At 51.6% G+C, this 57,082-nt stretch carries 55 protein-coding genes and 1 tRNA gene (2 of these 56 cut by a window edge); 24 read left to right on the top strand and 32 right to left on the bottom strand.

Annotated features, from left to right (window positions below; all coding sequences use genetic code 11):
* From Q9J80_RS06765 to Q9J80_RS06695, 15 genes are all read right to left on the bottom strand, one after another.
* Nucleotides 1-238 carry the start of an N-acetylmuramoyl-L-alanine amidase gene (locus tag Q9J80_RS06765; protein ID WP_304671640.1) on the bottom strand. 308 nt of this gene lie to the left of the window's left edge, so 238 of the gene's 546 nt are visible here — the first part of the coding sequence; it begins with the start codon at nt 236-238; its stop codon lies off the left edge, out of view.
* Between the two features lie 162 nt (nt 239-400).
* Nucleotides 401-880 (bottom strand): Mor transcription activator family protein, encoded by a 480-nt coding sequence (locus tag Q9J80_RS06760; protein WP_304671641.1) that lies wholly within the window; start codon nt 878-880, stop codon nt 401-403.
* 2 nt (nt 881-882) lie between these two features.
* Nucleotides 883-1,281, bottom strand: a complete 399-nt coding sequence (locus Q9J80_RS06755; RefSeq protein WP_304671642.1) for a gp16 family protein — start codon at nt 1,279-1,281, stop codon at nt 883-885.
* Between the two features lie 182 nt (nt 1,282-1,463).
* Complete coding sequence (locus Q9J80_RS06750; protein ID WP_301673090.1) at nt 1,464-1,685, bottom strand: hypothetical protein; 222 nt, start codon at nt 1,683-1,685, stop codon at nt 1,464-1,466.
* Nucleotides 1,685-2,206, bottom strand: coding sequence for a host-nuclease inhibitor Gam family protein (locus Q9J80_RS06745; RefSeq protein ID WP_283121580.1), 522 nt, complete (start codon nt 2,204-2,206; stop codon nt 1,685-1,687). Before Q9J80_RS06745 ends, Q9J80_RS06750 begins: the two co-directional genes overlap by 1 nt.
* On the bottom strand, nt 2,199-2,345 hold the full coding sequence (locus Q9J80_RS06740) for a hypothetical protein (RefSeq protein ID WP_301673089.1): 147 nt from the start codon (nt 2,343-2,345) through the stop codon (nt 2,199-2,201). Before Q9J80_RS06740 ends, Q9J80_RS06745 begins: the two co-directional genes overlap by 8 nt.
* Nucleotides 2,346-2,609: 264 nt before the next feature.
* Entirely contained in the window at nt 2,610-3,437 is an 828-nt protein-coding gene (locus tag Q9J80_RS06735) for an HI_1489 N-terminal domain-containing protein (RefSeq protein WP_301673088.1), read from the bottom strand.
* Nucleotides 3,434-3,631, bottom strand: a complete 198-nt coding sequence (locus Q9J80_RS06730; RefSeq protein WP_128581850.1) for a pyrophosphate-energized proton pump — start codon at nt 3,629-3,631, stop codon at nt 3,434-3,436. Before Q9J80_RS06730 ends, Q9J80_RS06735 begins: the two co-directional genes overlap by 4 nt.
* Nucleotides 3,631-4,107, bottom strand: a complete 477-nt coding sequence (locus Q9J80_RS06725; protein ID WP_301673087.1) for a hypothetical protein — start codon at nt 4,105-4,107, stop codon at nt 3,631-3,633. Before Q9J80_RS06725 ends, Q9J80_RS06730 begins: the two co-directional genes overlap by 1 nt.
* Complete coding sequence (locus Q9J80_RS06720; RefSeq protein ID WP_180299868.1) at nt 4,104-4,271, bottom strand: hypothetical protein; 168 nt, start codon at nt 4,269-4,271, stop codon at nt 4,104-4,106. The genes Q9J80_RS06725 and Q9J80_RS06720 overlap by 4 nt, the downstream gene beginning before the upstream one ends.
* On the bottom strand, nt 4,268-4,951 hold the full coding sequence (locus tag Q9J80_RS06715; RefSeq protein ID WP_301673086.1) for a DUF2786 domain-containing protein: 684 nt from the start codon (nt 4,949-4,951) through the stop codon (nt 4,268-4,270). The genes Q9J80_RS06720 and Q9J80_RS06715 overlap by 4 nt, the downstream gene beginning before the upstream one ends.
* Before the next feature lie 78 nt (nt 4,952-5,029).
* The gene (locus Q9J80_RS06710) at nt 5,030-5,152 is read right to left on the bottom strand and encodes a hypothetical protein (RefSeq protein ID WP_301673085.1); all 123 of its coding nucleotides are present in this window, start codon (nt 5,150-5,152) and stop codon (nt 5,030-5,032) included.
* On the bottom strand, nt 5,149-5,304 hold the full coding sequence (locus Q9J80_RS06705) for a hypothetical protein (protein ID WP_301673084.1): 156 nt from the start codon (nt 5,302-5,304) through the stop codon (nt 5,149-5,151). The genes Q9J80_RS06710 and Q9J80_RS06705 overlap by 4 nt, the downstream gene beginning before the upstream one ends.
* A gap of 99 nt (nt 5,305-5,403) precedes the next feature.
* On the bottom strand, nt 5,404-5,673 hold the full coding sequence (locus tag Q9J80_RS06700) for a hypothetical protein (protein ID WP_101106718.1): 270 nt from the start codon (nt 5,671-5,673) through the stop codon (nt 5,404-5,406).
* Between the two features lie 90 nt (nt 5,674-5,763).
* Nucleotides 5,764-6,678 carry an AAA family ATPase gene (locus tag Q9J80_RS06695; protein WP_304672757.1) on the bottom strand — a complete coding sequence of 305 codons (915 nt, stop codon included), beginning with the start codon at nt 6,676-6,678 and terminating at the stop codon, nt 5,764-5,766.
* A 45-nt stretch (nt 6,679-6,723) separates the two neighbouring features.
* On the opposite strand from Q9J80_RS06695, the gene Q9J80_RS06690 reads away from it, so the two are divergent.
* Complete coding sequence (locus tag Q9J80_RS06690) at nt 6,724-6,981, top strand: GntR family transcriptional regulator (protein ID WP_304672758.1); 258 nt, start codon at nt 6,724-6,726, stop codon at nt 6,979-6,981.
* 66 nt (nt 6,982-7,047) lie between these two features.
* Here the strand turns inward: Q9J80_RS06690 and Q9J80_RS06685 are convergent, their stop codons facing one another.
* Nucleotides 7,048-9,033, bottom strand: a complete 1,986-nt coding sequence (locus tag Q9J80_RS06685; protein ID WP_304672759.1) for a Mu transposase C-terminal domain-containing protein — start codon at nt 9,031-9,033, stop codon at nt 7,048-7,050.
* 61 nt (nt 9,034-9,094) lie between these two features.
* The gene (locus Q9J80_RS06680; RefSeq protein ID WP_082815528.1) at nt 9,095-9,358 is read right to left on the bottom strand and encodes a helix-turn-helix domain-containing protein; all 264 of its coding nucleotides are present in this window, start codon (nt 9,356-9,358) and stop codon (nt 9,095-9,097) included.
* Nucleotides 9,359-9,578: 220 nt separating this feature from the next.
* On the opposite strand from Q9J80_RS06680, the gene Q9J80_RS06675 reads away from it, so the two are divergent.
* From Q9J80_RS06675 to Q9J80_RS06645, 7 genes are all read left to right on the top strand, one after another.
* Nucleotides 9,579-10,298: a LexA family transcriptional regulator gene (locus Q9J80_RS06675; RefSeq protein WP_118793263.1), complete on the top strand. Its 720-nt coding sequence runs from the start codon at nt 9,579-9,581 to the stop codon at nt 10,296-10,298.
* 310 nt (nt 10,299-10,608) lie between these two features.
* Nucleotides 10,609-11,883 (top strand): MafB family polymorphic toxin, encoded by a 1,275-nt coding sequence (locus Q9J80_RS06670; RefSeq protein WP_373325236.1) that lies wholly within the window; start codon nt 10,609-10,611, stop codon nt 11,881-11,883.
* A complete protein-coding gene (locus Q9J80_RS06665) occupies nt 11,871-12,101 on the top strand; it encodes a hypothetical protein (RefSeq protein ID WP_002259487.1) in 231 nt (76 codons plus the stop codon). The genes Q9J80_RS06670 and Q9J80_RS06665 overlap by 13 nt, the downstream gene beginning before the upstream one ends.
* Before the next feature lie 144 nt (nt 12,102-12,245).
* Nucleotides 12,246-12,980: an HINT domain-containing protein gene (locus Q9J80_RS06660; RefSeq protein WP_308446902.1), complete on the top strand. Its 735-nt coding sequence runs from the start codon at nt 12,246-12,248 to the stop codon at nt 12,978-12,980.
* Nucleotides 12,981-12,989: 9 nt separating this feature from the next.
* The gene (locus Q9J80_RS06655; protein WP_196428871.1) at nt 12,990-13,217 is read left to right on the top strand and encodes a hypothetical protein; all 228 of its coding nucleotides are present in this window, start codon (nt 12,990-12,992) and stop codon (nt 13,215-13,217) included.
* 126 nt (nt 13,218-13,343) lie between these two features.
* Entirely contained in the window at nt 13,344-13,886 is a 543-nt protein-coding gene (locus Q9J80_RS06650; RefSeq protein ID WP_304671649.1) for a suppressor of fused domain protein, read from the top strand.
* An 80-nt stretch (nt 13,887-13,966) separates the two neighbouring features.
* The gene (locus Q9J80_RS06645; protein WP_304671653.1) at nt 13,967-14,515 is read left to right on the top strand and encodes a suppressor of fused domain protein; all 549 of its coding nucleotides are present in this window, start codon (nt 13,967-13,969) and stop codon (nt 14,513-14,515) included.
* 61 nt (nt 14,516-14,576) lie between these two features.
* On the opposite strand, the gene Q9J80_RS06640 is transcribed toward Q9J80_RS06645, so the two are convergent.
* Nucleotides 14,577-16,790 (bottom strand): RelA/SpoT family protein, encoded by a 2,214-nt coding sequence (locus Q9J80_RS06640; protein ID WP_304671651.1) that lies wholly within the window; start codon nt 16,788-16,790, stop codon nt 14,577-14,579.
* Between the two features lie 141 nt (nt 16,791-16,931).
* Between Q9J80_RS06640 and Q9J80_RS06635 the strand changes: the two genes are divergently transcribed.
* Nucleotides 16,932-17,573 (top strand): GrxB family glutaredoxin, encoded by a 642-nt coding sequence (locus Q9J80_RS06635; RefSeq protein WP_301673078.1) that lies wholly within the window; start codon nt 16,932-16,934, stop codon nt 17,571-17,573.
* An 84-nt stretch (nt 17,574-17,657) separates the two neighbouring features.
* On the opposite strand, the gene Q9J80_RS06630 is transcribed toward Q9J80_RS06635, so the two are convergent.
* Nucleotides 17,658-18,308, bottom strand: a complete 651-nt coding sequence (locus tag Q9J80_RS06630) for a site-2 protease family protein (RefSeq protein WP_301673077.1) — start codon at nt 18,306-18,308, stop codon at nt 17,658-17,660.
* Between the two features lie 252 nt (nt 18,309-18,560).
* Between Q9J80_RS06630 and Q9J80_RS06625 the strand changes: the two genes are divergently transcribed.
* The 3 genes from Q9J80_RS06625 to Q9J80_RS06615 all read left to right on the top strand — a co-directional run bounded on the left by Q9J80_RS06625 (nt 18,561) and on the right by Q9J80_RS06615 (nt 20,577).
* Nucleotides 18,561-19,412 (top strand): energy transducer TonB, encoded by an 852-nt coding sequence (locus Q9J80_RS06625; RefSeq protein WP_301669945.1) that lies wholly within the window; start codon nt 18,561-18,563, stop codon nt 19,410-19,412.
* A gap of 65 nt (nt 19,413-19,477) precedes the next feature.
* The gene (gene exbB, locus Q9J80_RS06620) at nt 19,478-20,140 is read left to right on the top strand and encodes a TonB-system energizer ExbB (protein ID WP_118811836.1); all 663 of its coding nucleotides are present in this window, start codon (nt 19,478-19,480) and stop codon (nt 20,138-20,140) included.
* A gap of 2 nt (nt 20,141-20,142) precedes the next feature.
* A complete protein-coding gene (locus tag Q9J80_RS06615) occupies nt 20,143-20,577 on the top strand; it encodes an ExbD/TolR family protein (protein ID WP_107860225.1) in 435 nt (144 codons plus the stop codon).
* Nucleotides 20,578-20,641: 64 nt separating this feature from the next.
* Here the strand turns inward: Q9J80_RS06615 and Q9J80_RS06610 are convergent, their stop codons facing one another.
* Together Q9J80_RS06610 and Q9J80_RS06605 are read right to left on the bottom strand one after the other, a co-directional pair.
* Nucleotides 20,642-21,076 (bottom strand): TIGR01244 family sulfur transferase, encoded by a 435-nt coding sequence (locus Q9J80_RS06610; RefSeq protein ID WP_301673164.1) that lies wholly within the window; start codon nt 21,074-21,076, stop codon nt 20,642-20,644.
* A gap of 64 nt (nt 21,077-21,140) precedes the next feature.
* Nucleotides 21,141-22,889, bottom strand: a complete 1,749-nt coding sequence (locus Q9J80_RS06605) for a M61 family metallopeptidase (RefSeq protein WP_301673076.1) — start codon at nt 22,887-22,889, stop codon at nt 21,141-21,143.
* A 326-nt stretch (nt 22,890-23,215) separates the two neighbouring features.
* On the opposite strand from Q9J80_RS06605, the gene ccoN reads away from it, so the two are divergent.
* The 6 genes from ccoN (at nt 23,216) to recC (ending at nt 31,882) form a co-directional block, all read left to right on the top strand.
* Nucleotides 23,216-24,649 (top strand): cytochrome-c oxidase, cbb3-type subunit I, encoded by a 1,434-nt coding sequence (gene ccoN / locus Q9J80_RS06600; RefSeq protein WP_025457570.1) that lies wholly within the window; start codon nt 23,216-23,218, stop codon nt 24,647-24,649.
* Nucleotides 24,650-24,675: 26 nt separating this feature from the next.
* Complete coding sequence (ccoO, locus tag Q9J80_RS06595; protein ID WP_301669943.1) at nt 24,676-25,287, top strand: cytochrome-c oxidase, cbb3-type subunit II; 612 nt, start codon at nt 24,676-24,678, stop codon at nt 25,285-25,287.
* Nucleotides 25,288-25,291: 4 nt separating this feature from the next.
* On the top strand, nt 25,292-25,462 hold the full coding sequence (locus Q9J80_RS06590) for a cbb3-type cytochrome oxidase subunit 3 (RefSeq protein ID WP_301673075.1): 171 nt from the start codon (nt 25,292-25,294) through the stop codon (nt 25,460-25,462).
* A gap of 23 nt (nt 25,463-25,485) precedes the next feature.
* Complete coding sequence (gene ccoP, locus Q9J80_RS06585; RefSeq protein ID WP_301673074.1) at nt 25,486-26,817, top strand: cytochrome-c oxidase, cbb3-type subunit III; 1,332 nt, start codon at nt 25,486-25,488, stop codon at nt 26,815-26,817.
* A gap of 344 nt (nt 26,818-27,161) precedes the next feature.
* Nucleotides 27,162-28,571, top strand: coding sequence for a PepSY-associated TM helix domain-containing protein (locus tag Q9J80_RS06580; protein ID WP_301673073.1), 1,410 nt, complete (start codon nt 27,162-27,164; stop codon nt 28,569-28,571).
* A gap of 101 nt (nt 28,572-28,672) precedes the next feature.
* Nucleotides 28,673-31,882, top strand: coding sequence for an exodeoxyribonuclease V subunit gamma (gene recC / locus Q9J80_RS06575; protein WP_301673072.1), 3,210 nt, complete (start codon nt 28,673-28,675; stop codon nt 31,880-31,882).
* Between the two features lie 82 nt (nt 31,883-31,964).
* Here the strand turns inward: recC and mtrR are convergent, their stop codons facing one another.
* Nucleotides 31,965-32,597 (bottom strand): multidrug efflux system transcriptional repressor MtrR, encoded by a 633-nt coding sequence (gene mtrR, locus Q9J80_RS06570; protein WP_301673071.1) that lies wholly within the window; start codon nt 32,595-32,597, stop codon nt 31,965-31,967.
* Between the two features lie 245 nt (nt 32,598-32,842).
* On the opposite strand from mtrR, the gene mtrC reads away from it, so the two are divergent.
* Genes mtrC through mtrE form a run of 3 tightly spaced genes read left to right on the top strand, consistent with a single transcriptional unit; the run spans nt 32,843 to nt 38,754 of the window.
* Nucleotides 32,843-34,081, top strand: a complete 1,239-nt coding sequence (mtrC, locus tag Q9J80_RS06565) for a multidrug efflux RND transporter periplasmic adaptor subunit MtrC (RefSeq protein WP_301673070.1) — start codon at nt 32,843-32,845, stop codon at nt 34,079-34,081.
* Between the two features lie 11 nt (nt 34,082-34,092).
* Nucleotides 34,093-37,296, top strand: coding sequence for a multidrug efflux RND transporter permease subunit MtrD (mtrD, locus tag Q9J80_RS06560; RefSeq protein WP_301673069.1), 3,204 nt, complete (start codon nt 34,093-34,095; stop codon nt 37,294-37,296).
* A 54-nt stretch (nt 37,297-37,350) separates the two neighbouring features.
* Nucleotides 37,351-38,754 (top strand): multidrug efflux transporter outer membrane subunit MtrE, encoded by a 1,404-nt coding sequence (mtrE, locus tag Q9J80_RS06555; protein ID WP_304672776.1) that lies wholly within the window; start codon nt 37,351-37,353, stop codon nt 38,752-38,754.
* Between the two features lie 111 nt (nt 38,755-38,865).
* On the opposite strand, the gene Q9J80_RS06550 is transcribed toward mtrE, so the two are convergent.
* The 3 genes from Q9J80_RS06550 to Q9J80_RS06540 form a co-directional block, all read right to left on the bottom strand.
* Nucleotides 38,866-41,028: a TonB-dependent siderophore receptor gene (locus Q9J80_RS06550; RefSeq protein ID WP_304672760.1), complete on the bottom strand. Its 2,163-nt coding sequence runs from the start codon at nt 41,026-41,028 to the stop codon at nt 38,866-38,868.
* Between the two features lie 251 nt (nt 41,029-41,279).
* Entirely contained in the window at nt 41,280-43,382 is a 2,103-nt protein-coding gene (locus tag Q9J80_RS06545; protein ID WP_301673067.1) for a TonB-dependent receptor domain-containing protein, read from the bottom strand.
* A 178-nt stretch (nt 43,383-43,560) separates the two neighbouring features.
* Nucleotides 43,561-45,204 carry a lactate permease LctP family transporter gene (locus tag Q9J80_RS06540; RefSeq protein ID WP_304672761.1) on the bottom strand — a complete coding sequence of 548 codons (1,644 nt, stop codon included), beginning with the start codon at nt 45,202-45,204 and terminating at the stop codon, nt 43,561-43,563.
* Nucleotides 45,205-45,552: 348 nt separating this feature from the next.
* Here Q9J80_RS06540 and Q9J80_RS06535 point away from each other — a divergent pair, with 348 nt between their 5' ends.
* On the top strand, nt 45,553-46,332 hold the full coding sequence (locus Q9J80_RS06535; protein WP_304672762.1) for a FadR/GntR family transcriptional regulator: 780 nt from the start codon (nt 45,553-45,555) through the stop codon (nt 46,330-46,332).
* Nucleotides 46,333-46,466: 134 nt separating this feature from the next.
* Here the strand turns inward: Q9J80_RS06535 and gdhA are convergent, their stop codons facing one another.
* Nucleotides 46,467-47,801 (bottom strand): NADP-specific glutamate dehydrogenase, encoded by a 1,335-nt coding sequence (gdhA, locus tag Q9J80_RS06530; protein WP_304672763.1) that lies wholly within the window; start codon nt 47,799-47,801, stop codon nt 46,467-46,469.
* A gap of 422 nt (nt 47,802-48,223) precedes the next feature.
* Between gdhA and Q9J80_RS06525 the strand changes: the two genes are divergently transcribed.
* Nucleotides 48,224-49,018 (top strand): thymidylate synthase, encoded by a 795-nt coding sequence (locus Q9J80_RS06525; protein ID WP_304672777.1) that lies wholly within the window; start codon nt 48,224-48,226, stop codon nt 49,016-49,018.
* A gap of 8 nt (nt 49,019-49,026) precedes the next feature.
* Nucleotides 49,027-50,052 carry an FAD:protein FMN transferase gene (locus Q9J80_RS06520; protein ID WP_304672764.1) on the top strand — a complete coding sequence of 342 codons (1,026 nt, stop codon included), beginning with the start codon at nt 49,027-49,029 and terminating at the stop codon, nt 50,050-50,052.
* 65 nt (nt 50,053-50,117) lie between these two features.
* Here the strand turns inward: Q9J80_RS06520 and Q9J80_RS06515 are convergent, their stop codons facing one another.
* The 6 genes from Q9J80_RS06515 to Q9J80_RS06490 form a co-directional block, all read right to left on the bottom strand.
* Nucleotides 50,118-51,455 carry a sodium-dependent transporter gene (locus tag Q9J80_RS06515; RefSeq protein ID WP_304671628.1) on the bottom strand — a complete coding sequence of 446 codons (1,338 nt, stop codon included), beginning with the start codon at nt 51,453-51,455 and terminating at the stop codon, nt 50,118-50,120.
* A 555-nt stretch (nt 51,456-52,010) separates the two neighbouring features.
* A complete protein-coding gene (locus tag Q9J80_RS06510) occupies nt 52,011-53,564 on the bottom strand; it encodes a glycosyltransferase family 2 protein (RefSeq protein WP_304671627.1) in 1,554 nt (517 codons plus the stop codon).
* A 113-nt stretch (nt 53,565-53,677) separates the two neighbouring features.
* A tRNA-Ile gene (locus Q9J80_RS06505) sits at nt 53,678-53,753 on the bottom strand.
* Nucleotides 53,754-53,806: 53 nt separating this feature from the next.
* On the bottom strand, nt 53,807-55,003 hold the full coding sequence (locus Q9J80_RS06500) for a beta-ketoacyl-ACP synthase (protein ID WP_304671626.1): 1,197 nt from the start codon (nt 55,001-55,003) through the stop codon (nt 53,807-53,809).
* A complete protein-coding gene (locus Q9J80_RS06495) occupies nt 55,000-55,524 on the bottom strand; it encodes a hypothetical protein (protein WP_301673058.1) in 525 nt (174 codons plus the stop codon). The genes Q9J80_RS06500 and Q9J80_RS06495 overlap by 4 nt, the downstream gene beginning before the upstream one ends.
* A gap of 9 nt (nt 55,525-55,533) precedes the next feature.
* A protein-coding gene (locus Q9J80_RS06490) for an MMPL family transporter (RefSeq protein WP_304672765.1) crosses the window boundary here: on the bottom strand, nt 55,534-57,082 show its 3' portion. The gene runs 797 nt beyond the window's last position; the window shows 1,549 of its 2,346 coding nt (coding positions 798-2,346); its start codon lies beyond the right edge, outside the window — the gene reads right to left on this strand; it ends in the stop codon at nt 55,534-55,536.

Raw genomic sequence — 57,082 nt, 5'->3', positions numbered from 1 at the left:
CATTGGTATGGAACTCAATCGCCACATCCGAGCCGCGAATCAGCTTGACCGCATCGCGCAAGGGCATATTGCCTTTGCCTTCGCCGTCGGTGCGTACGGTCAGGCCGTAATCGTTACGCAGGATTGAAGCCACAATGTTGCGCATATCCTGCGCCAAGTCCGCCTCACGGTCGCTTCCGTTGACCGCGCCCGGGTCGGTGTTGCTGTGGCCGGCGGTTAAAGTTACAGTTTTGCCCATAAACATCTCCGAAAATCAAATCACAATTTATTTTCAAAACCTTATTTAACCTTTTCAGACGGCATAAGACGGTCGGCACAAATGCACTTACTGTTCCGCAGACAAAAAAAGCCCTGCACGAAGCAGGGAAAAAGGTCTACTCACAAGGAACACACAACACAATTACGCCGCAAACATATCCGTCTGCGCTCTTGCCGCCGCCTCGCGGTCGGCCTCTTTCAAAATGTATCGGATATTGCGCGTGGACAGCCGATGAGCCAATACCAGCTCGCGCACAATAACCAAATCGCTCAAACCCTCCGCGCTCATCGCATCATACCGGCGGCGGATAAATCGGTTGCGCAGCTCGCGCATCGCATCCCAGCAGCGCGGAATCGCCAAGAAAGGCTGACCGGCATAGGCCCGCTCCAACCGTCCCGCCGCCTCCTCGCCAATGTCCTCGACCAGTTGCGCGTGTAGGATTCGGCTCTGGCGCGTATTGCGTCGGCGGTTGGTAATCCGATAATTCGTCCCACCCCAAACCTTAACCATGTGAAACGCCGCTTCCAGCCCGATGACCGTAATCATCGCCACCACGCTCTGCGGCAGCAGATGTTTCACATCCTCAAAGTCCTGCTCTGTCATTTCCCAACTTACACTCATTCCTATGCCTCCTTCTTCTTTCGGTTCGCCGCAATCTGCAACGCCGCCACCAGCTTGTGCATATTGCCGTCGGACAACCATTCCACACGGTCAACCTTAAACATCTTTTTCGCCGTACCGTGCGCATAATTCCAAGACCAGCCGTTATCCAGCAGCAGGGCTTCGATTTTGCGCATCATCGGATCGGCAGAGCTTCGGCGGTTCGGGCGACGGCCTGCCGTTTTCTTCGGCGCAAACCCATGTTGGCGCAAATCCTCTACTACGCGTTCCAACTCAGGAATACTGCACTCGGTACACGACCGCTTGCCCGTCACACGCTCCAACACCGCGCGATACGTCGCATCATCCAAACCAAGCTCTTTTTGAGCGATTTTAATTTTCGCAATCAACGCACGGCGCATTATTCCTCCAGTACAACATATAGTACAAATTAGCGCATATTATACAACAAAATACAATATATAGTATTAAGTCGATGTTTTTTTGCGAAACTGATAGGCACAAAAAAGGCCGTCTGAAACAGGTTTTAAACCCCATTTCAGACGGCCTTTAATCCAGCTTTAAACGCCAAAGAAAAGTAAAATCAACGCAAGAAAAAACCAAACCACCCCGAAGCAGTAATAAATAAAGGCTTTTTTCGGGCGCGCATAGCCTCTTTTTCTCCTTCTTTCACTTTTTCCCACACGAAAAAAGCGGTTTCCAATTTTCGGTTGGCATTTTCGACTTGAGCGTGGATGTAGAAGGAATCGCGTGCGGCAGTTCTTAAAAATTCCAGCTCATCAGTATTTAAATTTCCGTTTTCCATCACGCCAACTCCTGCTCCGTCGGCTCAATTACAAAATCCTCCACGCCGCTCACAATCTTAATCCCCGGAACTTGGCCGTCTGAAAAACGCTCTTTTTGATTCAGGATGGCGTCTTTGTCGATTTCCTTTTTAGTGCGGACAAACTCGGCAAAGGCGGATTTTTCCGAGAGCCACGCCAGGACGGCGGCCACGCCCGTTACCTTGACGGATGGCGGACGGATGCGCCATTTAATCAGGCCGGTGGTAAAGTCCACGGTTTTGGTTTTACCGTTTTCCGTCAGCTCGTCCTTATGTGCCTCGCAGTAGGCGGCCACACGTTCGGTCAGGCTCATGATTTCGGCACACATCGGCGCGGCTTTGGCGGCATATTCCTCTTCGATGACCGCTTTTTTGTCTCCGGCTTCGGTTTCCAGGCGTTTGACTTCGCGCTGCAAATCGCCGATTTGGCGGATAAATGCGGTAACTTCCGCTTTGTCTTGTGCCGCTTCGATAGCGGGTTGTTTGATTCGGGTTTTAGCCATTTGCTTTTTCCTCCAGTTTGTTGAGTAATTGATATACTTCGCTTGCTTCAAATCCTCTAGTTTCAGCAAAACTGATAAAGGCATCCCAGTCTTGATCTAAATATTCGTCCAATAGACGGTATTCGTACTGTTCAATCATGATGTTTTCCTTTTAAACTATAAAATTCTTAAGACCTTTAAATCACCGACTTGGTGTGTCCCAATACGATAAGCCAGTATTTTTTCGCGTTTTTCCTTCGGTCTGATATAGGCAACCTTAAACTCTGTTAAATCAATATCTCTAGCTCCTCCTCGCAAATAATTTCTAGTTATTACCAAATCGCCGTGCTCTGCCTTCAACTTTTCTAGTTGACTGATTAAGTCCGATATTCGGTTATTACTTGTAAAATATACATTTTCCATTTCAATGACCTTTCTTGTTTAAAACATCTTTCACTTCCGCCATTTTCTGACGGCCTTTTTCTTTGTCCGGCGCGGGCTTCGCCAACATCGCCCTCGGTATCAACCGTGGTGGTAGGTTGCGGCGCAGTTCGGAGGGTTGCGGCCATGTTTCTGCCGCCTGCAACACCTTAAACCCCGTCTGAATCCGTATCGGGTCATACTCCGGCGAGACGATTTCCTTGGCTTCCTTCAGTTGCCGATACCAAATTTCTGCGACTACTGGCAGGTCTTGCGCTGCGGGGCGGTTGGGCAGATTGAGCGCGGCGAGCAATGCAAACCCTGCCGCGATTTCCCGTTTCGCCCAATCATTCCCCGCCCATTCGCCCAAGGCTGCCACACCCTGCCGCAGCTTGGACGGCGCACCACCTTCGCCCCCTCTCCCCGTGGGAGAGGGCTGGGGAGAGGGCAACCCCGAACCCTGCCACTGGCTCACAATCTCCAACAAATAACCATGCGATTTAAGCGGCGTTTTCAGACGGCCTTGGTCGCGTGCATTGACCGTCTCGTTAAAACCGTGAATCCAAGCATCGGTAGGGGCAGGAAAACAAACCCCGTCACGCGCCGCCTCCTGCGCCTTAATCATCGGCAGCAACTCTTTCAGCAGTTTCGCGGTACGCGCCCAAGAGAGCTGAGACTTGGCAGGGCGGAACAAACCGATATACCGTATCGCCGCCTTGCCCAATTCCGCATCCATCTCCAACACAGCCCGCAATACAGACGATGCGTCGGCATCGTTGATTAAGCTGTCCAGACTATGCATCGCCCCGCAGTTCGGGCATTTGATGTTCATTTAACCACCCCAAGAATCGCCAAAAACGCCACAAGGACAACAATCAACCCAAAAAACATACCGCAGGCATCCAAAACAACAGCTTTAGTCCGCTGTTTGAACCAGTTTTCAATCAGGCTCATCAGTGCCAAAACCACCAGTGCCAAACCAATCAGCCCACAGATCAATAGATAAATCATCATTCCGGTAGTCATCACATCTCCTTCCACTCTTTCATCACATCATCCAAGGCTTCGCGGTAATTGCTTCCATAGCCTCTAATGCCATATTCGGTTAAGCTGCAACAGGTTTTCTGGCCATTTTGCTTTGAAAATTCTGCTGACCCGACCTCAATCAAGAAATCCAATCTTTCCGTATCCTTTACAGCCTGTTTAAATTTCGGGGAAAAATCCAAAACACTAGATTCTTGGTCAACAATGTCGTTATTCGAAGACAGTAAGGTATCCAATACGGTCATAATCCAAGACAAACCGGCGTTGGCAGACTTATATTCCAAAGCTTCAAACACTTCATCCGCAGGCGCATTACTCAGATATTCGAAATCGTCTTCATCCTCCGGGTCGGCAGGTTGATAAACCGGATTCAAACCCTGCTCGATTTTGTTTAAAAACGCGACCAGTTCCCATACTGCGTCAAGGTCTTCTTTATTCGGTCTAGTGATATTCATCACACTTCCTCCCATAAAGTTATCGCCTGAGCCAAAGTTTCCGCCTCGGCAGTTTTCCACATCCCGTCCGGTGCACGCGCGGCAATCACAAAGCCTTCGCCGTCCTTCTTCATAAGCATCAGCTCGCCACGGTCTTCGATCCATTCTGCAATTTCTTTTTGATTCATTTTTGCTCTCCAATTTGTTTTACGCCGTCTGTACCATTCATGGCATGATGTAACTGCACTTGCTTACCCGATTCCATTCCTTGAGCTAATGCCTCATATTCCATTGTTGACCCTTGTAGGATTGACGATTTCGCATCTCTTGTTCTCGCTTCGGTCATATACGGATATTCTTTCTTTACGTATCCGTCCATAACGGCTTTTTCTTCATCAGACATCTCAAATTTTTTGACCATCTCCCAAGCACCCATAATCCAACCATTGCAAAATTGGTCGGCAAGATAAGTTCTATGCGCTTGCTTTCTTGCTCGGCAGTTTTTTAAAAATTTGCGGCGGTCGGCAGAAATCTGCCGATAAACTACATCAAAGGCATAGGCTGAGATTTCTGCTCTATTTCCAATGCCGTAAAACATCATCGTCTTCCCGCGTTGGTAAGATTGGCACCCGAATATATCGGCAATCATATTTGCAATGCCCCATTGCCAGTCTGCCAATTTAAAAGCCATTTTTCGATCGGCTTTCTGTTCAGAGACTTGTGATAAGGCAATATCCACAGCATTGACTTCATACTTTTCCATTAATGCCTGTGCCTGCTTTAATACCTGTGCGGCCTCGTGTTCATTTGCCGACTTACTCAAAGCCAAGCATTTCTTGATTTTGTCTAAGATTTTCTCTTTGTTCATCTTAAATTCCTTTTAAATCAATACATTATATTTTCAACAGAGTAAAAAAATATAGAGCAACATCAACGGCTTACCGTTTTAATTGTCGTCATACTCGTCATGGCCTTCGCCTATCATGTGCAACACGACGATTCTGGCCGGCATTTCAAGCCAAATCCCCAGCAGCACCAACACCACCAATCCGACAACAAACCAAATCATTTTTTCTCCTCCTTCTTCTCGGCAGGCCGTCTGAAACGCACCTGATATTCCTCAATTTCACGCTCCCGGCTTTTTTGCGCCATTCGCGCCGTCGCACGCCTGCGGTGTTGTCCCCAAGCCTGCCAATCCGTATTACGTCGTCCGAAACTCATTTCACACATCCTTTCACAATCGCCTTATCGCCATATTTCGCGCGGATTTCCTTTACCGCCCGATCCAAAGCCTCTTTTCTCGCCGCAGGGATTAATGGCTTATCGCTCATAAACAATCCCTTTCATTTTTTCCTCGACGCTCATTGACTCGTATTGCTCTTCCCATACCTTGACCTCCAAATCCGCCTGTCTTTCCATCGCCTCAACCTTCGTCGGCTCTTTCGCAACCGGTTCGGGTTCTTTCGCGCAGGAATGCAACGCCATCCCCGCCACAAAACACCACACGCCCACCGTCAAACCAACCGGCACCCAACGCCAAAAAGAGCGCGCCACAAACATCTTCCAATCAACTTTCTTTAAAACTTGCATTTTGCGTTTTCCTTTAGAAAACAATAACTTATTAAAATCATAGGGTAAAAAAATATATAGCCCTGTCAGAGACTTACCGTTTCAGACGGCCTATCGGATAATCAGCGACGAGTATTTCTTAACGATACCGGCCTGTATCTTGATACCGTTCTTGTTCGCCGTGCGTACCGCGCCGCGCATCAATTTGCTCATCCGGCGCGTATTGCCGTTGCTGTGTTTAACCAATTCAAAAAGCGTTTCCTCGTCCGCATCAGGCAAAGCCGCTTTCGCAATCTCAAAGAGTTCCTCGCCCGGCAAAGATTCGCCCAAATTCAGCGGAATCGACACGCGGCTGTAAAGCTGTACCAGCTCGCCGTGCTTACCGCGCAGATTCGCCACCAGTCGGGGCATACCGCTCAACACCAACCCGCATCCCGTCTCGTCGTGCAGTCGACGGATAATCTCAAGGGCGCGCAAGGGCAGGTTTTCCGCTTCATCCACCACAATCAGACGGCCCGAATCACGCAGGCGGTCAGATACAGACTCAAACAAATCATTCAGGCTGCCCATCGCCGATACCTTCGCCGCCGTCGCCAATTTCCGCATCAAAACCAAAGCCGTAAAGCTCGGATTAGCCTCAATCAAGATGGCCGCAGGGTTTTTCTCGCAGTAGTTTTTGACCGCCTGCGTCTTGCCCAAACCTGCCTGACCGTAAATGACGGCAATCTCGCCCGCCTCATGCGCATCGCGCATCACTTCAGCAATACGCCGTGTCGTCTTCGTTTCAACAAACCCCAACACCAACTCTTCACGTCGCGCCTTGCTGTCCTGCATTTCCAAAAACGCCTCGATTTTCGGCTCGATGGTTTCATAATTGCCGCCTTTATCGGCATAAGTGCCGTTCAGATACATACTGATGGATGCCGGCGAAGTACCGATACCGCGTGCCAGTTGGGTTTGGTTCATGCCTGATTTGGCTTTGAATTCAGCCAGTTTTTGTTGCAATGCTTGATTAATTTGTTTCATTTTTAATATCCTTGAGTTTTAAACAACCTTTAAAGGCCGTCTGAAATGAAAGAGTTTCCCGATTTAGAAAAACGCCTGATCATGCTGGAAGTCGCCGTTCAAGACTTGGAAGACAGGTCGCTTGCCGATTCTTTCGTACTTTCCTGGCTGCTCCAGCGGATTACCCGTCAAGAGCCGACTTCGATTGAGCAGGTTCGCAGTTTCCTTCAAGCGCAGGCAAAAACGTTTGAGCCTGATTCCGTTCAGCGGGAACACCTTGAATCTTTGCTTGAGCTCGTTGAATCCGCCCAAGGGCTCGCTTGAGTTTCAATTTTTCAACAAGCTCGGTCGAAAACGCTGCATTTTGCTGTTTGTCCATCATGTTTTCCTTTATCTATCCGCCTCAAATAGCACAAAATCGTCCGTGCCCGTTTTCGGTAATACCGCATACTCCGCCTCGATGGCGTTTCCGCCCAAATGTCCAAGCTCGTCCCAAACTGCCGCCTGTTCCAAAGCCGGATTGACTTCCGCATTTGCGAGCCTGATTGCATTTTCCGCCCGCTTGATTTTGCCTTTTCGACGTTTTTCCGCCAGTTGGTCGATACGCGCCGTCGGGAAAGCCTCGCGGGTATTGCCGTCGGCATGCGCCTTAGTGATAAACTTGCCGTCCATATCAAACACATTGACCGCCGACGCATCGCTCAAATCGTAGCTGACCCGTACCTCGTCCTTGTGATACTCCGCCAGCCCGGTTGAGAAATAAGAGTTGTTGAACAAATCCAGCCAACCGCGCTGAACTTTTCGCACCTCTTGCGGCATAAACATCGTCGCCAGCTCTTCCGCCGACAACATATCCGGTGCAATCCCGTCCTGTTCCAGCCTCATTTCCCGATATTCCTTCGGCGAATAATGCCCGCCGTCAGGATGTCGGGGCAGCTCGCCGTGCGGGCGGTTGTTGTATTCGTCGATACACTTGACCACATCCGCGATAAAACGCGACCAGCTCGGCAATTTTTTCAAATATTTCTGTTGTTCCTCCGTCAAATCCTTGCCTTTTTCCAAAGCGTTAAAAGCACTTTCCATCTTGCGGTACATCAGGTTCTTCGTACTGCTGTCCATCCCCGCGCCCGCAAACGTCTCATACTGCCGCGCCATCTCAATCAGATTGTCTTTCCACCATCGCTCAATGATGCCTCGACCTTGCGGATTGCCCGCGATACCCGTTTCATGTCGGATACCCAGTCGGGACGTAATACCCGTGATTTCATGGTCTATCGTCTTACCCGTCTGACCGCCGCCGTTATCCGAGTAATAGATAATCGGTAAACCAAAATGCTTGACCCCGATACGCAGAGCATCCGATACCGCCACACAACTTTCAGCAAGAGAGACCGAAAACCCGACCACAAACCGCGTACAACCATCAATAATCACCGTCACTTCCGGCTTAAACGGCCTGCCGTGTACCGGATGTGCCACCTTCGCTTTAAAGCTGTGGCCGTCGCCGATCCAAACATCGTTTGGCTTTAAAGCCCCCCAATCACGTTTCACATAAGGCAGCAGCGATTTATAAGCCGCCCCCGTTTTCCTGCCGCGCTCCTGCATAATCAGCGGCAGCTTGTCCCAAACGCGCCGCACCATACTCAAGTTAGGCACATCATTGACCGGCATATTTTCCGCTTCCGCCCACTGCACAAACCGTCGGTAGCTGTGTGCCAGTTTTGGCGCGGACGGGATATTGTGAAACTGCATAAACATCGGCAACCAACCGTAGCTCTCAATCGGCTTAACCGCCTTCGTCGTCTTCGGAGCCAAAGCCACCAACCGCTCCGTCGCGTTTTCCGCTTTCAAATAAGCAGAAATCCAGCCGTCTAAAGTACGTTCGCCAACCTTCGCCGACCGGCTGCGGTCATTGGCCTTTTCCAAATTCCCAAGCGTAACCGCGTCCAACTTACCTTCTGCCAGCAAGCCCAAAAACTGAGCCACCGCAGCCTTAGCGGAGCAACCGTATTCATATTTGATCCCCAATACCGCCGCCACCACCGCACATCGCGCATCCGCCACCGACCGTTGTTTCTCGTTCAACAGCTTGGCCGCTTCAGCCAGTGCCTGAGCCGACATCGCCGTCCCCGGTCTGACTTGGGGCAGGGTTTTCGGCATCTTCTCCGCCAGCTCGTCCGACTGCCGTTTCATGATGGCGGCTCGGATTTCGGCGGGGAGGGAGGCGATTTCATACAGTTTTTTAGGACGGCCTCTTCCTATTTGCTCAAAACAGTGTTGCCAATTATTTTTCTTGGCATGGTATTCAATCCCTTGTCTATCAGTTGGTAGGCTCGGAATTCCTAATTTCGCAATATCAGATGCAGATATTTTCATTTTTTCCGCTTTCTATTTTTGCTTAAATGCGTTACTCTTTTGGAACTATTTAGCAAAACAGTTATCTATTTATAGATCTTGGGAAGGTTGGCTTATGGTTTCGTTTCTCAAAACGAGATGGCCAGATTTCTTCTGCGGGTACTCCAATCGCTGCTGCAATGATTCTTTCGCCTTTCAGATAAGGAGCATCTAAAGCTTTCCCTAATGTATTTGGTGCTAAATTAGCCTCGATAGATAACGCTCTCACAGACCAGCCTGCCTTTTTAAGACGAGCCACAATGTCAGCACGATGCCAATCAGTCATGGTTTCTTGCTTTTTTTTCATTCTCGCAATTCCTTAATTAAGTAGGTTTATTAACCGCCGTTATTTAGTAAGTGAGTGAATTATATTTAGCAAAAGAGTTACATGCAACTCTTTTGCTAAAATATTTTCTCAAAAACGTAATTATTTTTACAAAATATTGATTATTTGAGTAATCTTATTTAAGCAAAAGAGTTTCTTTTTTGCTTAATGTTTTGCTTAAATGAGTTAAATTAGGATTACTATGGATACTTTTTTAGATAGGCTCAAATTTCTTTGGCCTCATGGGGCTAAGCCATCTGACATCTATAACAAAATAGAAATGTCGGCTTCTGGATTTAATAGAGTTTGGAAAGAGGGAGCTATCCCAACAGCCGATTACCTAGTAAAAATTCAAGAAGTTACCGGTTGTGATTTAAACTGGCTGCTGACCGGAAAAGGCTTACCGTATCTTGATAAAGCCAGGCCGGAAAACGCCGGAGCATTCTCTGTAAGCAGAAATTCTGATGGAATTACCGACACTATGGGCAACCCTGTCGACTTGTCAGAGTTTGTATTCGTGCCGCGCTACAACGTAGCCGCAGCAGCAGGGTATGGCGAACCGGTCTTCGGCGAAGAACCTTTGTTCTGCTTGGCTTTCCGGAAATATTGGATTGACAACTATGTGACCAAACAGCCGGAAAAACTGTCTGTAATTACCGTTAAAGGCGATTCGATGGAGGGCGTGCTCAATCATGGGGATTCCATTCTCATCAATCACGCCAAAACCGACCCGCGTGACGGCCTATATGTCTTGCGTATAGGCAATGACCTCTTTGTCAAACGTGTGCAACGCATACCGGGCAAACTGCTTGTAACGTCGGAAAATCCACGTTACGCACCGTTTGAAATAGATTTGAGCAATGCCCAAGACGACATCGCCATCATAGGCCGTGTTGAGTGGTATGGCCGGAGTATTGATTAAATCCATTTTAAAAACCTCTTAAAATAGTTTTAAAAAATTCCCAATCCCGTCAGCTTTCAACAAAAAACCGCGCATTCCGGCACGGTTTTGTGAAAAAGCTGGCGTAACTTTTCCGGATACAAAAAAACGCCGAAATCCACGTCTTTCCGAGATTTCAGCGTTTTTTTACTCTATTTGTTCCTTGTGCAAAAACTAACAGTCCCCCACATTCGCCCCTTTTGTTTACAAAATCTTAAAATTCCTTTACACTAAAACCCGTTCAAAACAAAACAAATATCCTGTCAACACACGCTGCAAAGGAGGATAAACCGTGAAACTGCTGCGAAGACTGACAAACCTCCTTGCCGCCTGCGCCGTAGCGGCGGCTGCCTTCGGGCAGCCCGCCCTCGCGGCGGACTTGGCGCAAGACCCGTTCATTACCGATAACGCCCAACGGCAGCACTACGAACCCGGAGGCAAATACCACCTCTTCGGCGACCCGCGCGGCAGCGTTTCCGACCGCACCGGTCAAATCAACGTCATCCAAGACTATACCCACCAGATGGGCAACCTGCTCATCCAACAGGCGGCAATCCAAGGCAATCTTGGTTACACCGTCCGCTTTTCCGGACACGGATACGAAGAACACGCCCCCTTCGACAACCACGCCGCCGACAGCGCAAGCAAAGAACAAGGCAACGTTGACGACGGCTTTACCATATACCGCCTCAACTGGGAAGGACACGAACACCATCCCGCCGATGCCTACGACGGCCCGAAGGGCGGCAATTACCCCAAACCTACGGGGGCACGCGACGAATACACCTATCACGTCAATGGCATAGCCCGCAGCATCAAACTCAATCCAACCGACACCCGCAGCATCCGGCAACGCATATCCGACAACTACAACAACCTCGGCAGCAATTTCTCCGACCGCGCCGATGAAGCCAACAGAAAAATGTTCGAGCACAATGCCAAGCTCGACCGCTGGGGCAACAGCATGGAGTTTGTCAACGGTATTGCCGCCGGCGCGCTCAACCCCTTTATCAGCGCGGGCGAAGCCGTTGACCAGTGGATGCAGGAAAACCCCAATGCCGCCGAAACCGTCGAAGCCCTGGTCAACGTCCTGCCGTTTGCCAAAGTCAAAAACCTGACAAAGGCGGCAAAAGCAGCCAAAGCCGCGAAGTTGGCAAAGGCGGCAAAACCGGGGAAGGCGAAGGTCAGCGGGGATTTTGCCGTTGCCACACAAGCCAAATACAAGCAATATGGGGATGCGCATTCTGCCAATGCCCAATCGGCATTAGCTAAGAAATTGTCAGGTTTGGAAGATGCTCAAAATAGTGCGTCTAGGACAAAAACTTTACCTGATGGGAGAATCAGGTATTATGAAGCTGAGCGATTTGCTAGAACCGAGGGAAGAACGAGGGGTAATAGCTTTGTTACAGAATATAATCCTAAAACAGGCAGTACCCGACAATGGACGGAAAATTATGACCATAGCGGGAACGTAACTATGGTTCATCCTAAATCAATTAACGGACAAAGTGTAACCTCTCAGCATTATCCACCAACAAAACAGGAATTAGATTCATGGAAAAAATAACTCAACAATACGCATATTCTGAACTGCTCAGATTATTCAATCAAAACGCTTCGGATGAAAAAATTGCGAATCTTGCTTTTGATTTTCTGTATGCTTGGTCAAAAGATAATTCTCCAGAATCGCGTAATATAATCTATGATTTAGCACTTATCGGTGAACCGGGTATGGAACTGACCCGTAATGACATAAAAGAATTGATTGACAGTTTAGTTGAGTAAGTATAGGTTAGGCTGAAAATCCCACAATCAAAAGGTCGTCTGAAACTGCTTTTAATTTCCAGACGACCTTTCCTTCATTTGAAACAGGATATTGAGAACTAAGTTCTTCAAAAATCCTACACCTGCTCCTTCCACGGCAGCACCTTGGTCAAAACGGCAGACGGCTACAAAGCTATTGCCCGTATCCGAGCCGGCGAGATCGTCCTTTCCAAGGACGAGGTAAGCGGAAAAACGGGATACAAACCCGTTATCGCCCGATACGGCAATCCGTATCAAGAAACCGTTTACATTGAAGTTTCAGACGGCATCGGCAACAACCAAACCCTGATTTCTAACCTCATCCATCCGTTTTATTCGGACGGCAAATGGGTTAAAGCGGAAGATTTGAAAGCGGGAAGCAGGCTGTATTCCGAAAGAGGTGCAGGGCAGACCGTTCAAAGCGTTACCGTTAAACAAGAACCGCTCAAAGCCTACAACCTGACCGTTGCCGATTGGCATATTTACTTCGTCAAGGGTAATCAGGCAGAAACGGAAGGGGTGTGGGTTCATAATGATTGTCCGTATGGAAAATCTCCAAGAAAAATTAATGCTGTTATCAATGAAACCAATACTCAAAGAGGTAATATAACAAGTAAGCATACTTTATCTTCTGATGAAGCTTTAGATGCTGGAATTAAATACTTAGGCTCCGAATATAAAGAAATTGGTAAATCAGGTAGCGGCGTTTATCGGAACAAAGCAGGTACAAGGCAATTTAGGATTGATAACAACTCTTTAGAGGGAAATCATGCACCAAATGTACCGCATATCCATTTGGAAAGGATAGACCCGAATAAGAAAAAACCACTAACAAATAACCATATTCCCATTAAAGATTAGGGGATGTCTATGGAAATAAAATTCAATACTTTGGGGGTTATCCTGAATGGGGTCAATCCTGAAGAAAAATTCATAAAAATTATTGACGATTGGGAAAATACCGGGGGATTTCTGATACTGTTATCTTCAAATGACAAATTTTCATCGTTTGACAGTTACGATGACTGGGTCGAAAACTTAGAAATATTAAAAGAATACCTGCAAGAATCTCATTGGATTATCAAGTGGGTCGGATAGTCGGCAAACGTAGTCCGTCTGAAACGCTTTTACTTTTCAGACGGACTTTCTACCAATGGGAACAAGGCGTTTTGTCTCAATCCGGCCTATAATTATCCGATACAGTGATGGGAAGCTAAGAAAAATATGATTAATCATATTGAAAAATATATAGGCACTATTTCTCATGGCTCGAAAAGCGATTCGGGAAGTCAGTACAAATTAAATATCGCAGCTATTCCCTCTTCCCCTGACAGCGATTTAAAAACTTATATTACTTTAGGGTTAAGCAAGCATGATCTGAATTATAAAAGCAGATTTGAAATACTTTTTGTATGTTCTTTAAAATATGATGAAAATCAGATTTTTCCATTTTTAAGATGGTTGGCAGAAACCATCATTGAGAACAAAAAAATCCTTCTTCGGGGGCAGGTTGTTTATTTGCCCAGAAGCATTGTTGATTCAACAAAAATGGACGCTCTGTATGTTTCCGCCCCATTTTATTTCGATGATGATTTTCAGGTCTGTTATGACGGACACTACAATATCGTTTTCCCTTTGCTTGTCCCGTTGTATAAACAGGAAGCGGAATTGGTGGAAAAAAAGGGTTGGAATGCTTTTGAGCAGTTCTTACTGGATAATGAAGTTGACAACCTTTCGGATATGAATAGGAAACCGTTTGTTTGGTAAATACCTTCTTCAAACGGTCAATGCCGTCTGAAAAACCTTGTTTCAGGTTTCAGGCGACCTTTGAAAACAGGCTAAAAAGCATGGACTATAACCAAACTGTTTTATCTCACTTGCAAAAATTTTGGAAACATCATGAAATTAAAGGATTTACTTGGGCTTTAGGAAGGATTGTTGAAGAACTTCCCGATTTCCAAGTTTTCCAAGTGATTCCTAATCATGAAGATGAGCCCTGGGTTTATGTCAGCTTTGGGATAGGTCCATTTTTAGGACAGGAGTTTTTTATCGTCAGCCCATTTGAAACACCTGAACATATTGAGACCTTGGCGATGCTGGCATCGGCAAGTATGCATTATCCAGACCGATTTCAATTAGGAAAAACGGTCAATATCGGCAGACCATGGGTTGGACAATCGTCCTTTCGGCATTTTCTGATTTCTCTGCCTTATCCTTATGGGCAAGAGTTGGAATATATGGATAATGTCCGATTTTTCTGGTTATTGCCGATTACTCATCAAGAGAGGCTTTTTCTAGATACTCATTCGATAGAAGAATTGGAAACGAAATTCGATGAAGCGGGTATTGATTATTTAGATATAAATCGTGCGAGTACTGTCTGGCAGGTCGGATAAAAAACCGGCAATCAAAATGCCGTCTGAAACGATATTCGTCTTTCAGACGGCATTTTTGTATTTAAAGCCGGGTAACGCTCAATACGCCTTTGACGTCGCCGAGGCTGGCGAGGACGCGCGGGAGGTCGTTGACTTGTTTGACTTCGAGCGTGAACCTCATGCTGGCTTCCAAGTCGCGGGACTGGGTTTGCACGGCGGTAACGTTGAGTTTGTGGCGGGCGAGTGCGTCGGATACGTCGCGCAAAAGCCCGGAGCGGTCTTGGGCGCGGATTTCGATATCGACGGCGAACACTTGTCCTTCCTGCAACGCCGCCCAGCTTGCGTCCAGCACTTTTTCAGGTGCTTGTTCGGCGAGGTGTCGGAAAGAGGGGCAGGTTTTGCGGTGTACCGAAATGCCGCGATCGCGGGTAACGAAGCCGACAATGTCGTCGGGCGGCGCGGGTTTGCAGCATTTGGCAAGCGTGGTCATCAGACCGTCTTCGCCATCGATGAGCACGCCGTTTTTGCCGCCTTTTTTGATTTTGGACTGTTTGACGATGGTGGTTTCGCTGACGGGTACGGGCGGCGGTTCGTTCAGCGTGCCGCAGGCTTTTTGGATGGCGCGGTTGGAAATTTCGCCTTGTCCGACGGCGGTGTAGAGGTCTTCTGGCTTTTTGTAGCCGAGATTTTCGGCAAGCTCTTGCAGGTTGGGTTTGGGCGTGAGTTTGGCAAGCTGTTTGTCGAGTTGGACGCGGCCTTCTTCGCGCACGGTGTCGGCGTTTTGCTGGCGGATGTAGGCGCGGATTTTGCCGATTGCCTTGTTGGATTTGACCCAGCCTTCGTAAAGCCAGTTGACGGAAGGATGCCCTTCTTTGGCGGTAATGATTTCGACGCGCTGTCCGTTTTCGAGCGGGGTGGACAGCGGCACAATTTGCCCTTCGACTTTCGCACCGCGGCAACGGTCGCCGATGCTGCTGTGCAGGGCGTAGGCGAAGTCGATGGGGGTCGCGCCCGTAGGCAGTGAGAGGACTTTCCCGTGTGGAGTCAAAACATAAATCGTGTCGTTGAACAGCTCGGTTTTAAAGGCGGCGGCGAGGTCTTCCTTGCCGCTTTCCGCCATATTTTCGCGCCAGTCCAAAAGTTGGCGCAACCAGGCGATTTTTTGCTCGTAGGCGGAATCGCCTTTGCCGCCTTCTTTGTAACGCCAGTGCGCGGCGACACCGAATTCGTTGAATTGGTGCATATCGAAGGTGCGGATTTGGACTTCCACGCCTTTGTCTTCCGGACCGACGATAACGGTGTGCAAACTTTTATAGCCGTTGCCTTTGGGGTTGGCGATATAGTCGTCGAACTCGCCGGGGATGGGCTGCCAGAGGCTGTGGACGATGCCCAACGTGGTGTAACACTCGGGGACGGTATCGACCAGAATCCGCACGGCGCGGATGTCGAACAAGCCGTCGAAGCTGAGCTTTTTCTTCACCATTTTTTTGTAAATGGAGTAGATGTGCTTTGGTCTTCCGGCAACTTCAAAGTGAATATTGTATTTTTTCAGTTCTGTACGCAGGATATTGAGGAAGTTTTCGATGTATTCGAGGCGTTCGGTGCGTTTTTCGTCCAAAAGCAGGGCGATTTCGCGGTATTTTTCCGGCTCTTGATGACGGAAGCCCAAATCTTCGAGCTGCCATTTGAGTTGCCACACGCCCAAACGGTTGGCGAGCGGGGCGAAGATGTCGAGGGTTTCTTTGGCGACGGCGCGTTTTTCAGGATTATCGGGAACGTTGCTTAAAAATTGCAGGGTGCGCGTACGCATCGCCAGTTTGATCAACACGACGCGGATGTCGGTAACCATCGCCAGCAGCATTTTCCGCATAATTTCGGCTTGCCGGGCGCGTTCTTCCGGCGTGGCAAGGCTGTCCACGCGTGCGAATTGGGTCAGTTTCTGTACTTCGTCCACGCCTTTGACCAGCTCGCAAACGGTGCTGTTGCAGCGTTCGGAAACCAATTCGTGCCAAGTGGGAATGTATTTGCCGATGTCGGACAAAATCGTAGCGGCAACGGCATCAGGCAAGAGGTCGAGTTCGCTGACGATTTGCATCGAGCCGAGGAAGTGGTCGGACAACGGCTCGCCATACGGCGTGGCGGCATCGGCGGGGTAATGTGCTTCCGCCAGCGAACGGGCGGCTAAGACAAGTTTTTTATCGTTGTCCGGCAGCGCGGCGCAGTAGCTGTCGAACCATTCGTGCAATTCTTGCGGGGTCGCGCTTTGCGTGTCTTGAATCGGGCTGATGGCGGTCATGATGGGGTCTTCCGTTCCGATAAAAACGAGTTTATTGTAACAGCTTATTTATTTACGGTGCATAGGCGGAAGATAAACTTGTTTCGGGCGGCGCGGGGTGTTAAGGTAGCCGGTACCGACAGGTTGACGAGGAATATTTTGATGAAGCTGTATATTTACGACCATTGCCCGTTTTGCGTGCGTGCGCGGATGGCTGCAGGGCTGTTTGGCGCGGACGTTGAGGAAGCCGTGCTGGCAAACGACGACGAGGCAACGCCGATCGGCATGATTGGAGCGAAACAAGTGCCCATCCTGCAAAAAGAAGACGGTTCGTTTATGGGCGAGAGTTTGGACATTGTGCGGCATTTCGACCGCGAAGGCCGTCTGAAAGACGAAGTCCGCCCCGAGATACAGGTGTGGCTGGACAAGGTGGGTGGATACAACAACAAACTGGTTCAGCCGCGCGTGATCAAAATCGGGCTACCTGAATTTGCAACTCCGGAAGCGGTGAAATATTTTACAGATAAAAAAGAGAAAAGCATCGGCAGCTTTTCCGCCAATTTGAATAAAACCGCCCAATACCTCGAACGGATAAACGCAGATTTGCAAGAGTTGGAGAATTTGATGGACGGTACTTCAGACGGCATCAACGGCGGAATCGGCATGGAGGATATTTTGTTTTTCCCCGTTTTAAGGAATCTGACCGTGGTGCGCGGAATCGAATGGCCTCAAAAGGTGATGGGTTATCTGATGACGATGAGTGAAAAATCAGGCGTGCCGCTTTATTTTGACAGGGCATTGTAAAACAGGAAAACGCGGCAGGCAGGGAAGCCTTGCTGCGTTTTCCTGTACTTGGCAAATACGGCATACTGCCCAAAAACCGCCAATTCAAATAAACCATCCGATGAGGGATTGAACCAGTATCATAACCAGCTGTACGACAGGGGTGACAAACATACCCAAACCCCCGGTCAGCAGAAGCAGCAGGATAATCCACGTCCCATAGGGTTCGATTTTGCGGAATAAGACAGAATATTTCGCCGGCAGGAAGGTGTCGATGAAAATGCCGCCGTCACCAGGCAGGATGGGAATGATGCTGATTGCAAACAGAATGGCGTTAATCAGGATGCCGTAATTTGCCATTTTTGCCAGCGGCATTTGGTATGTGTCGTCGATGAATGGGGCCAATACCCAAATCAGCCCCCACAAAAAGGCCATCGCCAGATTTGCCAGCGGACCGGATGCGGCAACATAACGCCAGGCAAGGCGCGGGTTGCGGAAGTTGCGCGAATCGATAGGGATAGGACGTGCCCAACCAAATAGAAACGGTGTGAACATCAAAGTAAATAGCGGCATGATGATTGTGCCGACCGGATCGATATGGGGCAGAGGGTTCAGCGTCAGCCTGCCGTATTGTTCGGCAGTGTTGTCTCCCCAGTAGCGCGCCGTATAGCCGCGTACCACCTCCCTGACGGTAATGGCAAGCAGTACGGGCAGGACGGCAAGCAAGAATACGCCCAAGTCAAAATTCCGAAACATGATTTTCCTTTAAAACAGGTGGTACGCAGCCGTAACCGGCTGCCGGATGAAAGCGGCAATATATCATTTAACCCGATTTTGTTGGAATGGGAAAACAGGTAGATCCGCTCCGTTTGTCTGCCGGCATCTGATAATTTGTCATAACATATTGTTTTAATATGGATTTTAATAATATGAAAACAGTATTCAGATAAAGGTAAATAATAAAAATAGGTTGCAAATAGGAATTGTTGCTATTATTATGCCCGAATTATGGATAAAGAACGAATTTTAACCCCCGCAGTCGTGTTTTCCGTCGCACTGCTGCATTTGGCAATGGTGGCATTGCTCTGGCAGGCGCACAAGCTGCCCGTGATAGAGTCAGGCAATGTTATTGAATTTGTCGATTTGGGCGACTTTGGCGGAGGGGACGGCGCACCCGAAGGCGCAGGCGCGCCTGCCGCGCCCGAACCGCAACCCGAGCCTGAGCAGCCCAAACCTGTCGAGCCGCCCAAACCGGTTTTGAAGCCGGTGGTTACAAAAAAGGCGGATGCAGATATTCAGCAGCCCAAGGAAAAGCCGAAACCCGAAGAAAAACCGAAGCCCGAACCCAAACCGGAAGCGAAGCCTGCCCCGAAACCGGCGGAAAAACCGGCAGAAAAGCCGTCTGAAAAACCTGCCGAACATTCCGGCAATGCTTCTGCCAAAGCCGGCAGCGAGCAGGGCAATGGGGAAGGTAAGGGAACCGGTACCAAAGGCGACGGAACAGGGCGCGGAGAAGGCAGCGGTAAAGGCAGCGGCGGAGCCAAAGGCGAACACGGGGAAGGAAGCGGCGGCAGCGGCGGCGGAACAGGAGCCGGCAGCAGCAAAGGCAACCCTTTACGCGCCAACGGCAGCATCCCGCGCCCAGCCTATCCCGCGCTTTCTATGGAAAATGACGAGCAGGGCACGGTTGTTTTGAGCGTTTTGGTTTCTCCGGGCGGTCATGTCGAGTCCGTCAAAGTGGTGAAAAGCAGCGGTTTTTCCCGTTTGGACAATGCGGCACGCAAGGCGGCGCAAAACGGGCATTTTCAAGCCAATGCCTGGACGGAGTTTAAAGTCCCCGTCAAGTTTGAATTGAATTAGGCGGTTGCCGCAGCGGTTTGCGGCAACTTGGATGTTTGATTGGTTTTTTCAGTGTTGGAATCATTATGAATTTGAAATTAGTGTTTGAATCGGGCGATCCCGTCCTGATCGGTGTGTTTGTGTTGATGCTGCTGATGAGTATCGTAACGTGGTGTCTGGTTGTCTTGCGCTGTATCAAGCTGTATCGGGCGCGCAAAGGGAATGCCGCCGTCAAACGGCATATGCGCGATACTTTGTCGCTGAACGACGCGGTCGAAAAAGTGCGCGCCGTCGATGCGCCTTTGTCCAAACTGGCGCAAGAGGCGTTGCAGTCTTACCGCAACTACCGCCGGAGCGAAGCGTCCGAACTGGCGCAGGCTCTGCCGTTGAACGAGTATTTGGTCATTCAAATCCGCAACAGTATGGCGCAGATTATGCGCCGGTTTGATTACGGGATGACCGCGCTTGCCTCCATTGGCGCGACCGCGCCGTTTATCGGGCTGTTCGGCACGGTTTGGGGGATTTACCACGCCCTGATCAATATCGGGCAAAGCGGGCAGATGAGCATTGCGGCGGTTGCCGGCCCGATTGGCGAGGCACTGGTGGCGACGGCGGCTGGCCTGTTCGTGGCGATTCCGGCGGTGTTGGCATACAACTTCCTCAATCGCGGCACGAAAATACTGGCTCAGGATTTGGATGCGATGGCGCACGATTTGCACGTCCGCCTGCTTAATCAAAAGGATAGCTGATTATGGCATTTGGTTCGATGAATTCCGGCGACGATTCTCCGATGTCCGACATCAACGTTACGCCGCTGGTGGACGTGATGCTGGTGTTGCTGATTGTGTTTATGATTACTATGCCGGTGCTGACGCATTCCATCCCTTTGGAACTGCCGACCGCGTCCGAGCAGGCAAACAAGCAGGACAAACAGCCTAAAGACCCCCTGCGCCTGACGATTGATGCGAACGGCGGCTATTATGTCGGCGGGGATTCTGCAAGCAAAGTGGAAATCGGGGAAGTGGAAAGCCGTCTGAAAGCCGCCAAGGATCAGAATGAAAACGTGATTGTGGCAATTGCGGCAGATAAGGCGGTGGAATACGATTATGTGAACAAAGCGTTGGAGGCTGCCCGTCAGGCAGGGATTACCAAAATCGGTTTTGTAACCGAAACCAAGGCGCAATAAAGTTTGACGTTTGAACGAATGCCGTCTGAAAGCCTTTCAGACGGCATTTTTGTATCGGCCGGTTTTATGGTTTGGCGGCTGCTTCTTCCAAACGGCTGCGGAAGTTTTCCAAATTTACGCCTGCCGCTTGGGCGCGGCGGATGATTTCGTCAACCGGCATACCTTCTGCCGCCCGGCGGAAGCCCCACAGCAGGGAGCAGCGCGTACCGGTCCGGCAATAGGCAAGGACGGGATATTCGGCTTGTCCGATGAGTTGTCGGAAGGTTTCGACATCGTGTTTTTGGATGTCGCGTGCGGTAACGGGTTGGTGATGGAATCCGGTAATGCCTGCTTGTTCCAACCACTGTTTGATTTGGGCGAAGTCGGGCTGCGATTCTTCTTCGCGGTCGGGGCGGTTGCAGACGACGGTTTTGATACCCAGTAGCGAGATTTGTTCCGCATCGGCTTCCGTCAGTTGTGGGGAGATGTAGAGATGTTCGTCAAGTTTTAGAATCGCCATTTTATTTCCTTTGTTTTGCGGTTGGTTTTCAGACGGCATTTTGTGTGCAATGCCGTCTGAAAGTTTAACCGAACAACCAGTTTTCCAACAGGTTCCGGTCTGTGATATGTAGGATGGCAGTATCCGCCGCCGCTGCCTGAACCGTCAAGACGGTTTGACGCAATATGCCTGCACGGAAGAAGTGGATATTGATTCTTGCATTGACGTGGTATCGGGCCCATTGTGCGGCAAAGTCGGTGCAGGCATAACCGTCTAAAGCAATGATTTTGTCTTGCGGGCACAGTGCCGCAGATTCCGCGCTGCCGCCGTTGAAGACATGGGTCAGGACGATGTGGTCGGCGTTTTGTTTGAAACGTGCGCTGAAATCGCCTGCCGGCGGGACGGGGCAGATGTGTTCCGCATATCCGCCGCCGTGTTGTCGGGGAAGTGGTAGGAAGGTCAGTCCCACGCCTGCGGTTGCCAGGCATTCGGCAAGCGGCAAATCTTCGGTACTGTATAACGCTTTTTGGAAAAAATCTTCCAAATCCAAGCCGGTTATTTCCTGACAGCGGATTTGCCAGTGTTTTTCCGGAATACCCGAGTGTGTGTCCCTCCACTCCCGATAGAGTTTGTCCATTACCGTATCGAGAGAATGTCTGCCGCCGCTTTTGTTCCGTATCAGCAAATCAAGGCACAATGCGGCAAGCGCGCCTTTTTGGTAGTAGCTGACGATGGCGTTGGGGCTGTTTTCATCCGGTTTGTAAAATTTGTTCCACGCGGTAAAACTCGATTCCGCCAAGGTCTGCCTCAAACGGCCGCGGGTTTGTTGTACGCGCGTAATACCTTGTGCCAGCAGGTTTAAATAAGATTCGGGCGAGATGGTGCGGCTGCGTGCCAAAAACAAATCGTCGTAATAGGATGTAATGCCTTCGAATGCCCATAGTTGTTCGGTATAGTTTTCTTTGTCGAGGTCATAAGGGGCGAACGCGGCAGGTTTGATGGATTTGACGTTCCACGCGTGAAAATATTCGTGGGAGAAAAGTCCGAGCAATGTGGTGTAGGCATCGTCGGCATCGGTCATACCGTACGGCGGAAGGCTGTGGCGGTCGGCGAGCAGGGCGGTGCTGTCGGCGTGTTCCAAACCGCCGTAAATATGGTCACCGACGTGGAGCAGGAACAAATATTTTTGAAACGGGGCAGGGGAGGAAAACATCGCCAGTTCTGTTTCGTAGATTTTTTTGATGTCCGAAACCAGCCTGTCGCGGTCGAAGTCGGGATAGATGCCGCTTAGGGCGAGCGTATGCGGAATGCCTGCCGCTTCAAAATCTAAAAATTCAATCAAGCCCATCTCGACAGGTCGGTCAATCAATTCGGCATAAGATGCCGTCTGAAAGACAAACCTCCCTGTCTCCGGCAGTGTTGTGGCAATACGCCATTCGGGTGGAATGCCTGTCAATTCCAAGCGGTGCGGCAGCGTTTCCGCTCCTTCGACTTTCAAAAACAGGCACGCTCCGTCAAAAAAACCGCGTTCTGTTGTCAGGAAAGAACCTCGAACCGACAAATCGAATGCATATACGGTGTAGCGGATTTGCCACTCGCCGCGTACGGCGGCAGCGTGCCAGCGGTTTTTTGCAATTTGTTCGAGTGGCATGGACGTGCCGTTACAGGATGCATGGATAGAAGTGATGTGGCGGGAAAAATCCCGAATCAGATAGCTGCCCGGAACCCAGTTTGGCAGGCTTATTTCTATAGGAAAATCATCATTTTGTGTGAATGTCAGCAGGATGTGCCACTCATGGTCTAGAGGGGAGGGGGCAATTTCATAATTAATCATGGCTATTAAATATATCGTTAAATATTATTGATAAAATGTCTTTAAAATGCAGCTTAATCTACATCAATAAAGTGTTATAAAAAAGGAGGCTTGAAAAACAAAGCAATGTCAAACTGGTTGCAATTTATTATAACAATATGATTTATATATAATAAGAATGAATTTAAGAAAAATTTTCCTTTATGTTGCAAATGTAATTCCGCTTGGCGTAATAAGGCAGATATGTTAAATTTAGAAAAAATTACGCTTGCCCAAGTTGTACCTTAAGAGGTCGCAAAGGTGGGCAGGATAAAAAATTTTTATTCCCATAATTCATGGAGACTCTCATGGACACACAAACTTACAACTACAAAGTGGTGCGCCAGTTCGCCATCATGACTGTAGTTTGGGGTATCGTGGGCATGTTGGTCGGCGTTATCGTCGCAGCCCAACTGTTTGCTCCCGCCCTCGATTTGTCTAATATCGGACCTTGGTTCCACTTCGGCCGCCTGCGTCCGCTGCACACTAATGCGGTTATTTTCGCATTTGGCGGCTGCGGCCTGATCGGCACATCATACTACGTTGTCCAACGTACTTGTAATACCCGTCTTTTCGGCGGCTGGCTGCCGGCATTTACCTTTTGGGGTTGGCAGGCGGTAATCGTTGCTGCTGCCGTCAGCTTCCCTATGGGTTGGACCCAAGGTAAGGAATATGCCGAACTGGAATGGCCGATCGACATTCTGATTACTTTGGTTTGGGTTGCATACGCCATCGTATTCTTCGGTACGATTGCCAAACGCAAGGTGAAACACATTTACGTTGCCAACTGGTTCTACGGCGGTTTTATTTTGGCGGTCGCACTTTTGCACATCGTCAACAATATCAGCATCCCGGCAGGGTTGATGAAGTCATACCCTGTCTATTCCGGTGCGATTGATGCTATGGTTCAATGGTGGTACGGGCATAACGCCGTGGGCTTCTTCCTGACTGCCGGCTTCTTGGGTATGATGTACTATTTTGTCCCCAAACAAGCAGGCCGCCCTGTTTACTCCTACCGCCTGTCCGTCGTTCACTTTTGGGCGTTGATTTTCACCTATATGTGGGCGGGTCCGCACCATCTTCACTACACTGCGCTGCCTGACTGGACTCAATCTTTGGGTATGGTTCTGTCTTTGATTCTGTTCGCACCCTCTTGGGGCGGTATGATTAACGGCATCATGACCTTGTCCGGCGCGTGGGACAAACTGCGTACTGACCCGATTCTGAAATTCCTGATTGTATCCCTGTCCTTCTACGGTATGTCTACCTTTGAAGGCCCGATGATGTCGATTAAAACGGTCAACGCATTGAGCCACTATACAGACTGGACCGTTGCACACGTTCACGCCGGTGCTTTGGGTTGGGTAGGCTTTGTAACCATCGGTTCCGTCTATTACATGATTCCCCGTCTGTTCGGCAAAGAACAGATGCACAGCACCAAACTGGTAGAGGCGCATTTTTGGATTGCGACCATCGGCGTGGTTCTGTATATCGCCGCGATGTGGATTGCCGGTGTGATGCAGGGTTTGATGTGGGGCTCTTTGAACGATGACGGTACGCTGACCTACTCGTTTGTCGAATCCGTAAAACGCACTATGCCTTATTACATGATCCGTTTTGCAGGTGGTTTGCTGTATCTGAGCGGTATGTGCATTATGGCGTACAACGTGTACCGCACAGCCATCAGCGGTAAGGCGGTCGATGCTGAAATCCCTGCGGTTTCCCAAACACAGCATCACTAAAATACTAAGGAAGATAGGCTACCAAAATGAAATTACAACAATTGGCCGAAGAAAAAATCGGCATCCTGATTGTGTTTACCCTGCTTGTAGTCAGTGTCGGTCTGTTGATTGAAGTTGTGCCCTTAGCCTTTACTAAGGCGGCAACGCAGCCGGCACCGGGTGTGAAACCTTACAATGCCCTGCAGGTTGCAGGACGCGATATTTATATACGCGAAGGTTGTTATAACTGCCACTCGCAAATGATTCGCCCGTTCCGTGCGGAAACCGAACGTTATGGACACTACTCTGTTGCCGGGGAATCGGTTTACGATCACCCGTTCCAATGGGGTTCCAAACGTACCGGTCCTGATTTGGCCCGTGTGGGCGGCCGTTATTCCGACGAATGGCACCGCATCCACCTGCTGAATCCGCGTGATGTCGTACCCGAATCCAATATGCCGGCATTCCCGTGGCTTGCACGCAATAAAGTCGATGTCGATGCAACCGTTGCCAACATGAAGGCTTTGCGTAAGGTAGGGACTCCTTACAGTGATGAGGAAATTGCGAAAGCGCCCGAAGCCTTGGCAAACAAATCTGAGCTGGATGCTGTAGTCGCCTATCTGCAAGGATTGGGTCTGGCTTTGAAAAACGTAAGGTAACATCATGGATATTAACGGTATTCGCACTCTTTTCACGGTATGGGTCTTTATCTGTTTCCTGTTGGTGCTTTATATTGTCTTCAACAGGAGGAATAAGAAAAACTACGATGATGCCGCAAACAGCATTTTTAATGACGATCAAGATGCAAAAGGCAAGGAAAGCGAAAACCGTTAATATTGTGACAACGGAGCAAAACAATGAACACAACATCCCAATTTACCAGTAATTTCTGGAACATATATATTGCAGCCATCGTCTTATTGAGCTTTATCGCTTTGGCTTGGCTGCTGCTGTCTCAAAATGTTGTCAAACGTCCGAAGAAGGGCGAAGAAGTACAAACTACGGGTCACGAGTGGGACGGCATTTCCGAATACGACAATCCGCTGCCGCGCTGGTGGTTTTGGCTGTATGTTTTGACGTGGCTGTTCGGTATCGGTTATCTGGTTATGTATCCGGGTGTCGGCGACTACAAAGGCCTGCTGAAATGGACCAGCCACAACCAATATGAAAAAGAGGTCAAAAAAGCCGATGAGCAATACGGTAAACTGTATGCCAAGTTTGCGGATATGCCGATTGAAAAAGTGGCAAAAGACCCACAGGCCAAGCAAATTGCCCAAAACCTGTTCAATACTTACTGTATCCAGTGCCACGGCTCTGATGCCAAAGGTTCTAAAGGTTTTCCGAATCTGACCGACAGCGATTGGTTGTGGGGCGGCGATCCCGATAAAATCCACGAGACCATTGAAAAAGGCCGTGTTGCTACCATGCCTGCATGGGGTCCTGCTTTGGGTGAGGAAGGCGTAAAAGACGTTGCGCATTATGTGATGTCTCTTTCAAAACCCAAAGGCCAGTATGATGAGGAACGTGCCGCACGCGGACAAGCCTTATTCAGCGGTCCGCCTGCCAACTGTTTCACTTGCCACGGCGATAAGGGACAAGGTATCCAAGGTTTGGGTCCGAACCTGACTGATGATGTGTGGTTGTGGGGCGGTACGCAAAAATCCATTATTGAAACCATTACCAACGGCCGTAGCAGCCAAATGCCCGCGTGGGGACATTTCTTGGATAAAGACAAACTGCATATCATGACTGCTTATGTATGGGGTCTTTCCAATAAAGACGGTAAAGCTCCGGTGAAAAAAGCCGAGCCTGCACCGACTCCCGCACCGGCGGCAGAACCCGCAGCCTCTGCTCCTGCAGAAGCAGCACAAGCCGCTTCTGAAGCCAAACCTGCCGCAGCAGAACCTAAAGCCGAGGAAAAAGCCGCACCTGCTGCCAAAGTGGACGGCAAACAGGTTTATGAAACCGTTTGTGCCGCCTGCCATGGCAATGCGATTCCGGGTATTCCCCATGTCGGCACCAAAGCCGATTGGGCCGACCGCATCAAAAAAGGTAAGGACACATTGCACAAACACGCAATCGAAGGTTTCAATACGATGCCCGCAAAAGGCGGTCGCGGCGATTTGAGCGATGATGAGGTCAAAGCTGCAGTTGACTATATGGTCAACCAGTCAGGCGGCAAATTCTAACCGTTGTTTTCCGACTTTGTCGGATGCAGAAATCCGGATTCATATCGAATCCGGATTTTTTATTTTGAATGGAAATCCTGTTTTTGATTTATGCCGTCTGAAAGTGAGGATTTTGATGCTTAAGCGGTCAGACCGACTGATATTTTTGTATGGTTTAAAGAATGGTGCAGTTGGGTGTCGGACAGCATTGTTTGATGCTTTCAGACGGCATATAGGTTTGTTTCTTCAAAATGGAATCTTTTTTCATATGTTGCAAAAAATATTGATTTTAGTCATAAAGAATTAGTCTTTATTATTTATAATCGCGCATCATCACGATAACTCTAATTTCAAAAGGACGATTAATGGATACACAAATCAAAACTGAAGCCGGTCAGCAGAATAACCGGCGTTATCTGACCGTTTGGAGATGGCATTTTTATGCCGGTTTGTTGGTTATGCCCTTCTTGACCCTGCTTGCCGTTACGGGTTTGGGTATGCTGCTGTTTGCCAATATTACCGGCAAGGAGGGCGAGCGGATTCATGTTGTGCCGCAGGCAACGGTACAACCTCTGTCTGTTCAGGCAGAAGCGGCACGCAGTGCCGTTAATCCGGAGACTTCGTCCGTCGTTCAGTATATTGCACCGCGCGCCGATGATATGGTTGCCGTGTTCCGTGTCAACAATGAGGGTAAGGCAACCATGGTTGCGGTCGATCCTTATACGGCAAAAGTGGTCAACACCATGCCGCGCAATCAGGGTTGGTATCACACTATGGATGAAATCCACGGCGATATGATGCTCGGTGCGGCAGGCGATTATCTTTTGGAAACGGCGGCTTCACTGACCATTATTATGGTTGTCAGCGGCTTGTACCTTTGGTGGGCGAAACGGCGCGGCATTAAAGCGATGCTGCTGCCGCCAAAAGGCAGGGCGCGTTCTTGGTGGCGGAATCTGCATGGTTCGTTTGGAACTTGGGTGTCGCTGATTTTACTGTTGTTCTGTCTGTCCGGAATTGCTTGGGCAGGTATTTGGGGCGGCAAGTTCGTGCAGGCTTGGAGTCAGTTCCCGGCCGGCAAATGGGGTGTCGAACCGAACCCTGTTTCAGTCGTGCCGACCCACGGCGAGGTATTGAATGACGGCAAGGTTAAGGAAGTGCCGTGGATTTTGGAGCTTACGCCTATGCCTGTTTCAGGGACGACTGTGGGCAAAGACGGCATTAACCCTGACGAGCCGATGACATTGGAAACCGTCGACCGTTTCGCGCGGGAAATCGGTTTCAAAGGGCGTTATCAGCTGAATTTGCCCAAAGGCGAGGAAGGAGTGTGGACTTTGTCTCAGGATTCCATGAGTTACGATATGATTAGTCCGTTTGCCGACCGTACGGTACATATCGACCAATACAGCGGCAAGATTCTTGCCGATATCCGCTTTGACGATTACAACCCGTTCGGTAAATTCATGGCGGCAAGCATTGCGCTGCATATGGGTACTCTGGGCTGGTGGAGCGTGTTGGCGAACGTCGTGTTCTGCCTTGCCGTGATTTTTATCGGCATCAGCGGCTGCGTGATGTGGTGGAAACGCCGTCCGTCCGGCGCGGCGGGCATTGTTCCTCCGGCGCAGAAAATCAAGCTGTCCGTCTGGTGGGCAATGGCGGTGCCGCTGCTGCTGATTGCATTGCTTTTCCCAACCGCACTGCTTGCCATTGCCGTGATTTGGCTGCTGGATACCTTGCTGCTGTCGCGGATTCCTGTTTTGAGGAAATGGTTTAAATGACCCGATGCCGTCTGAAGCGTTCAGACGGCATTTTGTTTGAAGGCGGGCGGGGGAAAGGCTATATAATCCCGAATACTTGACCACAGCTTCTGTTTGAAATCATGTTTTATTTGTATCAATCCAACCGTCTTGAAACTCTGGCGGCACTGTTTGCCCACATTCAAAAAGTCAAACCGCTGAAATCGGTTTTACAGCCCGAACAGATTATTGTGCAGAGTCAGGGGATGCGCCGCTACCTCAATACCTGCCTCGCCCGAGATTTGGGCGTGGCGGCGAATTTGGCGTTCAGTCTGCCCGCCGGCTTGACGTGGAAGTTGATGAAAAAACTGATTCCCGGTATTCCAGAACTCAGCCCGTTTGCCCCCGAAGTCATGCGCTGGCGGCTGCTGGATTTGTTCCGCAGCGAGGCATTCCGGAATACGGCAGAATTTGAAGATGTGAGGAATGTGCTGCAAGACTATCTAGGCAGCGGCGAATCGGCAGATTATCAGCTTGCGGGACAGCTTGCAGACATATTCGACCAATACCTTGTCTATCGTCCGCAGTGGATAGGCGCGTGGCAGCAGGGCAGGATACTCGGTTTGGGCGACGATGAAATCTGGCAGTCCAAACTGTGGCGTTACCTCGACGACGGCAGGCAGAGCGCGCCGCACCGTGTCGCGTTGTGGGAAAAGCTGTTGGAATCTTTGAGCAGTGATAAGCTGCCCGAGCGTTATTTCGTGTTCGGTATTTCCACGATGGCGCCGATGTATTTGCAGCTTTTGCACAAGCTGTCCGAACATTGCGACGTGTTTGTGTTCGCACTCAATCCGAGCGGGATGCATTGGGGCAACGTCATCGAAGCGGCGCAAATCCTCAAAGGCGGCGGCGATCCCGATTTAACTCAGGCAGGGCATCCGCTGCTCGCCTCATTGGGCAAGCAGGGGCGGGACTTTTTCGACTTTTTGAACGAAATGGAAATAGAAGAAGAAACGCCGGTGTTTGAAGAAGGCAGCCGCGATACGCTTTTGCATGCCCTGCAAACTGATATTCAAAACCTGAAAATGCCGTCTGAAAAAGCGGGAAATATTAATACGGGCGACGGCTCGATACGCATCGTATCGGCACACAGCCCTTTGCGCGAATTGCAGATACTCAAAGACAAACTGTTGAAAATTCTGCATGAACATCCCGATTGGCAGCCGCATGATATCGCCGTATTAACCCCGAATATCGAATCCTATACGCCTTTTATCGAAGCCGTGTTCGGACAGGCGCAGCCCGGTGCGCAGGCATTGCCGTATTCCGTGTCAGACGTGAAAATCAGCCGCCGCCAACCACTGTTTCATGCTTTGTCATGCCTGTTCGACTTGTTGGAAAGCCGATTTGAAGTCGATAAAGTGCTTGTGCTTTTAGAAACCGCGCCCGTGTTGCGCCGTTTCGGACTGACTGAGGACGATTTACCGCTTTTGCACGACATGGTTGCCGATTTGAACGTTCACTGGGGTTTGGACGGAGAAATGCGCGGCGGCACGGATCAGCTGTTCACCTGGAGGCAGGCGGTAGAACGCATGATATTGGGCTGGATGCTGCCCGAAGGCGGCAATCCGATGTGGCAGGATGTCAGCGCGTGGTATGCCGACGTGAATCAAACCGCCATGTTCGGACGTTTTGCCGCCTTCCTCGAAACCCTGTCGGATATTGTACGGATATGGCGGCAACCTGCGACGGTCGGCGAATGGGTGGCGCGTTGCCGGGATTTGCTTGAAATATTGTTCCAAGCCGAAGCCGATGACCAAAAGGCAGTCCAAAATCTCGAAAACGAATGGGTCAAATGGCAGGAAGAGAGTACTCTGGCTGGGTTCGTCGGACAGTTGCCGCAACAAACCGTCATCCGCCACATCCGCCGCTTCCTCGACAGCGAAAGTGAGGCAGGCTTTTTACGCGGCGGCATCACTTTTTGCAGTATGGTGCCGATGCGCAGCCTGCCGTTCAAAGTCATCTGCCTGTTGGGTTTGAACGACGGAGATTTTCCCCGCAATACCAAAGCCGCCGTATTCGACCTGATTGCCAAACATCCCGCCAAAGGCGACCGCGCCCGCCGCGATGATGACCGCTACCTCTTCCTCGAAGCCCTCATCAGCGCGCGCGAAATCCTGTATTTGTCCTACATCGGGCGCGACATCCGCAAAGACGAAGAACTGGCTCCGTCTTCTTTGTTGGGCGAACTCATCGACACAGTTGCCGCCATGACCGGCACAAACAGCCGCCAACTTGCACAAAATTGGATAGAACAGCATCCGCTGCAAGCCTTCTCGCGCCGATATTTCCAAGAAGGCGGACGTTCAGACGGCATATTCGGCACGCGTACCGACTACGCCGCCGCGCTCGGACAAACGCCCGAACCGCCGCAACCCTTTTTCGACCAATCCGTAGAAAACGCCGAACCCGTTGCCGAAATCGGACAGGACGAATTTATCCGCTTCTGGCGCAATCCCGTCAAAGTATGGCTTCAGCAGCAGCTTGCGTGGAGCGAACCCCATATCGGCGAAGCTTGGGAGCCTGCCGAACCCTTCGAGCCGCAACACGCCGATCAAATCGCCGAAGCCTACATCGAAGCACGGCGCGAAGGACAAGATTTTTCCCAAACCGCCGCCCGCATCGTTGCGGAAAGCCTGCTGCCGTCGGGAGAGTTGGGCAGACTTTGGCAGCAGGACTTCCAAACCGCTGCCAAACAAATTGACACGGCGGTTTTAAACAGTCCCAAACTTCCTCCGCTGCCCTACGCCGTACCGTCGGACGGGCAAATCCTGAAAGGCAGTTTGAGCAATTTATACCAATGCGGACAAGTGTTTTACGCCTACGGCAAACCCAACGCGCCGCAACGTATCGCTTTTCTGCTGGAACACCTGATATTTTGCGCCGTTATGCCGTCTGAAGCCGAAACGCGGCAAACCTTTATCGTCCAATCCGGAGAAACCGAAGTATTGGCGGAAATCGCGCAAGGCAGGGCATTGCAGCTATTGTCGGAATGGATGGCGTTTTTCAATATCGGGCAAAACCGCCCGCTGCCGTTTTTTGCCAAAACCTCGCTTGCCGCCGCCGAAGCGTTTGCCCAAAAACAAGATTGGGAAGCCGCCCTGAAAAAAGCCCAAACCGCCTACCACGGCAACAAAGTCAGCAAAGGGCAGAAAGACTACACCGAAGTCGCCCTCGTGTTCGGCAACGCAAGCCAAAACCCACTCGAACAGCCCCTGTTTGAAAACCTCGTCCGCCTGCTTGCCGACACGCTTGCCGCAGCGGAAAAAAAGGAAGAGACCGGAGAAGCATAGAAAAAGCATAACAGGATGAAAAGGCAAATGCCGTCTGAAAACAGCAAAAAGGTTTTCAGACGGCATTTTTACCAAGGCTTGATTATTTCCGGCGCAGGCAGGGATGGTTTTCCAAGTTGTCCATCATTATCCCGATGATGCACGGGGCGGTTTTGCCCAAATCGAAATTTTCACCGGAAGAGAGCCAACGCCAAATCAGCCCGTCCAAGGTCGACTTGATGAAGATGACCGCCGTTTCTTTGTCCAAATCGTCTGCCAAATCCTGATTTTCCACCGCTTCGGTCAAAACGGCGGTAATTTTTTCGCGCCAGATTGCCTGATGCTTGCGGGCAATGGCGATAACGGCGGCGTTTTGCTCCGTGTGTTCGCATTTTAAAAACAGGATGTTGTGGAATTTGTAGTGGATGTCGTTGCTTTGCAGCCGCTCGAAAAAGTGCAGCAGCGTGTGGCGGAATACCGTCCAAGATTCTCCTTCGGCATTTGCGGCATCTTGCGCGATGCAGTTTTCGATGTCGTCGCAGATACGTTGGAACAGCGCGTCGAACAAGTCTTCCTTATTTTTGAAATGCCAATAGAGCGCGCCGCGCGTTACGCCGGCGGCTTGGGCGATTTCGTTGAGCGAGGTGCGCGCAATCCCTTTGCGGTAAAAGGTTTCCAAGGCGGCAAGCATCAGGTGTTCTTTGGTTTTCAAGGCTTCGGTTTTGGTTTTTCTCATAATGGCGTTTTCGTTCCGGCGCGGTTTGACGGTTGGGATTATAAAAAAGACTTTGTATCCGTGCAATCGTGTATGTATAATAACGCCCCTGAAATTGAGACTTTCCCAGTGCCGAAGTGCCGAACCCACCTGCTTTGCAACCCGTTTGAATACAGGGATGCCGAAGCAGGCGGTTTTGTATTTTGAAACGGGAATTTCTGTTAAATCTAAAATCCTTTAATAAAATCATACAGATAGGATAAACAATGGCTTTTTATGCTTCTAAGGCGATGTGTGCGGCCGCGTTGGCTGCCGCCGTTGCATTGGCACTGTCGTCTTGCGGTAAAGGCGGAGACGCGGCGCAGGGCGGGCAGCCTGCGGGTCGGGAAGCCCCGGCTCCCGTCGTCGGTGTCGTAACCGTCCATCCGCAAACCGTCGCATTGACCGTCGAGTTGCCGGGACGTTTGGAATCGCTGCGTACCGCCGATGTCCGTGCCCAAGTCGGCGGCATCATCCAAAAACGCCTGTTCCAAGAAGGCAGTTATGTCCGTGCCGGACAGCCGCTGTATCAGATTGACAGTTCCACTTATGAAGCAGTTTTGGAAAGCGCGCGCGCGCAACTGGCGACGGCACAGGCAACGCTTGCCAAAGCGGATGCGGATTTGGCGCGATACAAGCCTTTGGTTGCCGCCGAAGCCGTCAGCCGGCAGGAATACGATGCGGCGGTAACGGCGAAACGTTCTGCCGAAGCAAATGTCAAGGCGGCGCAGGCGGCAATCAAATCCGCCGGCATCAGCCTGAACCGTTCGCGCATTACCGCACCGATTTCGGGCTTTATCGGCCAGTCCAAAGTTTCCGAAGGTACGTTGCTGAACGCAGGCGATGCGACCGTACTGGCGACCATCCGCCAAACCAATCCGATGTATGTGAACGTTACCCAGTCTGCATCCGAAGTGATGAAACTGCGCCGGCAGATAGCCGAAGGCAAGCTGCTGGCGGCAGACGGTGCGGTAGCGGTCGGCATCAAATTTGACGACGGCACGGTTTATCCTGAAAAAGGCCGCCTGCTGTTTGCCGATCCGACCGTCAACGAATCGACCGGTCAGATTACCCTGCGCGCCGCCGTACCGAACGATCAGAATATCCTGATGCCCGGCCTGTATGTGCGCGTGCTGATGGATCAAGTGGCGGTGGATAATGCATTCATCGTTCCGCAGCAGGCGGTAACGCGCGGCACGAAAGATACCGTGATGATTGTGAACGCCCAAGGCAGTATGGAACCCCGCGAGGTAACGGTCGCCCAACAGCAGGGCGCGAATTGGATTGTTACATCGGGTCTGAAGGACGGGGACAAGGTGGTTGTGGAAGGCATCAGCATTGCCGGTATGACGGGGGCGAAAAAGGTAACGCCCAAAGAATGGATGCCGTCTGAAAACCAAGCCTCTGCTCCTCAAGCCGGCGTTCAGACGGCATCTGAAGCCAAACCTGCTTCTGAAGCGAAATAAGGAAGGCATCGATGGCTAAATTCTTTATCGACCGCCCCATTTTCGCGTGGGTTATTTCGATTTTCATTATTGCGGCGGGTATTTTCGGCATTAAAAGCCTGCCTGTTTCGCAATATCCGTCTGTCGCCGCCCCGACCATTACTTTGCGCGCCACTTATCCAGGCGCGTCAGCACAAGTGATGGAGGACAGCGTGCTTTCCGTTATCGAGCGGAATATGAACGGCGTGGAAGGTTTGGATTATATGTCCACTTCCGCCGATTCGAGCGGTAGCGGCAGCGTGAGCCTGACCTTTACGCCCGATACCGACGAGAATCTGGCGCAGGTGGAAGTGCAGAACAAGCTTTCCGAAGTATTGAGCACGCTGCCGGCAACCGTCCAGCAATACGGCGTAACCGTATCCAAGGCGCGTTCCAATTTTTTGATGATTGTGATGCTTTCGTCGGATGTGCAGTCAACCGAAGAGATGAACGACTACGCGCAGCGCAACGTCGTTCCCGAGTTGCAGCGTATCGAAGGCGTGGGGCAGGTACGCCTGTTCGGCGCGCAACGCGCGATGCGGATTTGGGTCGATCCTAAGAAACTGCAAAACTATAATTTGTCGTTTGCCGATATCGGCAGTGCGCTGTCGGCACAGAATATCCAGATTTCCGCAGGTTCCATCGGTTCGCTTCCCGCTGTTCAGGGGCAGACGGTTACGGCTACCGTAACGGCGCAAGGGCAGTTGAGTACGGCGGAAGAATTCGGCAACGTCATCCTCCGCGCCAATACCGATGGTTCTAATGTTTACCTGAAGGATGTGGCGAAAGTCGGATTGGGTATGGAAGACTATTCTTCTTCAACCCGTCTGAACGGGGTAAATACCACCGGTATGGCGGTGATGCTGTCCAACAGCGGCAATGCGATGGCGACGGCAAAGGCGGTGAAAGAACGCATGGCGACGTTGGAAAAATACTTTCCGCAGGGTATGAGCTGGAAAACCCCTTACGATACTTCCAAATTCGTCGAAATTTCGATTGAAAAAGTGATTCACACTTTAATCGAAGCGATGGTGCTGGTGTTTGTCGTAATGTACCTCTTCCTGCAAAACATCCGTTATACGCTGATTCCGACCATCGTCGTACCGATTTCCCTGTTGGGCGGTTTCGCCTTCATCTCTTATATGGGGATGTCGATTAACGTATTGACGATGTTTGCGATGGTATTGGTCATCGGTATCGTGGTCGATGACGCGATTGTGGTGGTTGAAAACGTCGAGCGAATTATGGCGGGTGAAGGCCTGCCGCCTAAGGCTGCAACCAAAAAAGCAATGGATCAGATTTCCGGTGCGGTTATCGGTATTACCGCTGTTTTGATGTCGGTATTCGTTCCACTGGCGATGTTCAGCGGGGCAACGGGCAATATTTATAAACAGTTTGCACTGACGATGGCGGCATCGATAGCTTTCTCCGCCTTCCTTGCACTAACCCTTACCCCTGCTTTGTGCGCCACGATGCTGAAGGCAATCCCGAAAGGGCATTACGAAGAGAAAAAAGGCTTTTTCGCTTGGTTCAACAAAAAATTCGACAACTGGACACACGGCTACGAAGGCTGGGTTGCCAAAGTGCTGCGTAAGACTTTGCACATGATGGTGGTTTACATCGGCTTGGCGGTTGTCGGCGTATTCCTGTTTATGCGCCTGCCGACTTCTTTCTTGCCGACCGAAGACCAAGGCTTCGTTATGGTCAGCGTGCAACTGCCAGCGGGGGCGACCAAAGAACGCACCGATGCGACTTTGGCACAAGTTACCCAATTGGCGAAAAGCATTCCCGAAATCGAAAACATCATCACCGTTTCCGGCTTCAGCTTTTCGGGCAGCGGTCAGAATATGGCGATGGGTTTTGCGATGCTTAAGGATTGGAACGAACGTACCGCCCCGGGCAGCGATGCCGTTGCGATTGCCGGCAAGCTGACGGGTATGATGATGGGGACGCTGAAAGACGGTTTCGGCATCGCCATCGTCCCGCCTCCGATTATGGAGTTGGGCAACGGTTCGGGCCTGACCATCAACCTGCAAGACCGCAACAACACCGGCCATACCGCATTGCTGGCGAAGCGCAACGAGTTGATTCAAAAAATGCGGGCCAGCGGTTTGGTTGACTCCAGCACCGTCCGTGCCGGTGGTTTGGAAGATGCGCCGCAGTTGAAAATCGACATCAACCGTGCCGCCGCAGCCGCACAAGGCATTTCGTTTGCCGACATCCGCACCGCATTGGCAAGCGCGCTGAGTTCGTCTTATGTCAACGATTTCCCGAACCAAGGCCGTCTGCAGCGCGTGATGGTGCAGGCCGACGGGGATGCCCGTATGCAGCCTGCCGATATTTTGAACCTGACCGTGCCGAACAAATCCGGCGTTGCCGTACCGCTTTCCACCATTGCTACTGTTTCTTGGGAAAACGGTACGGAACAGAGCGTGCGCTTCAACGGTTATCCCTCGATGGAACTGTCCGGTTCGCCCGCAACCGGTGTTTCCACCGGTCAGGCCATGGAGGCAGTTCAAAAAATGGTTGACGAATTGGGCGGCGGTTACAGCCTGGAGTGGGGCGGACAGTCGCGCGAAGAGGCAAAAGGCGGTTCGCAAACCATTGCCCTTTACGCGCTTGCCGCCGTTGCAGTCTTCTTGGTGCTTGCCGCACTTTATGAAAGCTGGTCTATTCCGCTGGCCGTTCTGCTTGTGATGCCTTTAGGCTTGGCAGGGGCGGCGGCAGGTGTAACCGGGCGCAACCTGACCGAGCTGATGTTGGGCGGTATTCCTGCATTTGCCAACGACATCTACTTTCAAGTCGGTTTCGTTACCGTGATGGGTTTGAGTGCGAAAAACGCGATTTTGATTATCGAATTTGCCAAAGACCTTCAAGCGCAAGGGAAAAGCGCGGTCGAAGCTGCTTTGGAAGCGGCCCGCCTGCGTTTCCGTCCGATTATCATGACCTCGTTTGCCTTTATTTTGGGCGTGGTTCCCCTGTATATTGCCGGTGGTGCAAGTTCTGCCAGCCAGCGCGCCATCGGCACGACCGTATTCTGGGGGATGCTCATCGGTACGCTCTTGTCCGTGTTCCTTGTTCCGCTTTTCTATGTGGTGGTGCGCAAATTCTTCAAAGAAACCGCGCACGAGCACGAAATGGCAGTAAAACACGCTGCCGAAGCGGGCATCACCGGTTCGGACGACAGCCAACATTAAGCAACCATGCCGTCTGAACGCCCACGGGTTTTCAGACGGCATCAGGACTTTTTTATGGATACTACATTGAAAACTACCTTAACCTCCGTTGCGGCGGCCTTCGCATTATCCGCCTGCACCATGATTCCCCAATACGAGCAGCCCAAAGTCGAAGTTGCGGAAACGTTCAAAAACGATACCGCCGACAGCGGCATCCGCGCCGTCGATTTAGGTTGGCATGACTATTTTGCCGACCCGCGCCTGCAAAAGCTGATCGACATCGCACTTGAGCGCAATACCAGTCTGCGTACAGCTGTATTGAACAGCGAAATCTACCGTAAACAATATATGATAGAGCGCAACAACCTCCTGCCCACGCTTGCCGCCAATGCGAACGGCTCGCGCCAAGGCAGCTTGAGCGGCGGCAATGTCAGCAGCAGCTACAATGTCGGACTGGGTGCGGCATCTTACGAACTCGACCTGTTCGGACGCGTCCGCAGCAGCAGCGAAGCAGCACTGCAAGGCTATTTCGCCAGCACCGCCAACCGCGATGCGGCACATTTGAGCCTGATTGCCACCGTTGCCAAAGCCTATTTTAACGAGCGTTATGCCGAAGAAGCGATGTCTTTGGCACAACGTGTTTTGAAAACGCGCGAGGAAACCTACAAGCTTTCAGAATTGCGTTACAAGGCAGGCGTGATTTCCGCCGTCGCCCTGCGTCAGCAGGAAGCCCTGATCGAATCTGCCAAAGCCGATTATGCCCATGCCGCGCGCAGCCGCGAACAGGCGCGCAATGCCTTGGCAACCCTGATTAACCAACCGATACCTAATGACCTGCCCGCCGGTTTGCCGTTGGACAAGCAGTTTTTTGTTGAAAAACTGCCGGCCGGTTTGAGTTCCGAAGTGCTGCTCGACCGTCCCGACATCCGCGCCGCCGAACACGCGCTCAAACAGGCGAACGCCAATATCGGTGCGGCACGCGCCGCCTTTTTCCCATCCATCCGCCTGACCGGAAGCGTCGGTACGGGTTCTGCCGAATTGGGCGGGCTGTTCAAAAGCGGCACGGGCGTTTGGTCGTTCGCGCCTTCCATTACCCTGCCGATTTTTACTTGGGGAACGAACAAAGCCAACCTCGATGTGGCAAAACTGCGCCAACAGGCACAAATCGTTGCCTATGAATCCGCCGTCCAATCCGCATTTCAAGACGTGGCAAACGCATTGACCGCGCGCGAGCAGCTGGATAAAGCCTATGCCGCTTTAAGCAAACAAAGCCGCGCCTCTAAAGAAGCGTTGCGCTTGGTCGGACTGCGTTACAAACACGGCGTATCCGGCGCGCTCGACTTGCTCGATGCGGAACGCAGCAGCTATGCGGCGGAAGGTGCGGCTTTGTCGGCACAACTGACCCGCGCCGAAAACCTTGCCGATTTGTACAAGGCACTCGGCGGCGGATTGAAACGGGATACCCAAACCGACAAATAACCGGTCGGGCAACCAAATGCCGTCTGAAACGATAAGGTTTCAGACGGCATTTCTTTCTTTAAAACGGTTTCCGGTACCTGCCTGCCTTTCAAGACGGCAGGCCGTATTCGTTTAGAAGGTATGTTTGACGGTTGCGGTCAGGCTGCGCGGCGTGCCGTAAACGTGAATGTCGGGCATCGTGCGGTAGCGTTTGTTGAACACGTTTTCAAAGTCCAAACCGATGCGGGTGGATTTGCCGATTTTGTAATGCGCGGTCAAATCCAGCGTGGCGTATGGGCGTTGGGTCAATGCGGCTGCGGTGGCAGGGTTGATGTTTGCCGGGTATTCGTCCAGCGTGTGGCTGCGGCTTTGCCAGTTGACGTTTGCACCCAGGTTCAAACGGTCGGTTAGGTCATACGCGGTAAAGAGTTTGAACAAATGAACCGGATAAGACGGATGCAGTTGCTTGCCTTCGCTGTTTTTGATTTTGGAACGTGCATAAGACGCATTCAGCAGCCATTTGTCGCTCAGGCGGCCGCCGATAGAGAGTTCCACGCCTTTTGTTGTAGTGTTGTTGGCTGCACGGTAGTATTTGTCCTTACCATTCGCGAATTTGCCTGCAACCACGCCCAAATGGTCGCGTTTGTTCATAAAGGCAGATGCAGAAGCGTTCAAACGGCCTTCAAACCACGAGGCTTTTAAGCCGAGTTCATATGTTTTGCCGCGTTGCGGTTCGAGCGGTTTGCCGTTTTGATCCAAATAGCGCACTTGCGGGCGGAATATGGTGGTATAGGAGGTGTAGGCGGTCAGATTGTCGGCTATGTCGTAAGTTGCGCCCAAATAAGGAATGAAAACGTTTTGTTTGTGGCTGCTGTAAGCGAATTTGTTGCGCTCAGTGCTGTAACGGTATCGCCAATTCACAAAACGGCTGCCGCCTATCAATGCCAGCTTGTCGGTCAGTTTGAAACGGGTCGAACCGTAAACCGACAGGTTTTTCATATCGGTAAAACCATCGCGCGAATACGGCATATCGGGTTTGGCGATGTTGCCGTCAAATTTACGCAAATCGGGAATCATCGACTCGCCTTCTTCATAGAAAGACAGGTTTTCTTTGTTGTCCTGATAGCTGATGCCCGCATTAAATTCGTGCGAGCGGCCCAACGCCGGATAATCGCCGTCCAAAATCAGGGAAAAATTCTGGTCGCGGTATTTGCTGCGGTCGCGGTCTGAAGTGAAAAGCGCGGAGTAGTCGGGATAGATTTCAAATGTCCCTGCGATGCCTGAAACAATATCGCTTTTACCTGTCAGATAGCTGTAATCGCCCGTCAGCTTCCAGCCGTTGGCAAACTCATGGCTTAGGGAAGTGAACACTTCGGCACTGGTGTCTTTGCCGTAAGCCCATTTTGCCGAGGAATTGCTACGCGGCGAAGCCTCAAACGGTATGTATCCGTCTTTATCATTGCCTGCCACGGTCAGATAGCTGAAACGCGAGCTGCCTTTATTGCGGAAACGGTGTATTTCTGTACCGATATTCCATTGAGTCTGAGGGGTGAGGTCGTAGGACAGAATGCCGTAGAACGTGTGGTTGTGGCGCGAAGTGTTCGGCAGGTAATCACCGCCGTGGTCGCTGACCAAAATAGTGCGTCCGCGCAAGGTATTGTCTGCATTTAAAGGCTGATTGGCATCAAGGACGAAGCGGTAGTGTTTCCACGAACCGACACCGGCTTCCACGCTGACGGCAGGTTTGGCAGTCGGTTTTTTGCGTTCCAAAGCAACCGTACCGCCCGGCTCGCCCATGCCGCCGTTGGACAAACCGCTTGCGCCGCGCACGACGACGACTTGGTCGTACAACGTGCTGTCCAGATTGTTGGTACTGCGGCGGATGGCTTTACCCTCGTAAAGGAATTTGGGCGCGCCATCTACGGAAATGCTGTCAATCGCCTGACTGCGCGAAATAAACTGGCTGTGGCCGGAGACGTTGTTGCCCATTTTGCTGTGGAATACGCCCGGTGTTTGTTTCAATACGTCCTGCAAGGTATCCAAGCCTTGGTCTTCGATTTGTTTTGCCGTTATGACAGACAGGGATTGCGGTGTTTCACGCTGGGTCAGCTTGATGCCTGTGGCGGCGGAAGAAGCGGGGATGGTGTAGTTGGAAGCCGTTTGTTTTCCCAGTTCTTTGACGTGTATTTCCGGAAGGGCGGCAATATCTGCGGCGGAGACGTGCGCGGCGCATAACAGCATGAGTGCGGATGATACGGCAAGCGCAGTGCGTGAATGGCGGGGGGGGGTATGCATGATTTTTCCTTTTAGTGGTTTGGCGGCGGGATTTTAGCAAAATGTTGTAATTATACTAGTTAGTGTAAATATTATTTAGGATTAGTTTGACTGTTGTCAAAATATATCTATTTATCTAGTTATAAAGATTTATATTAAACCGTGATATGAGGGGAAAAAGGAAATGCTAGCGGAACGACGGATTGTCGCACCTTGCAAAAAATGCCGTCTGAAACGATAAGGTTTCAGACGGCATTTTAAAATGCAGGCGTTTAGAACTTGGCTTGCAGCCTTAACCAAGCGGTGCGGCCGGGTTCGTTGACGCGGGTGGTTTTGATGCCGGCGGCAGGATCGACAAATCCTCCGCTTCTGCTGACGAATTCGGCATAGGTTTTGTTAAAGACGTTGTCCACTCCGCCTTGCAGGGTGGCGTATTTGTTGAATTTCCAACCTGCATTGACGGAAAGCACACCAAAGCCTGCGGATGCGCCGATGTCCTGACCGATGATGTTGCCCTGTCCTTTGGCGTAGCGGTTTTGTTTGGCAACCAGTTTCCACAGTGCGCCCGCGCTGAATTTGCCGTTGTCGAAGGCAAGGGTGTTATTCCATTCGAGCGGGGGTGTTTGTGCCAACGGTTTGCCATCGGTACGGTTTTTACCATAGGTATAGGCTAAGTTGCTGGATATGCTCCAATTAGGAGCGAATTCCCATTTCACTTCAATTTCGCCGCCTAGACGGATGGCATCAATATTGCGCGCGCTTAAGTCTGCACCATGATGATGGCTGGCGTGTCCGCTGGTTGCCGGTGTCGTCGGAGTATGGCTGCCGGAGTGTCCTGTTGCCGATGCCGTCGGAGTGGATCCTGTGTGGTGATGTCCCGTGTGATGGCTATGTGTCGGCGCGCTGCTGGCGGCATGATGCATCATCGGTTTTGTTTCGACTATGATGAAGTCGTCAACCTTGCCTGCAAATACAGAGGCGGAGACGTGCCAATTTCCGCTGTTCCAAATCAGCCCTGCATCAAGTTGACGGTTGGTTTCTTTTCGGAGGTTTTCCGATTTTTTGCGTTCCCAGTAGTCGGGCGCACGCTGGGCGATGCCTAAACCTGCATAGTATTTGGTATTGCCTTTTGTTTGCTCGAAACGGAAGAAGCCGGAAGTCAAAGGATATTTGGTTTTTTTGAGGGGATTGGAGTCGGTCTTTTCGTATGTGCCTGTTACCTGGTCGTGCCGCAAACCGGCAATCAGTTTTTGCTTGTCGGTACGTTGCCAAGCCGCCTCGGCAAAGCCGCCCAGTTGGTCAAAACTTTGGGTAGGCTTGAAAGGACTCGAAGCGTAGTTTTCATCGCCTTTGCGTTCGGTATGGCGGTCGCGCATATAGTCGATGCCGGTTTGAAGGTTGACGTTGTCCCAATCGAAAGTGGCTTTGAGGTTGCCGGTATCGGTACGGCGTTTGGGGTTAATGGCTTCCTTGTCCATTGTTCCGACGGGACGCAGGCTGTAGGTGTCCATCACGTGGTCGATTTCGCTGGAGCCGTAGCGTGCTTCGATTTCGCTCAACCAAGGTGTGATATTGCGTTGGCTGATGCGGACATTCCACGCGTCGCGGTCGAATTTGCTGCCGTCCATCATACGGTCAGCGTAGGCTGCCTTCCCGCGGCTGCGTTCGTATGTACCGGCGATGGTGGTGTTTTCGGTCGGGGTAACGCCCAACTGAACCATCTGGCTGTCGCGTTTGAAGTTGGAATGTACGCGGTTGCCTGCTCCGTCTTTATAGTCGTCGGATTCGTTGTGTGAGACATTGAGGCGGGCATAACCGTATTTGCCGCCCGCACCTGCTTCAAAGGAGGCATCGCGTCTGCCGCTGTTGCCTAATGTGGTGCTGCCGTTGAAGGAGTAGGGTTGTTCGTGGAAGGTCGGATCTTTACGGACGAAATGTACCGAACCGCTGATCAAACCCATGCCTTGGGTAACGGTTTGCGGACCTTTGGTTACGACAACTTCGTCAAAGGTGCTGGGGTGGATATAAGAAGTTGGCGGGTCCATGCGGTTGGAACAGCCGCCGTAAACGAACTGGTCGTCTGCGTTGATGGCAAGGCGCGAGCCGCCCAAACCGCGGAACAATGGATCGCCCGAGCTACCGCCTTTGCGGATGATGCTCATGTTGGGGACAGATTGCAGCAAATCCGCGCCGTCGCCTGCCGGTAGGGGCTGGAGGGTGGCTTTAGGATTGAATTTGACTGTGTTGGCTTTTTGCTGCTGTGTTCCGGTAACGGTAACGGGCGAGAGTTCGGCGGTTTCTTCCGCAACAGGGGCTGCCCATGCTTGGCTTAGCGCGGCTGCAAGGGGAAGGAGTAGGAAGTGGGTAGTTTTCATATTTAATCTACTTAAATAGATGGTTGTTGTGTTAGTCCTAAAGTAGTATATAAAACTAAACTGAACGATGTATCAGAAGTTGCACTTTGTTTAACATATATCAATAATGAATGTATCGGCTCGATAAAAAATGCCGTCTGAAGCGGAAAAGGCTTCAGACGGCATTTTGAAAGACGGGTTATTTATTAAAGAAAATCAGCGTCCACGGCAAAACATATGCCTGCAGGAGGGTCAGAAGGCCGACAAAGCTACAGAAAATCAGGCTGTGTTTCACGGTGAAGCGGAACAGGTTGGATTCCTTGCCCTCCAAGCCTACTGCCGCACAGGCGATGGCGATGGATTGAGGGGAAATCATTTTGCCTGTTACGCCGCCGGTTGTATTGGCGGCAACGGTCAGCTCGGGGGTAACGCCGATTTGGTGCGCCGTACTTGCCTGCAAAGAGCTGAATAAGGCATTTGCAGAAGTATCCGAACCGGTCAGGAATACGCCCAGCCAGCCGAGGAACGGTGAGAAGAACGGGAATACGGTTCCTGTCGCTGCGAGGATTAGTGCCAGTATGGATGACAATCCCGAATAGTTTGCTACAAAGGCAAAACCGAGTACCAAACCGATAGACAGGATGGACAGGCGCAGTTCTTTAAGCGTTTCAAAGAAAGTGCCGACGGCTTCGGAAGGTTTCATTTTCAGTAAAGCGGCGGAAACGATGGAAGCAAACAGGATTGCCGTACCGACCGCGCCGAGGAAGTCAATTTTGAATACGGCGGCGTATGGTGTTGGTTCGCTGACGATGGGCGCGGCTTTTTGTACCAAGTTGTGCAGCATCGGCCAGTCGAATTTGATGGTAGCAACGCCCAAAGCCTCTTTAACGCCCTTAATCGTCCACACGCTGACGAAAACGGTCAGAATGGCAAAGGGCGACCAAGCTTTGATGATTTGTCCGGCAGTGTATTCGCCCGCTTTGCGTTCGGACGGTTTTTTCATGCCGTTGAATGTAAAGATTTCTTTAGGCTGCCATTTTCTCAAGAAGGCAGACAGGCAGATCAGGCTGACCAATGCGGAGGTAACGTCAGGCAACTCGGGGCCGATGAAGTTGGCGGTAATGAATTGGGTTGTGGCAAAGGATACGCCGGCAACCAGAACGGCAGGCCAAGTTTGGCGTATGCCGCGCATACCGTCCATCATGGCAACCAGCCAGAAGGGTACGATAACTGAAAGGATAGGAAGCTGGCGGCCGGCGACTTGACCGATGTGGTAAGGATCGAGGTTGGACACTTGTCCGGCAACCAGAACCGGGATGCCCATCGCGCCGAAAGCCACGGGCGCGGTGTTGGCAATCAGACACAAACCGGCGGCGTAGAGCGGATTGAAGCCCAAGCCCACCAGCAAAGCGGCGGTAATCGCCACCGGCGCGCCGAAGCCTGCCGCGCCTTCGAGGAATGCGCCGAAGGAGAAGCCGACCAGCAGCATTTGCAGGCGTTGGTCTTCGGTAATCGAAATCACGGAAGCGCGGATGATGTCGAACTGCCCTGTTTTTACGGTAATTTTATACAGGAACACGGCGGTAACGATAATCCAGGCAATCGGCCACAATCCGTAAGCGAAGCCGTACAGCGCGGAAGAAACCGCCATACCCGCAGGCATCCCGAAGCCGAATACGGCAACGGCAAGCGCAATCAGCAGCGTATAAAGCCCCGCCTGATAGCCTTTGAGCTTCAGGACGGTCAGCGCGGCAAAGAAAAAGACGATGGGTAAGAGTGCGGCGGCGGCAGTCAGATACAGGCTGCCGCCGATTGCCGTGTAGTTTTGAACCCAAGTTTCCATAATTGAACATCTCCGAAAATATTTTTCTAATCGTCGGCAATAGTGGTCAAACCAATTAAAGCAACGTTGCATTACTTTACGAAACTTTAATATTCAGGTCAATATATTTTTGGGCGGTTCGGCAGATTTGAATCGGAGCTTTCGTTTAAATACTGTTAAAACAAATATTTGCATGAACAAAAATTGTAGTTTGGTGTAGTTTTTTCTTATGTTTCGGGGCGGTGCGAGGTAAATGCCGTTGACGGAGGGAACGGCGTGTCATTAGAATCCGCCCTGATTGGTCAGTCCAATTTGATATTTGATGTATTTCGGAAGGGTTCTGCAGGGAATCTTTATAAAGGAGGGGTAATGAAACTGGTAAGGCCTCAGAAAATCAGCGATCAGGTATTGTCGGTATTGGAAGGCCGCATTGCGGAAGGCGTTTACGCGGAAGGGGGCAAGATTCCGCCCGAACGCGTTTTGGCGGAAGAGTTCGGCGTTTCGCGCCCGTCGGTCAGGTCGGCATTGAATGTTTTGGTTGCCCGTCAGGTTTTGGAAGCAAGACAGGGAGACGGTTATTATGTTTCGGTCAAGCCACAGCAGGATTTTTTGCAAAGTTGGCAGGAGCTTTTGGGCAAACATTCCAATTGGGAACAGGATGTTTTTGATTTCAGCTGCCACATCGAGGGCTGTATGGCGGCATTGGCAGCAGAACGCCGGACGGATGCCGATTTGAAGCGGATTCGGTTTTGGCTTGAAAAGTTTGAGGAAGCGTGCGGAAGCGGCAATTTGGAACATCAGAGCGAAGCCGATGTCAGCTTTCATCAGACGATTGCCGATGCGGCGCACAATTTGTTGTTCAGCCATTTGTCGGGCGGTTTGTTGAAAATGCTGTACCGGCAGACGCGCAGCAGCCTTATTTATCTGAATCAGGAAGAAGATCCGCGTCCGAAACTGATGGCGCAGCACCGCGTGCTGTATGAGGCGATATCGAACCGCCGGCCGGGCGAGGCTTCGGAGGCGGCAAAGGCACATTTGAATTATGTGGCGAGCAGCATATTGAAAGACAGGGAATATCAGAGCCGTAACCGCCACGCGGATACTTTGGCGCAAAACGATTTGAAGCGCGTGCAGGATTGGGCGGTGTGAATGCCGTTCAGACGGCATAGCATATTCAGATGTATCGGTAGTCTCACCCGATTTGAACGGGCGGATAATGAAATGCCGTCTGAACAGCATTTGCGGTTCAGACGGCATTTTGTTTGCGGGTTGGTTGTGTTTACTTAGAAACCTTGCGCCAGCATGGCATCGGCAACTTTGACGAAACCGGCAATGTTCGCACCATTGACGTAGTTTACTTTGTCGCCGACTTTGCCGTATTTCAGGCAGGACTCGTGGATGCTTTGCATAATGCCGAACAGGCGGTTGTCCACTTCTTCGCGCGTCCAGGACAGGCGGATGGCGTTTTGGCTCATTTCCAAGCCCGAAGTTGCCACACCGCCGGCGTTGGAGGCTTTGCCCGGGGCGTAGAGGATGCCGGCTTTGATAAATTGCTCGACCGCGCCCAAAGTCGACGGCATATTCGCACCTTCGGCAACGACGTAGCAGCCGTTTGCCAACAGGGTTTTGGCGGCTTCTTTGTCCAATTCGTTCTGGGTCGCGCAGGGCAGGGCGATTTCGGCGGCAACGCCCCACGGTTTTTGATTTTCAAAGTATTGCAGACCTTGCTCTTTGGCATAAGTGGCAACGCGTTCGCGGCGGACTTCTTTCAATTCGATCAAGGCGGCGAGTTGCGCTTCGGTCATACCGCTGTCGGGGAAGAGGACGAAGCCGTTGGAGTCAGAAACGGTCAGCACTTTCGCGCCCAGTTGGATGGCTTTTTCGGCGGCGTATTGCGCCACGTTGCCGGAACCGGAAATCAGGACGCGTTTGCCTTCAAAACTATCGTTGCGGGTTTGCAGCATCGCTTGGGCGAAATAGACGCAGCCGTAGCCGGTCGCCTCGGGACGGATGAGGCTGCCGCCCCATTCCAAACCTTTGCCGGTCAGGACGGAAGAAAACTCGTTGCGGATTTTTTTGTATTGTCCGAACAGATAGCCGATTTCGCGTCCGCCTACGCCGATGTCGCCGGCCGGAACATCGGTGTCTGCGCCGATGTGGCGGTAGAGTTCGGTCATAAAGGCTTGGCAGAAGCGCATTACTTCGGCATCGGATTTGCCTTTGGGATCAAAGTCGGAACCGCCTTTGCCGCCGCCCATAGGCAGGGTGGTCAGCGCGTTTTTGAAGACTTGTTCAAAAGCGAGGAATTTCAACACGCCCAAATCGACGGTCGGGTGGAAGCGCAAACCGCCTTTGTAAGGGCCGATGGCGGAGCTCATTTGCACGCGGTAGCCGCGGTTGACTCGGACTTGCCCTTTATCGTCCTGCCAGGTTACGCGGAACATGACGACGCGTTCGGGTTCGACGATGCGTTCCAGCAGGCTTTGCTGGGTGTATTTCGGATTTTTTGCCAAAAACGGATCGAGGCTCATGAAGACTTCTTCAACCGCCTGATGGAACGGCTCCTGATTGGGGTTGCGTTGTTTGAGGTTGGCAAACAGGGTGTTCAGGTCAGTCATTCGGATACTCCTTTTGGTTGATATTGTACTAATGGGAAAACAAATTTGTAGGTAGCAATATAAACCTATTTTTTTCTGATGCCAAGCCTGATTTTGCACAAATTGTTGACATTATTTTTTCCATATTTTCGATGTTTGATGTTTATTGCCGATAATTAATCAATAATCATAAATTAATTTCTCAAATAAAAATATTATTGGAATTTTATTCTAAGTAATTAAACTAGATTTTTTGATTCCAATCAAGGTAATTTTGTTTTCCATCCGGGTTTTACTGTGGAAAAGGACTGAAATTGTCAACAATCCTGCCTGACTGTACTCGTGTTTTGAGTGTCCGGCGGGGCGGCCTGCGCGTTTGTCCGGACTCGGGCGTTGGCCGGAAATGTTACAATATGCGCCGTTTAATTTGATGAAAGATGATGATGAAAGCCTATTTGGACTTGATGCGCCACGCCCTCGACAACGGTACGGACAAATCAGACCGTACCGGTACGGGCACGCGCTCCGTATTCGGTTATCAGATGCGTTTTGACTTGGGCAAAGGTTTTCCGCTGCTGACGACCAAAAAGCTGCATCTGCGTTCGATTATCCACGAGCTGCTTTGGTTTCTCAAAGGCGATACCAATATCAAATATCTGAAGGACAACAATGTTTCCATTTGGGACGAGTGGGCGGACGAAAACGGCGACTTGGGCCCGGTTTACGGCTACCAATGGCGCAGTTGGCCCGCGCCCGACGGACGCCATATCGACCAAATTGCCAATGTGGTGGAACAAATCAAGAAGAATCCCGACTCGCGCCGCCTGGTTGTGTCGGCGTGGAATCCGGCCTTGGTCGATGAGATGGTCTTGCCGCCCTGCCACGCGCTGTTTCAGTTTTACGTTGCCGACGGCAAACTGTCCTGCCAGCTTTACCAGCGCAGCGCGGATATTTTCCTCGGCGTGCCGTTTAATATTGCCAGCTATGCGCTTTTGACGATGATGATGGCGCAAGTGTGCGGACTGGAAGTAGGCGAGTTTGTCCATACGTTTGGCGACGCGCATTTGTACCGCAACCATTTCGAGCAGGCCGCATTGCAGTTGGAACGCGAACCGCGCGCCTTGCCAGTGATGAAAATCAATCCTGAAGTCAAAGATTTGTTTGCCTTCAAGTTTGAAGATTTCGAGTTGGAAGGTTACGATCCTCATCCGCATATCAAGGCGGCAGTGTCGGTTTAGGAGGCGGTATGGGCAGGCATTTCGGGCGCAGGCGTTTTTTGACGGTTGCCGCCGTTGCGGCGGCGGGCGCGGCGGTTTCTTTTTTGCCGAATCCTTTTGCCGCCAGCGGCGAAAAACGCAATGGGGATGAAAAACGCAATGAAAATGTGTTTTTCTGGAAAGGTGTCGCGCTGGGTTCCGGCGCGGAGCTGCGCCTGTTCGGCGTGGACGACAGGCGTGCGGCGGATTTGGTCAACAAGGTTTTGGCGGAAGTGGCGCGTTTGGAAAAAATGTTCAGCCTTTACCGTGAAGACAGTCTGATCAGCCGTCTGAACCGCGACGGTTATCTCGCTTCGCCGCCGGCGGATTTTTTGGAACTGTTGAGCATTTGTCGGGATATGCATACTTTGACCGGAGGGGCATTCGATCCGACGGTTCAGGTTTTGTGGAAACTGTATGCCGATTATTTTTCCGCCCATCCCGATGCGGAAACGCCGCCTCCTCAAAACAGCGTGAAGGAAGCCCTGAAACGGGTAGGCTTCGGCAAAGTCTCGTTTGACGACCGTGAAATCCGTTTTGCCGAAAAGGGTATGGGTTTGTCCTTGAACGGCATCGCGCAAGGCTATATTACGGATAAGGTCGTCGCGTTGCTGAAGGCAAACGGCGTGCCTGCCGCGCTGGTCGATATGGGCGAAATCAGGGGATTTGATACAAACGGCAGGCGGACTTGGAATGTCGGCATCCGCCATCCGGACGACGAAGAAGACGTGTTGGCAAATATCACGATGAAAGACAAGGCGTTTGCCACTTCGGGCGGCTATGGGACGGTGATGGACAAAGCGGGCAGGTTTACCCATTTGTTCGATCCGCGAACCGGCGTGAGTACGCCGCGTTATAAAAGCATGAGCGTAATGGCGGATGATGCGGCGGTTGCCGATGCCTTGTCGACGGCGTTTTCCATTATGGATTTGCCCTTGATACGGTCGGTTGCCGAAAGCAGGCGGCTTAAAGTTTGGCTGGTCATGCCGGACAATACTTTGAACGAAATAGGTTGAACCAAAAGTAAAATGCCGTCTGAAACAGTTTCAGACGGTATTTTGATACCACTTGAAGGACTTTTTTAGAGAATACCTAGAGAATTGACGAAAACAATAATAATGGCAATCGGGGCGAGGTAGCGCAAGGTATTCAGCCACAGCAGCAGCACTGCCCGGGGTACGGTGCTGCCCGATCCGGCATCTTTTAATACAGACTGTTTGTCCTGAATCCAAGCGGTAAATACGGCAACGCTCAATGCGCCGACAGGCATGATGACTGCAGAAATAAGGTAGTCCCACAAATCAAAAATGGTTTTGCCGAAAATCTTAAACTCACTCCAAATTCCGAAAGACAGTGCGGACGGGATGCCGATAATGAAAATGGCCGTGCCGATAAGCCAAGTATGTTTTTTGCGTTTGCGCTCGTCTTGGCGGATGGTTGAGGCAATGACTGTTTCCAACATCGAAAATGCCGAAGTCAGCGTGGCGAAAACGACCAGCAGCATAAATACCGCAAACAAAACCGTACCGAACGGCATTTTCATGAACACTGCGGGCAATACGATAAAAATCAATCCCGGCCCCTGGCTCGGTTCAAAACCGAAGGCGAACACCGCCGGGAAAATCACCAAACCTGCCAACAGCGAAACCAAGAGGTTCATCCACATAATCGTATGGCCGGAACGGAACATATCCTGATCTTTTCCCAAATACGAAGCGTAGGTAATCATGGCGGAAACGCCGATGCTCAAGGCAAAAAACGCCTGTCCCAAAGCCGTAATCATCGTATCGGCTTTAAAGTACGACCAATTCGGTTTGAGCAGGAAAGACACGCCCTCCATTGCACCCGGCAGCGTCAGCGAACGGATTGCCAGCGCAATAAAGAGGATAAACAGCCCCGGCATCAGATAACGGTTTGCCTTTTCAATGCCGTCTGAAATCCCGCCTTTGACCACCCAAACTGTAATCAGCATAAACAGTGCCTGATAGGACAGCGAACCTGCCGGATTGGAAATCGTTGTGCCGAACAGGGCTTCAAAGTCCGCTCCCGCATGGATTGCCCCCGTAAAACTGTGGACGACATAATTCAATACCCATCCGCCGACCACGCTGTAAAACGACAGCAAAATAAAGCAGGCGGCAACGCCCATGCGTCCGACCCAAAGCCATTGCGTGCCCGGACGCAGAACCCTGAAGGAATCGACGGCATTTTTACCGCCGGTGCGCCCGATATAAAATTCGGCAAGCTGGACAGGCAGGGCGACCAAGATAGTAAATATCAAAAACAGCAGGAAAAACACCGCGCCGCCGTTGGTGCCCGCCGTATAAGGAAATTTCCAAATCGCGCCCAAACCGATGGCTGAACCTGCCGCAGCAAGGACGAAACCGATTTTGGACGACCAAGAAGTATGGTTACTCATAAAATTTATTAAGAAATGTGAAGATAGTGCATTGTAACAAAGCACTTGATGCGGCAGCACAAGCCGGGGAAGACGCTGCAAAACTTTGCCAATAGGCTGCGCGATATCGGGTGATATTGGGATTTTCTTATTTTGAAGGATGAATTCGGGGTGTTTCTTTCTAATGAACGAATATAATTTGGCGGTTTGTTGCATGATGGGCTTTCAGACGGCATAGGCCGTCTGAAGTTTTTATCGTGGATTAAATAGAGAATACGCATATCGTTATTTTCGCGAGAGTGGGAATACAGAATTTTAACGCTACGGTGATTTGTCCGAAACAACGACCGTCTTTTCGCCGTCATTCCCACGCAAGTGGGAATCTGGTAACGAGAAATCATAGGAAGTTATCCGAAACACAAAAACTGAAACCGAAGGGACTGGATTCCCGCTTTCGCGGGAATGACGAGATTAAAGTTTCAAGATTTATTTAAAATAACTGAAATTCAAAAAACCGGATTCCTGCCTGCTCAGGAGTGATGGCAGAAATAAGGATATAGGTGCTTTTATTTGAATTTATGGTAAGAAGCGGTCCAAACCGTCTTCGCAGCGGATTTTTTGTTCGGACAGCGTGGCTTTGAGCAGCGCGTCGTTTTGCGGTAAGGCATTGCGTTCGGCTTCATTGTGCCAAAGATGGTAGGCAATGCCGGCAAATTTAAGGTTGTGGCGTTTTATGCCGTTATGGAAGAGGCGGGCGACGAACTCGCTGTCTTCGCGCCCCCAGCCGACAAAGCGGTTGTCGAAGCCGTTGACAGCCAGCGCATCGCTGCGGAAAAAGCCCATATTGCAGGTTTTGATGCCTTTGTGTTTGCGGCTGCTTTGTCTGCCGATCAGGGCGGACAGGCTGCGGCAGCGCAGGGCGGACAGGCGTTTTTCTATGCCTTGGCTGAACGCGGATAAATAGGGCAATTCGCCGGAGTCTAAAATTTCCTGGGTGCGGCTTTGGGTCAGGATAACGCGAGAACCCTGTATCAGCCTGCCTTTGCGTGCGAGCTTGAGGTGGTCGGCGATGAAGGACGGGTCGAGTATCATGTCGCCGTCGATAAGGATGATGTAGTCGCTTTTTGCCTGTGCCAGAGCGCGGTTGCGCGATTCGGCGGCGCGGAAGCCGTCGTCCGGCCGCCAAGAATGTTTGACGGGGATGTCGGTGTTGCTGCGGATGAACTCGACAACTTCGGCGGTGTCTTGGCGCGAACCGTCGTCGGCGACGATGATTTCGTCTGGCAGGCGGGTTTGCGCGAGCGCGGACTTCAAAACCAGCTCCAGCGCGTCGGGGCGGTTGTAGGTGGTTACAATTAGGGCGACACTGATGTTGCGGTTGCGCTCGTAAAGTTTGACATATTTGTAGTACGAACCTTGCGCATTGGCGATGGAAATGGTCAAGCCGTCCGCGCCGTAGGCGAAGCCGCGTTTGAGCAGGTAGTTTTTGACAAACGATACGCTGCCGTGCAAGAGGGCTTTGAAGGGCGAGCTGTTTTTTTTGTAGCGGTTTTCCTCGGCGTAGAGCGAGCTGTATTGCTGCATTTTCTGAATCAGTCCTTCGGCGTTTTCGAAGGAATAGTGTTTCAGACGGCCTTCGAGCAGACGGACGTTTGCATCGGGCGGCAAAATCAGCGATTCATGCACCTGACGGTCGGAAAAACGGGTAAACCGACGGTGGTAAAGGCGCGGGATAATGTCGGGATACCAGCCGCAGGCTTTGATCAGGCGGGCGTTGTAATGGTTCAGGCGCGAGAGGGAGAAGATGTTTTGTTCTTTGTTTTCCGCCACGGCTTTGCGGATGGCGGCAATCAGTTCTCTATCTGCCACTTCGTCGCTGTCTATGCTGAATATCCAATCATTTCGCGCAAGTTTTGCGGCAAGGTTTTTCATCGGGCCGAAGCCGATGAAGTTATGTTTGTGATAACTGATGTTGGTGAAGCGTTCGGCGATTTCAAAGGTGCGGTCGGTCGAGCCGTTGTCGAGCAGCAAAACTTCATCGAAGTCTTGAAGCGCGGTCAATACTTCGTGCAGATAGCGTTCCGAGTTTTTGACCAATATAGCCGCTGTGGCGGGAATTTTCGGGTTCATAATGAGGTCGTCCGACAAAAGGTAGATGCAGGGAAAAACCGTGTTGCCTGTCCGGTCTAAATGTGCCGCCATAAATGGCAAAAAAGCCCAAACATACGTCCGGGCTTGGGAATTGGTGGGTCCGGTGGGGTTCGAACCCACGACCAAGGGATTATGAGTCCCCTGCTCTAACCCCTGAGCTACAGACCCGTCAAGAGTAGGCGCGTATTGTATAGCATAGCGGTGGGATTGACAAACTTATTTCATCCGATGATTAAGACGCAGTTGCTTCCCCCGAAGGCAAACGATGAGCTGGCGGCAATGCGTTTTTCGGTTTCCCAGCGGCTGCCGGTCAGGTTGATGGCGGGCAGGTCGGGGTCGTTCTGCCCGTCCCAAAGCTGGGGCGGAAGTTTCCCTTCGGGATTGCTTTGCCGGTCGGCAATGCCCCACGCGAACGCGGCTTCAATTGCGCCCGCCGCGCCCAGCGTGTGTCCGGTTTGCGGCTTGGTGGACGTGCAGGGCGTATTGTTGCCGAAAACCGCTGCAACGGCGCGGCTTTCCATACTGTCGTTGTGGTGCGTCCCGGTGCCGTGCAGATTAATCCAGCCGATGTCTTCGGGCGCAAGGCCTGCGTGTTGCAATGCCGTCTGAAAGGCAAGGATTGCGCCTTGAGCGTCGGGGCGGGGTGTGGAAATATGGTAGGCATCGCTGCTTGCGCCGTAACCCAGAAGCCGCATATCGCCGGAAAAATCCGCATCGCGCGTCATGATGAATACGGCTGCGCCTTCGCCGATATTGATGCCGTCGCGGTTGGCGGAGAAAGGGTTGGCAATGTTTGGGGACAAGACTTCCAATGAGGCGAATCCGTTGACGGTCAGCGGCGAGAGTGTGTCCGCGCCGCCGCAGATGACGGCATCGCACATACCGGCGCGAAGCAGGCGGGCGGCACTGATTAATGCGCGCGCGCCGGAAGTGCAGGCGGTGGAAACGACGTAACGCAGGCCGTTCAGCCCGTAAGCATCGGCAATGAAATCGGCGGGCGCGTTCATAAGGTGTTGGCATTGGTTGAACGTGAGGTCTTGCCAGGCTTTTCCCTGCACTGCCTGTTCGAACATCGGGATGTTTTCGTCCGCGCCGGCGGTGGATGTGCCGATGACGACGGCAATCCTGTTTGCGCCGTACCGCCGTATGGCGGCGCGGATTTGCGGTTCGATTTGTCCGAGCGTGTGCCAAAGCAGCCGGTTGGTGCGGCTGCGGCAGTGTGCGGGCGTGCCGTCTGAAAAGGGGCGCAGGGTTTCTTTTACCATACCGAAGGCAAGGTTTTTGCCGTCAACCCAGTCGGATGAAAATGTCAGTGTCGGTTTGGAAGAAGGGGACAGCAGGGCATCGATGTGGGTGTGCAGTCCGCTACCCAACGCGCTGGTGAGTGCAGGGCTTCCGAGGTAAACAGGTATGTTCATAATGGTTCAATCGGTGTAACCGACCAGCGGGTTTGGTCGGGTAGGGTAATCAGAAACTGTCCGCCAATATGGTTGACGCACCATATGTCCCGATTGCGGTAGCGGAACAATGCCCCCTCTTTGCAAAAGGACGCGCCGCCGCCTGCCTGTTTGAGGCCGGGATAGGGGGGCGCGGCATTCTCGGCAGTTATCAGCGGGAGCAGTGCGGCAAACAGGCGGCGGGACGGCATATTGGGCATCACGAACCCGTCATTTTGCCAGCCTCCGCTATTGATGGTTTGGCGTGAAACCGGTGCGCCCAATATGTCGGTTTGTACAAACCGGATGCCGTCTTCCAGCTGTTCGGCCGCCAGTATGCCGGTTTGTACCGGTTCTTGCCCCTTATTGTAGCGTTCCCATTTGAACCATTGTACGTCTTGGGCAAGGCGCGGTTGGGTTTGGGGCAGGGGCAGGGCATATGGGGCGCAGGCGGCGAGCAGTTTTGCGGTCAATAGGGCAAGCAGGGTCGTGGTCGGGCGCATAAGTTCCTTTCAAGAATGCCGTCTGAAGCGGAAACGGCGGCAGGGCGGCTGACGTTCGGGATGCTGCGTATCGGGGACGGAGTACATCAGCCGTGCCGCCAGCCACAGGTTCAATATGACCCCGATGCCGACGGTTATGCCGAATGCGGCGACGGCCGGTGTGCCGCTGAAGGCAAGCAGGACGAAGGAGATGCCGGTCGTGAGCGCGGCAAGCAGCATACCGCCCAGCCGCGCATCGGTGCTGTGTCCGGCATTGAGCGCGTAAACGGCATAATCGATGCCGATGGCGGAAACCAGCAGCAATCCGAACATGGCAAACAGGCTGACGGGTATGCCCAGCCAACCCAATACGGCAACAGTGCCGATGGCGGCAGCGATGGGGACGGCGAGGATTTTTCCGCCCTGCCGCGCGCCAAACAGCCGCCACAGCAGCAGCCATGCCAACAGGTAAGACGACAATTTCAGCCAAGCCGCCTGATTGCGCGTATGTCGGAACAGTTCGTTGAGCCTGCCGCGTTTGTCCGCCCATTTGATTCCCGGGACGGTTTCCGCCGTTTTGCGGACGGTTTCCGGATCGGTCATGCCGTTCAGGCGGATAACGGAGGCATAACGGTGCGGTGCGGCTTCGCCGAGATACAGGGGTTTCCAAGCCTGCGCCAGAGGCAGGGCGAGGCCGTCTGAAAGCGTGATGGCGGGCGTGCCGGCCGCTTGCAGCAGGGCGGATTTCAGCGTGTCTTCGGGAATGCCCAGTTCGTGCAGGGCGCGGTAGTTGCCGGGTTTGTCTGCAATCGCGCGCAAATGTTGTTTCAGGCTGTTTTGTTCGGCGGCCGGCAGGATGAATTGATCCAGCGATTGGATATCTTTCAGTTTGCCTTGTTTGATCAGGGGATCGAGGGTGCGGCGCAGTTCGGCATTTTTCAACAGCAGCGCGTCTTCGCTTGCGGCTTCGGCAACCAAATATTGACCGCTGAAATCGGTTCCGCCCAATGTGCCGATTTTTTGTATTTGCGACAACAGTCCGAGCGGCATATTCACCCATTGGCGGATGTCGTCGTGCCAGTTGCTGCGCCACAGTCCGACGGCGGCGAAAACCATCAGGAAAACTGTTGCGGGATAACGGAAGGATGAGGGAAGCCGTTTCTTGATATGTTTGCCCAGTATGGTACTTAAGGCGGCAAAAGGTACGGGTTTCGCCTGATAACGGGCAAACAGGGGCGGCAGCAGGCAGACGGTCGCGCCGAATGCGCCCAGCAGCGAAAAGCCGGAGAAAACGGCAGTTTGCTGTAAAACCGGCAAAGGGGTGAACCAGAGCAGCGCGTATCCCGAAACGGTAATCAGCAGGCTGACGGCAAAGGTGGGCAATACCTGCCTCATCGCCGGTTTCGCCTGCCATGATGAGAATACAGACGGGGTCAGCCAGTGCAGCGGGAAATCGACCAGCATCCCGATCAGGCTCGTACCGATAACCAGCGTCAGGGCGTGAATATGCCCGAATACCGCCAGAGCCGCCGCCAAACCCGCCAGCATTCCCGCCGCAGGCGGCAGCAGCAGCCAAAAG

Source organism: Neisseria blantyrii, assembly GCF_962747855.1.
GTDB lineage: Bacteria > Pseudomonadota > Gammaproteobacteria > Burkholderiales > Neisseriaceae > Neisseria > Neisseria viridiae.
The sequence above is the reverse complement of the archived record's forward strand: the minus strand, read 5'-3'. Positions and strand labels throughout refer to the sequence as shown.

Coding starts and splice junctions, on each gene's coding strand:
- Q9J80_RS06760 (WP_304671641.1), bottom strand. CDS start 880: ATGAGTGTAAGTTGGGAAATGACAGAGCAGGACTTTGAGGATGTGAAA.
- Q9J80_RS06755 (WP_304671642.1), bottom strand. CDS start 1,281: ATGCGCCGTGCGTTGATTGCGAAAATTAAAATCGCTCAAAAAGAGCTT.
- Q9J80_RS06750 (WP_301673090.1), bottom strand. CDS start 1,685: ATGGAAAACGGAAATTTAAATACTGATGAGCTGGAATTTTTAAGAACT.
- Q9J80_RS06745 (WP_283121580.1), bottom strand. CDS start 2,206: ATGGCTAAAACCCGAATCAAACAACCCGCTATCGAAGCGGCACAAGAC.
- Q9J80_RS06740 (WP_301673089.1), bottom strand. CDS start 2,345: ATGATTGAACAGTACGAATACCGTCTATTGGACGAATATTTAGATCAA.
- Q9J80_RS06735 (WP_301673088.1), bottom strand. CDS start 3,437: ATGAACATCAAATGCCCGAACTGCGGGGCGATGCATAGTCTGGACAGC.
- Q9J80_RS06730 (WP_128581850.1), bottom strand. CDS start 3,631: ATGACTACCGGAATGATGATTTATCTATTGATCTGTGGGCTGATTGGT.
- Q9J80_RS06720 (WP_180299868.1), bottom strand. CDS start 4,271: ATGAATCAAAAAGAAATTGCAGAATGGATCGAAGACCGTGGCGAGCTG.
- Q9J80_RS06715 (WP_301673086.1), bottom strand. CDS start 4,951: ATGAACAAAGAGAAAATCTTAGACAAAATCAAGAAATGCTTGGCTTTG.
- Q9J80_RS06710 (WP_301673085.1), bottom strand. CDS start 5,152: ATGATTTGGTTTGTTGTCGGATTGGTGGTGTTGGTGCTGCTGGGGATT.
- Q9J80_RS06705 (WP_301673084.1), bottom strand. CDS start 5,304: ATGAGTTTCGGACGACGTAATACGGATTGGCAGGCTTGGGGACAACAC.
- Q9J80_RS06700 (WP_101106718.1), bottom strand. CDS start 5,673: ATGCAAGTTTTAAAGAAAGTTGATTGGAAGATGTTTGTGGCGCGCTCT.
- Q9J80_RS06695 (WP_304672757.1), bottom strand. CDS start 6,678: ATGAAACAAATTAATCAAGCATTGCAACAAAAACTGGCTGAATTCAAA.
- Q9J80_RS06690 (WP_304672758.1), top strand. CDS start 6,724: ATGAAAGAGTTTCCCGATTTAGAAAAACGCCTGATCATGCTGGAAGTC.
- Q9J80_RS06685 (WP_304672759.1), bottom strand. CDS start 9,033: ATGAAAATATCTGCATCTGATATTGCGAAATTAGGAATTCCGAGCCTA.
- Q9J80_RS06680 (WP_082815528.1), bottom strand. CDS start 9,358: ATGAAAAAAAAGCAAGAAACCATGACTGATTGGCATCGTGCTGACATT.
- Q9J80_RS06675 (WP_118793263.1), top strand. CDS start 9,579: ATGGATACTTTTTTAGATAGGCTCAAATTTCTTTGGCCTCATGGGGCT.
- Q9J80_RS06665 (WP_002259487.1), top strand. CDS start 11,871: ATGGAAAAAATAACTCAACAATACGCATATTCTGAACTGCTCAGATTA.
- Q9J80_RS06655 (WP_196428871.1), top strand. CDS start 12,990: ATGGAAATAAAATTCAATACTTTGGGGGTTATCCTGAATGGGGTCAAT.
- Q9J80_RS06650 (WP_304671649.1), top strand. CDS start 13,344: ATGATTAATCATATTGAAAAATATATAGGCACTATTTCTCATGGCTCG.
- Q9J80_RS06645 (WP_304671653.1), top strand. CDS start 13,967: ATGGACTATAACCAAACTGTTTTATCTCACTTGCAAAAATTTTGGAAA.
- Q9J80_RS06640 (WP_304671651.1), bottom strand. CDS start 16,790: ATGACCGCCATCAGCCCGATTCAAGACACGCAAAGCGCGACCCCGCAA.
- Q9J80_RS06635 (WP_301673078.1), top strand. CDS start 16,932: ATGAAGCTGTATATTTACGACCATTGCCCGTTTTGCGTGCGTGCGCGG.
- Q9J80_RS06630 (WP_301673077.1), bottom strand. CDS start 18,308: ATGTTTCGGAATTTTGACTTGGGCGTATTCTTGCTTGCCGTCCTGCCC.
- Q9J80_RS06625 (WP_301669945.1), top strand. CDS start 18,561: ATGGATAAAGAACGAATTTTAACCCCCGCAGTCGTGTTTTCCGTCGCA.
- exbB (WP_118811836.1), top strand. CDS start 19,478: ATGAATTTGAAATTAGTGTTTGAATCGGGCGATCCCGTCCTGATCGGT.
- Q9J80_RS06615 (WP_107860225.1), top strand. CDS start 20,143: ATGGCATTTGGTTCGATGAATTCCGGCGACGATTCTCCGATGTCCGAC.
- Q9J80_RS06610 (WP_301673164.1), bottom strand. CDS start 21,076: ATGGCGATTCTAAAACTTGACGAACATCTCTACATCTCCCCACAACTG.
- Q9J80_RS06605 (WP_301673076.1), bottom strand. CDS start 22,889: ATGATTAATTATGAAATTGCCCCCTCCCCTCTAGACCATGAGTGGCAC.
- ccoN (WP_025457570.1), top strand. CDS start 23,216: ATGGACACACAAACTTACAACTACAAAGTGGTGCGCCAGTTCGCCATC.
- ccoO (WP_301669943.1), top strand. CDS start 24,676: ATGAAATTACAACAATTGGCCGAAGAAAAAATCGGCATCCTGATTGTG.
- Q9J80_RS06590 (WP_301673075.1), top strand. CDS start 25,292: ATGGATATTAACGGTATTCGCACTCTTTTCACGGTATGGGTCTTTATC.
- ccoP (WP_301673074.1), top strand. CDS start 25,486: ATGAACACAACATCCCAATTTACCAGTAATTTCTGGAACATATATATT.
- Q9J80_RS06580 (WP_301673073.1), top strand. CDS start 27,162: ATGGATACACAAATCAAAACTGAAGCCGGTCAGCAGAATAACCGGCGT.
- recC (WP_301673072.1), top strand. CDS start 28,673: ATGTTTTATTTGTATCAATCCAACCGTCTTGAAACTCTGGCGGCACTG.
- mtrR (WP_301673071.1), bottom strand. CDS start 32,597: ATGAGAAAAACCAAAACCGAAGCCTTGAAAACCAAAGAACACCTGATG.
- mtrC (WP_301673070.1), top strand. CDS start 32,843: ATGGCTTTTTATGCTTCTAAGGCGATGTGTGCGGCCGCGTTGGCTGCC.
- mtrD (WP_301673069.1), top strand. CDS start 34,093: ATGGCTAAATTCTTTATCGACCGCCCCATTTTCGCGTGGGTTATTTCG.
- mtrE (WP_304672776.1), top strand. CDS start 37,351: ATGGATACTACATTGAAAACTACCTTAACCTCCGTTGCGGCGGCCTTC.
- Q9J80_RS06550 (WP_304672760.1), bottom strand. CDS start 41,028: ATGCATACCCCCCCCCGCCATTCACGCACTGCGCTTGCCGTATCATCC.
- Q9J80_RS06545 (WP_301673067.1), bottom strand. CDS start 43,382: ATGAAAACTACCCACTTCCTACTCCTTCCCCTTGCAGCCGCGCTAAGC.
- Q9J80_RS06540 (WP_304672761.1), bottom strand. CDS start 45,204: ATGGAAACTTGGGTTCAAAACTACACGGCAATCGGCGGCAGCCTGTAT.
- Q9J80_RS06535 (WP_304672762.1), top strand. CDS start 45,553: ATGAAACTGGTAAGGCCTCAGAAAATCAGCGATCAGGTATTGTCGGTA.
- gdhA (WP_304672763.1), bottom strand. CDS start 47,801: ATGACTGACCTGAACACCCTGTTTGCCAACCTCAAACAACGCAACCCC.
- Q9J80_RS06525 (WP_304672777.1), top strand. CDS start 48,224: ATGAAAGCCTATTTGGACTTGATGCGCCACGCCCTCGACAACGGTACG.
- Q9J80_RS06520 (WP_304672764.1), top strand. CDS start 49,027: ATGGGCAGGCATTTCGGGCGCAGGCGTTTTTTGACGGTTGCCGCCGTT.
- Q9J80_RS06515 (WP_304671628.1), bottom strand. CDS start 51,455: ATGAGTAACCATACTTCTTGGTCGTCCAAAATCGGTTTCGTCCTTGCT.
- Q9J80_RS06510 (WP_304671627.1), bottom strand. CDS start 53,564: ATGAACCCGAAAATTCCCGCCACAGCGGCTATATTGGTCAAAAACTCG.
- Q9J80_RS06500 (WP_304671626.1), bottom strand. CDS start 55,003: ATGAACATACCTGTTTACCTCGGAAGCCCTGCACTCACCAGCGCGTTG.
- Q9J80_RS06495 (WP_301673058.1), bottom strand. CDS start 55,524: ATGCGCCCGACCACGACCCTGCTTGCCCTATTGACCGCAAAACTGCTC.